At 69.5% G+C, this 55,637-nt stretch carries 55 protein-coding genes and 4 pseudogenes (1 of these 59 running past the window's edge); 14 read left to right on the forward strand and 45 right to left on the reverse strand.

The window, feature by feature from the left end; genetic code table 11:
- Window positions 1–93 precede the first annotated feature (93 nt).
- The 6 genes and pseudogenes from ACIRR9_RS44240 to ACIRR9_RS44265 form a co-directional block, all read left to right on the forward strand.
- Window positions 94–1,065: pseudogene (locus tag ACIRR9_RS44240) on the forward strand (MFS transporter); the annotation flags it as partial.
- Complete coding sequence (locus ACIRR9_RS44245; protein ID WP_403764506.1) at window positions 1,062–1,700, forward strand: HAD-IA family hydrolase; 639 nt, start codon at window positions 1,062–1,064, stop codon at window positions 1,698–1,700. The pseudogene ACIRR9_RS44240 and the gene ACIRR9_RS44245, both read left to right, overlap by 4 nt.
- A 36-nt stretch (window positions 1,701–1,736) precedes the next feature.
- Complete coding sequence (locus ACIRR9_RS44250) at window positions 1,737–2,579, forward strand: DUF317 domain-containing protein (protein WP_403764508.1); 843 nt, start codon at window positions 1,737–1,739, stop codon at window positions 2,577–2,579.
- Between the two features lie 225 nt (window positions 2,580–2,804).
- The gene (locus ACIRR9_RS44255) at window positions 2,805–3,293 is read left to right on the forward strand and encodes a hypothetical protein (RefSeq protein WP_403764510.1); all 489 of its coding nucleotides are present in this window, start codon (window positions 2,805–2,807) and stop codon (window positions 3,291–3,293) included.
- A gap of 60 nt (window positions 3,294–3,353) precedes the next feature.
- Window positions 3,354–4,139: a DUF317 domain-containing protein gene (locus tag ACIRR9_RS44260; protein ID WP_403764512.1), complete on the forward strand. Its 786-nt coding sequence runs from the start codon at window positions 3,354–3,356 to the stop codon at window positions 4,137–4,139.
- A gap of 37 nt (window positions 4,140–4,176) precedes the next feature.
- A complete protein-coding gene (locus tag ACIRR9_RS44265) occupies window positions 4,177–5,196 on the forward strand; it encodes a SpaA isopeptide-forming pilin-related protein (RefSeq protein WP_403764514.1) in 1,020 nt (339 codons plus the stop codon).
- A 312-nt stretch (window positions 5,197–5,508) separates the two neighbouring features.
- Here the strand turns inward: ACIRR9_RS44265 and ACIRR9_RS44270 are convergent, their stop codons facing one another.
- Entirely contained in the window at window positions 5,509–6,057 is a 549-nt protein-coding gene (locus ACIRR9_RS44270; RefSeq protein WP_403764516.1) for a peptidylprolyl isomerase, read from the reverse strand.
- Window positions 6,058–6,370: 313 nt separating this feature from the next.
- On the opposite strand from ACIRR9_RS44270, the gene ACIRR9_RS44275 reads away from it, so the two are divergent.
- The 3 genes from ACIRR9_RS44275 to ACIRR9_RS44285 all read left to right on the forward strand — a co-directional run bounded on the left by ACIRR9_RS44275 (window position 6,371) and on the right by ACIRR9_RS44285 (window position 7,956).
- Complete coding sequence (locus ACIRR9_RS44275) at window positions 6,371–6,724, forward strand: DUF317 domain-containing protein (protein WP_403764518.1); 354 nt, start codon at window positions 6,371–6,373, stop codon at window positions 6,722–6,724.
- Between the two features lie 101 nt (window positions 6,725–6,825).
- A complete protein-coding gene (locus tag ACIRR9_RS44280) occupies window positions 6,826–7,119 on the forward strand; it encodes a hypothetical protein (RefSeq protein ID WP_403764520.1) in 294 nt (97 codons plus the stop codon).
- A gap of 15 nt (window positions 7,120–7,134) precedes the next feature.
- A complete protein-coding gene (locus ACIRR9_RS44285) occupies window positions 7,135–7,956 on the forward strand; it encodes a DUF317 domain-containing protein (RefSeq protein WP_403764522.1) in 822 nt (273 codons plus the stop codon).
- A gap of 149 nt (window positions 7,957–8,105) precedes the next feature.
- Here the strand turns inward: ACIRR9_RS44285 and ACIRR9_RS44290 are convergent, their stop codons facing one another.
- Window positions 8,106–9,029 carry a hypothetical protein gene (locus ACIRR9_RS44290; protein WP_403764524.1) on the reverse strand — a complete coding sequence of 308 codons (924 nt, stop codon included), beginning with the start codon at window positions 9,027–9,029 and terminating at the stop codon, window positions 8,106–8,108.
- A 157-nt stretch (window positions 9,030–9,186) separates the two neighbouring features.
- Between ACIRR9_RS44290 and ACIRR9_RS44295 the strand changes: the two genes are divergently transcribed.
- Entirely contained in the window at window positions 9,187–9,351 is a 165-nt protein-coding gene (locus ACIRR9_RS44295) for a hypothetical protein (RefSeq protein ID WP_403764525.1), read from the forward strand.
- Window positions 9,352–9,503: 152 nt separating this feature from the next.
- Here ACIRR9_RS44295 and ACIRR9_RS44300 read toward each other — a convergent pair whose 3' ends face one another.
- The 6 genes from ACIRR9_RS44300 to ACIRR9_RS44325 all read right to left on the reverse strand — a co-directional run bounded on the left by ACIRR9_RS44300 (window position 9,504) and on the right by ACIRR9_RS44325 (window position 15,657).
- A complete protein-coding gene (locus tag ACIRR9_RS44300) occupies window positions 9,504–10,190 on the reverse strand; it encodes a hypothetical protein (RefSeq protein WP_403764527.1) in 687 nt (228 codons plus the stop codon).
- 79 nt (window positions 10,191–10,269) lie between these two features.
- Window positions 10,270–10,713, reverse strand: a complete 444-nt coding sequence (locus ACIRR9_RS44305; protein WP_403764529.1) for a hypothetical protein — start codon at window positions 10,711–10,713, stop codon at window positions 10,270–10,272.
- Between the two features lie 441 nt (window positions 10,714–11,154).
- Window positions 11,155–12,888, reverse strand: a complete 1,734-nt coding sequence (locus ACIRR9_RS44310; protein WP_403764531.1) for a relaxase/mobilization nuclease domain-containing protein — start codon at window positions 12,886–12,888, stop codon at window positions 11,155–11,157.
- Between the two features lie 15 nt (window positions 12,889–12,903).
- Entirely contained in the window at window positions 12,904–13,419 is a 516-nt protein-coding gene (locus tag ACIRR9_RS44315) for a MobC family plasmid mobilization relaxosome protein (RefSeq protein WP_403764533.1), read from the reverse strand.
- Between the two features lie 415 nt (window positions 13,420–13,834).
- On the reverse strand, window positions 13,835–14,026 hold the full coding sequence (locus ACIRR9_RS44320) for a hypothetical protein (RefSeq protein WP_403764535.1): 192 nt from the start codon (window positions 14,024–14,026) through the stop codon (window positions 13,835–13,837).
- Window positions 14,023–15,657 carry a hypothetical protein gene (locus ACIRR9_RS44325; RefSeq protein ID WP_403764537.1) on the reverse strand — a complete coding sequence of 545 codons (1,635 nt, stop codon included), beginning with the start codon at window positions 15,655–15,657 and terminating at the stop codon, window positions 14,023–14,025. Before ACIRR9_RS44325 ends, ACIRR9_RS44320 begins: the two co-directional genes overlap by 4 nt.
- Before the next feature lie 224 nt (window positions 15,658–15,881).
- Between ACIRR9_RS44325 and ACIRR9_RS44330 the strand changes: the two genes are divergently transcribed.
- Window positions 15,882–17,081 carry an IS110 family transposase gene (locus ACIRR9_RS44330; RefSeq protein ID WP_403764539.1) on the forward strand — a complete coding sequence of 400 codons (1,200 nt, stop codon included), beginning with the start codon at window positions 15,882–15,884 and terminating at the stop codon, window positions 17,079–17,081.
- Between the two features lie 8 nt (window positions 17,082–17,089).
- Here ACIRR9_RS44330 and ACIRR9_RS44335 read toward each other — a convergent pair whose 3' ends face one another.
- The 3 genes from ACIRR9_RS44335 to ACIRR9_RS44345 form a co-directional block, all read right to left on the reverse strand.
- On the reverse strand, window positions 17,090–17,731 hold the full coding sequence (locus tag ACIRR9_RS44335; protein ID WP_403764541.1) for a WhiB family transcriptional regulator: 642 nt from the start codon (window positions 17,729–17,731) through the stop codon (window positions 17,090–17,092).
- 129 nt (window positions 17,732–17,860) lie between these two features.
- Window positions 17,861–18,577 (reverse strand): hypothetical protein, encoded by a 717-nt coding sequence (locus ACIRR9_RS44340; RefSeq protein WP_403764543.1) that lies wholly within the window; start codon window positions 18,575–18,577, stop codon window positions 17,861–17,863.
- A gap of 2 nt (window positions 18,578–18,579) precedes the next feature.
- A complete protein-coding gene (locus ACIRR9_RS44345) occupies window positions 18,580–19,467 on the reverse strand; it encodes a helix-turn-helix domain-containing protein (protein WP_403764545.1) in 888 nt (295 codons plus the stop codon).
- 796 nt (window positions 19,468–20,263) lie between these two features.
- Here ACIRR9_RS44345 and ACIRR9_RS44350 point away from each other — a divergent pair.
- Complete coding sequence (locus ACIRR9_RS44350; RefSeq protein ID WP_403764547.1) at window positions 20,264–21,172, forward strand: helix-turn-helix domain-containing protein; 909 nt, start codon at window positions 20,264–20,266, stop codon at window positions 21,170–21,172.
- 186 nt (window positions 21,173–21,358) lie between these two features.
- On the opposite strand, the gene ACIRR9_RS44355 is transcribed toward ACIRR9_RS44350, so the two are convergent.
- From ACIRR9_RS44355 to ACIRR9_RS44415, 13 genes and pseudogenes are all read right to left on the reverse strand, one after another.
- Window positions 21,359–22,561: an amidohydrolase family protein gene (locus ACIRR9_RS44355; protein ID WP_403764549.1), complete on the reverse strand. Its 1,203-nt coding sequence runs from the start codon at window positions 22,559–22,561 to the stop codon at window positions 21,359–21,361.
- A gap of 28 nt (window positions 22,562–22,589) precedes the next feature.
- Window positions 22,590–23,705 carry an MAB_1171c family putative transporter gene (locus ACIRR9_RS44360; RefSeq protein ID WP_403764551.1) on the reverse strand — a complete coding sequence of 372 codons (1,116 nt, stop codon included), beginning with the start codon at window positions 23,703–23,705 and terminating at the stop codon, window positions 22,590–22,592.
- A gap of 4 nt (window positions 23,706–23,709) precedes the next feature.
- On the reverse strand, window positions 23,710–24,246 hold the full coding sequence (locus tag ACIRR9_RS44365; RefSeq protein ID WP_403764553.1) for a hypothetical protein: 537 nt from the start codon (window positions 24,244–24,246) through the stop codon (window positions 23,710–23,712).
- Window positions 24,247–25,226: 980 nt separating this feature from the next.
- Complete coding sequence (locus ACIRR9_RS44370; RefSeq protein ID WP_403764555.1) at window positions 25,227–26,792, reverse strand: IS1182 family transposase; 1,566 nt, start codon at window positions 26,790–26,792, stop codon at window positions 25,227–25,229.
- Window positions 26,725–27,414 (reverse strand): hypothetical protein, encoded by a 690-nt coding sequence (locus ACIRR9_RS44375; protein ID WP_403764557.1) that lies wholly within the window; start codon window positions 27,412–27,414, stop codon window positions 26,725–26,727. Before ACIRR9_RS44375 ends, ACIRR9_RS44370 begins: the two co-directional genes overlap by 68 nt.
- A gap of 152 nt (window positions 27,415–27,566) precedes the next feature.
- A pseudogene (locus tag ACIRR9_RS44380) lies at window positions 27,567–28,559 on the reverse strand (diguanylate cyclase domain-containing protein); the annotation flags it as partial.
- Between the two features lie 411 nt (window positions 28,560–28,970).
- A pseudogene (locus tag ACIRR9_RS44385) lies at window positions 28,971–30,401 on the reverse strand (SAV_2336 N-terminal domain-related protein); the annotation flags it as partial.
- Window positions 30,394–31,380 (reverse strand): AAA family ATPase, encoded by a 987-nt coding sequence (locus ACIRR9_RS44390; RefSeq protein ID WP_403764559.1) that lies wholly within the window; start codon window positions 31,378–31,380, stop codon window positions 30,394–30,396. The gene ACIRR9_RS44390 and the pseudogene ACIRR9_RS44385, both read right to left, overlap by 8 nt.
- Window positions 31,377–33,392, reverse strand: a complete 2,016-nt coding sequence (locus tag ACIRR9_RS44395; protein ID WP_403764561.1) for a hypothetical protein — start codon at window positions 33,390–33,392, stop codon at window positions 31,377–31,379. Before ACIRR9_RS44395 ends, ACIRR9_RS44390 begins: the two co-directional genes overlap by 4 nt.
- Window positions 33,393–33,457: 65 nt before the next feature.
- The gene (locus tag ACIRR9_RS44400) at window positions 33,458–34,423 is read right to left on the reverse strand and encodes a hypothetical protein (RefSeq protein ID WP_403764563.1); all 966 of its coding nucleotides are present in this window, start codon (window positions 34,421–34,423) and stop codon (window positions 33,458–33,460) included.
- 254 nt (window positions 34,424–34,677) lie between these two features.
- Window positions 34,678–35,522 (reverse strand): annotated as a pseudogene (locus tag ACIRR9_RS44405) (IS5 family transposase).
- 430 nt (window positions 35,523–35,952) lie between these two features.
- On the reverse strand, window positions 35,953–36,222 hold the full coding sequence (locus ACIRR9_RS44410) for a hypothetical protein (RefSeq protein WP_403764565.1): 270 nt from the start codon (window positions 36,220–36,222) through the stop codon (window positions 35,953–35,955).
- 105 nt (window positions 36,223–36,327) lie between these two features.
- Window positions 36,328–37,548, reverse strand: coding sequence for a hypothetical protein (locus ACIRR9_RS44415; protein ID WP_403764567.1), 1,221 nt, complete (start codon window positions 37,546–37,548; stop codon window positions 36,328–36,330).
- 142 nt (window positions 37,549–37,690) lie between these two features.
- Here ACIRR9_RS44415 and ACIRR9_RS44420 point away from each other — a divergent pair, with 142 nt between their 5' ends.
- Window positions 37,691–38,221 (forward strand): NUDIX domain-containing protein, encoded by a 531-nt coding sequence (locus ACIRR9_RS44420; RefSeq protein WP_403764569.1) that lies wholly within the window; start codon window positions 37,691–37,693, stop codon window positions 38,219–38,221.
- A gap of 20 nt (window positions 38,222–38,241) precedes the next feature.
- On the opposite strand, the gene ACIRR9_RS44425 is transcribed toward ACIRR9_RS44420, so the two are convergent.
- The 21 genes from ACIRR9_RS44425 to ACIRR9_RS44525 form a co-directional block, all read right to left on the reverse strand.
- Complete coding sequence (locus tag ACIRR9_RS44425) at window positions 38,242–38,787, reverse strand: NUDIX hydrolase (RefSeq protein ID WP_403764571.1); 546 nt, start codon at window positions 38,785–38,787, stop codon at window positions 38,242–38,244.
- Window positions 38,784–39,629: a class I SAM-dependent methyltransferase gene (locus ACIRR9_RS44430; RefSeq protein WP_403764573.1), complete on the reverse strand. Its 846-nt coding sequence runs from the start codon at window positions 39,627–39,629 to the stop codon at window positions 38,784–38,786. The genes ACIRR9_RS44425 and ACIRR9_RS44430 overlap by 4 nt, the downstream gene beginning before the upstream one ends.
- A 61-nt stretch (window positions 39,630–39,690) precedes the next feature.
- Window positions 39,691–40,620 carry a DUF2797 domain-containing protein gene (locus ACIRR9_RS44435; RefSeq protein WP_403764575.1) on the reverse strand — a complete coding sequence of 310 codons (930 nt, stop codon included), beginning with the start codon at window positions 40,618–40,620 and terminating at the stop codon, window positions 39,691–39,693.
- A 34-nt stretch (window positions 40,621–40,654) separates the two neighbouring features.
- Window positions 40,655–41,347 carry a dTMP kinase gene (locus ACIRR9_RS44440; protein ID WP_403764577.1) on the reverse strand — a complete coding sequence of 231 codons (693 nt, stop codon included), beginning with the start codon at window positions 41,345–41,347 and terminating at the stop codon, window positions 40,655–40,657.
- On the reverse strand, window positions 41,344–42,423 hold the full coding sequence (locus ACIRR9_RS44445) for a hypothetical protein (RefSeq protein WP_403764579.1): 1,080 nt from the start codon (window positions 42,421–42,423) through the stop codon (window positions 41,344–41,346). The genes ACIRR9_RS44440 and ACIRR9_RS44445 overlap by 4 nt, the downstream gene beginning before the upstream one ends.
- Window positions 42,420–43,247 carry a hypothetical protein gene (locus ACIRR9_RS44450; protein WP_403764581.1) on the reverse strand — a complete coding sequence of 276 codons (828 nt, stop codon included), beginning with the start codon at window positions 43,245–43,247 and terminating at the stop codon, window positions 42,420–42,422. The genes ACIRR9_RS44445 and ACIRR9_RS44450 overlap by 4 nt, the downstream gene beginning before the upstream one ends.
- Window positions 43,244–43,873: a GTP cyclohydrolase I gene (folE, locus tag ACIRR9_RS44455; protein ID WP_403764583.1), complete on the reverse strand. Its 630-nt coding sequence runs from the start codon at window positions 43,871–43,873 to the stop codon at window positions 43,244–43,246. The genes ACIRR9_RS44450 and folE overlap by 4 nt, the downstream gene beginning before the upstream one ends.
- 58 nt (window positions 43,874–43,931) lie before the next feature.
- On the reverse strand, window positions 43,932–44,675 hold the full coding sequence (locus tag ACIRR9_RS44460) for a 7-carboxy-7-deazaguanine synthase QueE (RefSeq protein ID WP_403764585.1): 744 nt from the start codon (window positions 44,673–44,675) through the stop codon (window positions 43,932–43,934).
- Window positions 44,672–45,085, reverse strand: a complete 414-nt coding sequence (locus ACIRR9_RS44465) for a 6-pyruvoyl trahydropterin synthase family protein (RefSeq protein ID WP_403764587.1) — start codon at window positions 45,083–45,085, stop codon at window positions 44,672–44,674. Before ACIRR9_RS44465 ends, ACIRR9_RS44460 begins: the two co-directional genes overlap by 4 nt.
- A 58-nt stretch (window positions 45,086–45,143) precedes the next feature.
- A complete protein-coding gene (locus ACIRR9_RS44470) occupies window positions 45,144–45,725 on the reverse strand; it encodes a DUF6624 domain-containing protein (RefSeq protein WP_403764589.1) in 582 nt (193 codons plus the stop codon).
- On the reverse strand, window positions 45,722–46,294 hold the full coding sequence (locus tag ACIRR9_RS44475) for a hypothetical protein (RefSeq protein ID WP_403764683.1): 573 nt from the start codon (window positions 46,292–46,294) through the stop codon (window positions 45,722–45,724). The genes ACIRR9_RS44470 and ACIRR9_RS44475 overlap by 4 nt, the downstream gene beginning before the upstream one ends.
- 74 nt (window positions 46,295–46,368) lie before the next feature.
- Window positions 46,369–46,848, reverse strand: coding sequence for a LuxR C-terminal-related transcriptional regulator (locus tag ACIRR9_RS44480; protein WP_403764591.1), 480 nt, complete (start codon window positions 46,846–46,848; stop codon window positions 46,369–46,371).
- Window positions 46,849–46,874: 26 nt separating this feature from the next.
- Entirely contained in the window at window positions 46,875–48,107 is a 1,233-nt protein-coding gene (locus ACIRR9_RS44485; protein ID WP_403764593.1) for a cytochrome P450, read from the reverse strand.
- Window positions 48,108–48,120: 13 nt separating this feature from the next.
- The gene (locus ACIRR9_RS44490) at window positions 48,121–49,299 is read right to left on the reverse strand and encodes a cytochrome P450 (protein ID WP_403764595.1); all 1,179 of its coding nucleotides are present in this window, start codon (window positions 49,297–49,299) and stop codon (window positions 48,121–48,123) included.
- Complete coding sequence (locus tag ACIRR9_RS44495; RefSeq protein WP_403764597.1) at window positions 49,296–49,886, reverse strand: GTP-binding protein; 591 nt, start codon at window positions 49,884–49,886, stop codon at window positions 49,296–49,298. The genes ACIRR9_RS44490 and ACIRR9_RS44495 overlap by 4 nt, the downstream gene beginning before the upstream one ends.
- The gene (locus ACIRR9_RS44500) at window positions 49,864–50,220 is read right to left on the reverse strand and encodes a DUF742 domain-containing protein (protein WP_403764599.1); all 357 of its coding nucleotides are present in this window, start codon (window positions 50,218–50,220) and stop codon (window positions 49,864–49,866) included. Before ACIRR9_RS44500 ends, ACIRR9_RS44495 begins: the two co-directional genes overlap by 23 nt.
- Window positions 50,217–50,627 (reverse strand): roadblock/LC7 domain-containing protein, encoded by a 411-nt coding sequence (locus ACIRR9_RS44505; protein WP_403764601.1) that lies wholly within the window; start codon window positions 50,625–50,627, stop codon window positions 50,217–50,219. The genes ACIRR9_RS44500 and ACIRR9_RS44505 overlap by 4 nt, the downstream gene beginning before the upstream one ends.
- Complete coding sequence (locus ACIRR9_RS44510) at window positions 50,624–52,072, reverse strand: ATP-binding protein (protein WP_403764603.1); 1,449 nt, start codon at window positions 52,070–52,072, stop codon at window positions 50,624–50,626. The genes ACIRR9_RS44505 and ACIRR9_RS44510 overlap by 4 nt, the downstream gene beginning before the upstream one ends.
- A complete protein-coding gene (locus ACIRR9_RS44515) occupies window positions 52,072–53,916 on the reverse strand; it encodes a glycoside hydrolase family 15 protein (protein ID WP_403764605.1) in 1,845 nt (614 codons plus the stop codon). The genes ACIRR9_RS44510 and ACIRR9_RS44515 overlap by 1 nt, the downstream gene beginning before the upstream one ends.
- Window positions 53,917–54,146: 230 nt before the next feature.
- Window positions 54,147–54,347, reverse strand: a complete 201-nt coding sequence (locus ACIRR9_RS44520; protein WP_403764607.1) for a hypothetical protein — start codon at window positions 54,345–54,347, stop codon at window positions 54,147–54,149.
- A gap of 186 nt (window positions 54,348–54,533) precedes the next feature.
- Window positions 54,534–55,043, reverse strand: a complete 510-nt coding sequence (locus tag ACIRR9_RS44525; protein WP_403764609.1) for an ATP-binding protein — start codon at window positions 55,041–55,043, stop codon at window positions 54,534–54,536.
- Between the two features lie 131 nt (window positions 55,044–55,174).
- Between ACIRR9_RS44525 and ACIRR9_RS44530 the strand changes: the two genes are divergently transcribed.
- On the forward strand, window positions 55,175–55,637 hold the 5' portion of the coding sequence (locus ACIRR9_RS44530; RefSeq protein ID WP_403764611.1) for a helix-turn-helix transcriptional regulator. 776 nt of this gene lie beyond the right edge of the window; 463 of the gene's 1,239 nt are visible here — the first part of the coding sequence; it begins with the start codon at window positions 55,175–55,177; the stop codon falls past the right edge of the window.

Genomic DNA, 55,637 nt, shown 5'->3' on the forward strand with positions numbered 1-55,637 from the left:
AACGAACTGAACGTCCGAACCCTCCCTCGGCGACACCGACACCATGCCTGATCAGCGGAAACTCAACGATCACATCCGGAAAGACAACGGCTTCTCACCACCGGCGGTCGCCTGGCCCGGCCGGAGCGGCTGCCCGTCCTCACGATCGCTGGCGGGGCCGGCCTCGCAGGATGTCTCGCCGCCCTGGGCCAGTGCACCGACTTCTCCTGGCTGCTCCTGGCCGCACTGGTCTTCGGGGCCGCGCACGGAATCCTCGACGTCGCCCTCAACACGGCGGCAGTGCGCTGCCAGAACGAATACGGCCGGCCCATCATGGCGTCCCTGCACGCCGCCTACTCATGCGGCGCCCTCGCAGGTGCCGTCCTCGCCGCCGCGACGGTCCGTACACCGCACACCACCCTCTTCCTGGTGACCGGACTGGTCCTGACCGTCACCGTGCTCTGCACTGCATCATGCACCCGCGTACTGACCGGGACGGGGCAACCGGCAGCGGTCATCGGGGCCGGGGCTGACGGCGGCCGGGCGTTGTCGGCAGCGAAGCTGTGGCTGCTGGGCGCTCTGGCCGCCGCGATCCTGCTCGGCGAGGGAGCGGCAGCCGACTGGGCCGCCGTCCACCTGCACAGCCTGCACGCCACGACGGCGGTCAGCGCCACAGCGTTCGCCCTCTACAGCGCCGCCATGATGGCCGGACGGCTGACTGGTGACACGCTCACCGCCGCCTTCGGCGCCCCCGCCGTGGTTCGTGCCGGCGCGCTGTTCGCGGCGGCCGGGCTGGCCACCGGCGCGTCGGCCGACAGCGTGCCGGTCGCCCTGGCCGGGTGGGCTGTCTTCGGCCTCGGGCTGTCCACCACCATCCCCTCGCTCATCAGCGCTGCCGGGGCCGGCGGGCCCACGGCGGTGGCCACGGTCTCCGTCACCGGCTACCTCGGCCTGCTCGCCGGGCCCGCCCTCATCGGTGCCCTCGCCAGCGTCACTTCCTTGTCCACGGCCCAGCTGCTGCCCGCCCTGCTCGCCGCCGCCGTCGCCGCTCTCGCCCACCGCGCCCTGGAGACTCCCACCCCTTGACCCGCACCACCAGCGCACACCCCGGCCTCGACGCCGCGATCCTCGACTACAACGGCGTCCTCGGCGCGCAGCCCCTACATGATCAGTGGCGGCACCTCGCCCACACCGCCCACTGGCCCGAGCAGGACCTCGCAGGCTTCCAGGAAGCCGTCTGGGCCGCCCGACCGGCCTACGACGCCGGCCAGTTGAGCGACATGGCGTACTGGGCCAAAGTCCTCGGCGCCCACCCCGGTCCGCGCCTGCTGCGCCAGCTGCGCGACGCCGACACCGACATGTGGACCACCACCGACGACCGCGTCCTCGCACTCCTGGAACGCGCCCACCGCAACGGGCTGCCGCTCTTCCTGCTGTCGAACGCGCCCGCCCACCTCAGCGACGTCCTCGACACCACCGACTGGTGCCGCCGGCTCATGACCCGCGCCTTCTACTCGGCCCGGCTCCAGACGAACAAGCCCGCCCCCGCCGCCTACCGGCAGGCACTGTCCGCGACCGGAGCCCGTGATCCGCGCAGGGTGCTGTTCGTCGACGACCGGGCGGAGAACTGCCAGGCCGCCGAACGCCTCGGCCTGCGCACCCTCCACTACACCGGCCGGATCGCCGACCTCGAAGCAGCCCTGCTCCACGGCCCCCGCTGATTCCCCCTCCCCAACCCCTCATCACTTCAGGAACTTGTGTCTTCCAACGACCTGTGGACCGGCGGGGACGTGTACGTCTCACCCCGCTACCTCGCCGGGCTGCCCGGCCACGCCGACCCGAGCTTCGCCCCGGTGGCCCACTGGCCCCACCACCGCCCCGACGCCGGCCCGTGCCAGCTGGTTGTCACCTCGCCCGACCACCGCATCCGCATCGGATGGTTCGGCGACGACCACGACACGTGGCTGATCACCGCCGCCGAGGACCCCGTCTCCGCGCCCCGCTGGACGGCGCGCATCAATCAGAACACCCCACCCGAGATCACCGAAGGACTCACCCGCGCCCTCGCCGCCGAGTGGGACGAAGACAGCGACTCCTTCCTCACCTCGCGGTCGTACTACTGGAGCGACGCGGTGCGACCGTTCCTCGACGCGGGCTGGGAGCAAAAGCCCCTCTCCCGCGGAAGGCTGGAGATCGTCTCCCCGGACGGGCTGGCCGGAGCGAGCATCGACGTCGTCACCACGGGACCCGACGCCGAGACGGTGACCTTGTGGGCCGGACCGCCCGGCTGGGGAACCCGCGCCGAGGCGACCTTCACCGCACGCACGCCGAAACACCTGATCGCCGCAACCGCCGCCGCCCTCGCCGACCTCACCCCCGTCCTGCGCTACAAGCAGTCACTCGACCCGCGGCTCGCTCAGTTGGCCCGGCTCACCCAGGTCACACCGCCCCGGCCACCTGCGCCGACCCCGCTCGACGTCCAGCGGACCGCCGCAGCCCGCCGCCCGGCCGCCGTCCCGGCCCGCAGCGTGCGCCGATGGACCACCGCCACACCCCGGCCCGCACCGGCCCACGGCCCCCGCCCCGGCCTTCGCCGCTGACCACATGACTCCCCCCCCTTCGCCCCCGCCGACGGTCTGGCCCAGCTCACCCCCATCCTCCCGACCGGCCCGTCGATCCCGACCCCCCTCGACGTCCGGCGCATTGCCTCCCGCCGCCCGGCCGCGCTTCCCGCCGCCAGCGTTCCGCGCTGGAGCACCACCAGCCAGCCCGCGCTGCCCGGCCCTCGTCGGTAACACCAACTCGACCTCGACCGGAGCCCCTTCTTGTTCCTGCAGGCACCCGAGTTCTTCGCAGAGCTTTGCCTCCCGTTCCCCGACCACGCCGTGGTCGGCAACACCTACTTCGCCGCCCCCGTCCCGGGCACACCACTGCGGCTGCGGATCGAATTCACCCGCACCATCCAGGCGGACACCTACGGCGGGCTGCGGGCGGCGATCGTCCACCGGGACCGCGGGGAGATCGACGCGGTGGCACTCAGCTTCCTGGACCACGGCACATTCCACCGCCGCCACGAAGCCAACAACACCCGTCCCAACACACAGGGATACGGCGTGATCGACAAGTACCACCGCCGGGAGCGGCCTCCGTGGGACGGAGCCGTCACCACCGGGCTACGCGACGCCATCGAGCAGTACACCGCGGTCTGGTTCCCCGGCGCCTGGAACACCTCCACCCCGGGCCGCGCAGCGGGTCGCAATGCGCAACCGGCGCCCGCCGCGCCGGTCACCCGCAACGGCACCCGCGCCCGTTGAGCCGGGCCCCCACCGCCTCCCCAGCCGTTCCGCACCCTTCAGCAGGAGTCCCCGCCCCTGATGACCCACCCCTTCGAGAACCTCGAACCGGCCCAGCCGGTGCAGGTCCTTCCCCGCCATCTCGCCGGGCCCGGCGCCGTCGACCCTCGCACCACGTGGGACTTCCCCTACGACGACGGCTGGCCGTTCGCCCAGGCCAATCACGGTCCGGCTGCCGCGTTCAGCCCGTGCCTGCGACTGCAGACCATCTACGACCCCCAGCCCGAGAAGCGCGGCAAGGGCACGTGGGTGATCACCGCGCACCGGGCCCCGTTCACCCCTGCGGACTGGTGGATCAACTTCGACGCTGCCACCCCCGTCGAACTGGTCCACGACGTCCACACCGAGCTGCTCGACCTCTACCTCGAAGACCTGCACAGCGACCAGGACCGGCTGTTCCAGGACGAGACGGCGGCGCAGGAGGTGTACGTGCCGTTGCTCACCCGCGGCTGGAGCCACGACGTCGAGACCGACGGCACGCAGACCTTCCTCAGCCCGGATGGACTCGGCGGCGTGCGCCACCGCTACGACATCAGCGGCTCCAGCGGGCCGGCCTGGCGAGCCTGGGGCGGCCATCCAGACGAACCGCACTGGAAGGCGGACTTCTCCTTCCGGACGCCCACCACGCTCGTCGCGGCCTTCACCGCCTCGCTCATCTCCACCGAGCCACTGCACCGTACCGTCCAGGACGTCCCCGTCCAGACCCGACGCGCCCTCCACATCGCCACCCCGACCACGAAGCCCGCGCACGGCAACACACCCGTCGCCCCGCCACCTCCCGTCCCGGCCCCCGGCCGGACCTGCTGACCTGTCCTGCTTCCAGATCCGAGGAGTTCCCTTCCCCGTGCACGTGTGCTCTGTCCGATCCGCCGCCGTCACCGTCGCGGTGGCCGGCACCCTCATCTGGGCGCCGGCCGCGAGCGCCCAGCCCTCCGAACCGGCCCCCTCGGCCTCAGCCGACCCTGCCGAGACACCGGCCCCGGACGCAGGCAGCGTCGAGATCACCGCGAAGGACACGGCCGGAGGCGTCCTGCCCGACGCCGTGTTCCTGCTGCTCGACTCCGCCGGCCAGGAAGCCGGACGCGGACAGAGCGACGCCCGGGGGAAGCTGACCTTCCCCGACCTCGCGCCGGGCGTCTACCGGCTCAAGCAGACGGCCACCGGCAGCACGCTCCACGAGGTCGTCGCCGACCAGGACGTCATCGTCACCCCGGGCAACACCACCCGGCTGACGATCACCGACCCGTTCAAGGCCGCCCAGGTCCTCCTGCAGGCCAAGGACGACAAGACGGGAAGGCTTCTGCCCGGCGCGACCGTGAACATCGGCACCGGCACCTCCACGCTGCTCACCCTGACCACCAGTGCCAAGGGCACGGCTTCGGGCGAACTGCCCGTGTCGAGCCGCAGGACGCAGTTCTGGGTCAAGGAGATCAAGGCCCCCGCTGGCTACAGCCGCTACAAGCCGACGAAGACGTTCACCGCGGGTCCCGGAGCCCCGGTGACCGTGACCATCACCAACGCCAAGACGGCCACCGTCCCCAAGCCCGATCCCTCGGACAAGCCGACACACCACCCCACCGACTCCCCGTCGAGCCCGGATGGGCCAAGCAGCGGTACCGGAGGCACCACGCCGTCCGCCTCGGGCAGCGACACACCGGAGTCCGACTCCTCACCCGCCGCCGCGACCTCGGCCGGCGCCCCCACGTCGAAGGCGCCGGCAGGTTCCCTCGCCCACACCGGAGCCGACGCCACACCGTGGCTGATCGGCGGCGCAGCCGTGTTGATCACAGCCGGCGGAGGTGCTCTCCTCCTGGCACGCCGCACCCGCACGCACAGCCCCACCGACGACTCCACCGAGAGCTGACCCGCACTCCACCCTGTTCCATGACGCAGAGCCCCCGGATTCCACAACCTGGAATCCGGGGGCTCTGTCGTCCACGAATCGTCCACCGTCAGATGCTCGCCCGCTGTCCACCAGGATCGCTCCAGGCTGGGCTCACAGGCGTGAAGGGCAACGACCGGATCAGTGCACTGCCACCACACAAGCCCGGTACTCGATCCGCTTCCCCGGTGGCTCCGACGCTGACCATGCCAACGAGGCCCGATGCGCCGACGTCCGGGTCGGCCGTGGCTTGGATGGGCACCCGACCGTAACCCACCCTCTCCAATGTGAAGTTCAGATATCGATGTGCGGTTCGCCTTCGAAGGGGGAGCGGTTAAACCGGATGGAGTGAACGACGATGTCCTTGGTGGGGCGGCCGTCCTTGTTGGTTGGGACCTGCGCGATGGCGTCGACCACGTCCCTCCCTTGGACTACCTCGCCGATGATCGTGTGCAGTCCGTTGAGGTCAGGTGCTTGCCGGGTAGTGATGAAGAACTGAGAGCCGATGGCGTTCGGTTCGGTGGCGGCCAACGCCAACATGTACGGCCGCTCGAACGTCAGATCCGGATGGAACTCATTAGGGCACGAAAAACCGGGGCCGCCGGTTCCGTCGCCCATCCGGTCTCCTCCCTGGATCATGAGTCCCTTGATCACACGGTGGATGATCGTCTCCTGGTAGATCGAGCCGATTCCGATGCACCCGGTCCGTGGGTCCACCCAGCGTCCGCTTCCCGACCCGAGAGCGTAGAACTGGATGGTTGGGTCCCTCACGTCTTCTAGGAACAGCTTCACGAGGATCTGCCCCAGCGACGTGCTGATCGTCGCGGTGAACTCTTGCTGCATGTGATCCATCCTGTGCTGCGGCCAACGAAATAAAAGGCCCTCATTATGCTGAAGTGGGGCATTTATCATCGCCAGCATAAAGTCACAGCGTCGGGAGGCGGCGGCGGAGACGCCGGTCGCGGTGTCCCGCGTGGCGGGAGCGAGTGCCCTGGATGAGCACCTACTCGCCTTCTCATAACGGCGTTGCGTCCACTCCGCTGTCAGTTCGCCGGGGGCAGACAGGAAAGATCGCGGAAAGACTGGCCAACGAGTGCGAGGGCATGTCAACGTAGACGACCTTGCAGGAAACCCCAGGTCAGAGAGGTGATTGCCCGTGACCGTAGCCCCTGCGGGCCCCGGTTTCTCCACTTCCGTCGAAGCCCTGCGACTGCGGGAGTGGCAACTCGGCCCCGGCCAGCCGACGCTGGTCATGGACCAGTTCTCCGCCGAGGACTTCCACCTGATCGTCGATGACCGCGCGGACGTACACGTCAGCAGCAAGGACGGCAGGTTCTACCTCGGCTGGTTCCCGCTCGGCCGCCCCGGCACGAACGGCGAGGGATGGAAGATCGCCGTCACTGGAACCGCCAAGGTCCGCGGCTACCACGTGTCGTTCGACACCGAGACGCCGGCCGACATCGTCGCCGCCGTCGTAGCACGCGTGCTGGAGACCTCGCGCCGCCGCTGACAGCGCGGACCGTCAGATAGCGACCGCCTTGTGAGTGAGCTGGCCGTCCGAACGGCAGCCCGCTCGACCGCACCCGTTTCCCCGCCCTCAGGAGGCTGTTCGTGACGTCCCCGGAGATGACCGTCGGCGATCTCATCGACCTGCTGTCCGCCTGCGACCCGAATGCTCCGGTCCGCCAGGCCGTGAACCCGTACTTCCCGATGGCCCACCGCCTGGCGCAGGTCCTGCAGTCGGTCGACGAGACCGGCCGGACCGTCGTCTACCTCGCCGAAGGACGTGACGCGGACGCCGCCCAGCTCGGCCACCTGCCACCGGAGGTCGCCATCGAACTGACATGGCAGGGCCCCGTCCAGGCACCTCCGCGCCGCCCCCGCCGCCGCGCCAGCGGCAACTAGATACGCACCGAGCCCTTGGAGGCGCCCCTGTACCCCGACTTCCCGCCCGACTCGTCCACCCCGCGCGGCGGCCAGCCCGCATTCTGGGTGGGCCCCCGGCACCTGGCCGGTGACGACGGGCGCCTCTACGACGTCGTCGCCGACACGCTCGCTGGCCTGAGCTGGACGAGCCTGACGATCGTCCGCGGACGGCACGAGCCGGACGAAGCACCGGAGGACCGCCAGGTCCTGCGCAGCACCGTCCTGCACATCAGCCCCGACGCCCTGCGCTGGGCCCAGTGGGGCCTGGCGGACGAGCCGTTTCACCTAGGCGAGCTGCCGATCGCCTGGCAGGTCTCCGCCCGAGCCGAGGCCAGCAGCCCGCTCGCCCAGTGGTCGGCCTACTTCACCCCCGACGTCCCCGGCGAGGCGGTGGTCGACTTCCTCGTGGCGCTCGATGCCCACGGCCAGCCTGCCGTGCCGCTCGCCGGATCCGAGCTGGTCCTTGACGCCGTCGCCGCCCACGGATGGTTCCGCGACATCGACCAGCCCCAGGTGGCAGCGACGGACCCGACGTTCACCTCGCACATCAGCCTCGGCGAGGTCCCGCCCCTCATTCAGGACGCCGACCCGCAGGTCCTGGCCTCGGAGGCCGACGAGACAGGGCCGGCCGGATGGCAGGCGTGGGCCGAGCCCGTGCTCGGCGCACCGTGCCTGTGGGCGGCCTCCTTCGCGGCCGGCGTCCCGCACGATCTCGTCGCTGCCTTCGCCGCCTCCCTCAGCTCGACCTCACCGGTCTTGCGCCAAGTGCTGCCCGAGGCCACCCGCGACAGGCTCCTGCGAGCACCGACCATCTAGCCTCCCGCTCGTATCTCGCGACGATTGCAGTCCGGCACCCTCCCACTTGGGGGTGCCGGGCTTTCCTGCTTCTCGGGTGGAGTGGCCGTTGGATCTTCGACGCCCAGAATGATTCCTCAGCGGGGAGGGCCGACTGGCTTCGGAGACTGTCAGCGAGCCAGTTTGAGGCGTGCCGTCTCGGCGGCGTGGGACGCGGCTTCGATGTGCCCAAGTTCGCCGGCGAGCGTCGACACGAACGCATCGACCGCCTCGATGGCGCGCCCCTCCATGGTGTCGGGCTCAGCGAAGTAGGACGCGAACTCTCCGGCGCCGATGGTCGCCATGGCGGGCCGACGGGCCTGGTAGTCGGCCCACATCGGCCTGTATGCGGCGCGCACCCGGTCGAGCTCGGCCTCGTCGACCTGCTCCTGCTTGAGGAGGCTGATCGTCTGCTGGCGGGCCTTCCACATGGCGATGTGGTCCTGGATGGGGACGGGCCCGTACGGGCCGGGAACGGCTCGTTCGATCCTCGGCATGCCGGGCTGGACGGGCCAGGGCGAGTACAGCTCCGTGAGGACCGCGGTCAGCCTGTTGAGGTCGATCCGCCCGGTCCGCTCGCCTTCCTCCAGGACGAGCTGGGCGGCCCGCCGCTGCTTGAGGGTGGCTGAGGGGTGGGCGAGTTGCTCGACGATGGCGCGGACGTTCTCGCGGCGCCGGACGGCGCTCGTCTGGCCGGTGGCGCGCGCGTGGGTGCGCCAGGCTCGGCGTGCCTGCGGGGTGAGAACGATCGTGTCGTCGATCAGCCACAGGTACAGCACGATCCGGATCAGGGAGCGTTGCGGGATGCGCCCCAGTGGGGAGCGCTCACGAGCCTCCAGGAGTCTGGTGAACAGCTCGCGTTGCTCCGGAGGGAAGACCCGTGGGTCGCTGCCGTGCGCGCTGGTCTTGCGCGGTTCGGGGTTCGCGAGCATCCCGTTCTCGACCCAGGAGGTCACCATCCTGGGACTGGCTTTGATCACGCCCAGGGCGTGTGCGTCGGCGACCAGATCGGCCGAGGTTCCCTCGACCCACGTGGTGGTCCGATTCCCGTTCATGGGGCCGAACTTACATCGAGATTCGAGCCCCGGAAGCTGCATTCAGCGCACGTCCCCCGTAAGGCTTGGGGTCAGCAAAAACTGCGCCCCGCACCGTATCCCTGCCAGGAACACGCGGTGCGGGGGCAGCCGACTCATCCCCTGAACGGAGACCGTCATGTCCCACCGTACGCACCGCCCCGTGCCTGAGCGGCGACGCGCACGCCGCTGTCTTGTCCAGGGCCTCGGGCAGGCGGCGTTCTATGCCGCTTCCGCCACGTTGTCCGGCGGGCTGGTCCGCGAGTTGCTCAATCTGGTGCATCTGTCCGCCTCCTCGTGCTGACCTGAACACCACAGAGGTGCTGCGTCCGGGTCTGCCGGACGCGGCACCTCCGCGCCGCCCGGCTGCAGGTAGAGGATCACGCAGGCTCCGACTTCGCCAACAGCATCCTCATGGCAGCGGTCGGAGGCAGCGGCGCGGGACAGGCGGGCAGGTCAGCTGGCTGACGTGGCCTTGCTGAGGGCCTTGTCGAGGTGGCGGTCGACGAGGGCCGGGGAGCCGGAGACGATCAGCAGCAGGCTGCCGTCGCGGATCGCGGTCTGCTTGACCACGGTGCTCTGTCCTCCTGCGGTGAATGTCAGGAGCTGGCTCCACTGCTCGTCACCGAGCGCGCGGGGCGCGGACAGCTCTTGCGAGGCCACGTCGACCGGAGTGCCGCCCGCGACGACCTGGTAGGTCGGGCAGCCGGTCATGGCGTCGAAGATCCGGTCGACGCCGTCGGAGAGCTTCTTCGCGCTGTCGCTGTACAGCTCCTCGGAAATCTCGGAAGAACTGCCGCCGTAGGTGAAGTCCGCCTTCGCCTTGTGCGGGAAGGCGAGCGTGCCTCCGGTCGCCGCGTTGCCGCCCAGTTCGCTCAGGGCCGGGCAGCCGATGACGGTGACATCGTGGTGCTGGGCCGGACGCTGTGGCTTGGGCAGGTAGCCGCTGCCGAGGTCGCTCTGGTCGAGCAGGCGGGACTTGAGCGCGGCCGAGGAGAGCGCGGCGGGCTTCTGGGTGGTGCCAACTGGCTTTCCCGGCCGGGCGGCGGGCGAGGTCTGGTGCTCGGCTGCGGTGGAGCAGGCGGGCAGGGCGAGGAGGGCGGCGGTGATGCCGAGGACGGTGGCGGCGATGCGAACGCGCATGACGGAACTGACCCCTTGGTGCTGGGCGACGGGTGGTCAGTGCGGGCCCGCGGGCCCGGTGGGGTCGTAGGAGTGGTGGTCAGTGCCCGAGGTGGCGCAGGCAGTCCTCGAACGTGGCGTACGTGGCGTCCGCCGGTCCGGAGTGCCGGTTGAACCAGGCGGTGTCGATGCGGGTCTCCTGCTGCTGGTGGCCGGCCCGGCAGCGCAGCCAGATCTCGCCGCGGGTGGAGAGGACGAGCCAGTCCCGGTACGCGCCGCACTCGGCGCAGGCGGCCATCTCGCCGTCGAGGATGAGGGGCTGTTTCCACGGCATCATCGTGCCCTCGACCTGATCGTGGCTCGGCACCCGCAGTTCCGGTGGGAGGAAGTCGTCCACGGCGGCGCCAGGGTCGGCGGGCTCCGGCTCAGGCGCCGGCACTCCGATGCCAGGCGGGACCTGGCCATGGAGCCGTGCATGCAGTTCGGCGAACTGCTTCTGAGCCTCGCTCGGTGCCTTGGCCCGGCGGCGTATCCGGTGAAACACCCTGGCGTCCTCCTCTACCTCGTCACCTCGTCCTGCGCGTTTCATGATCGTGCCCGACACCCGCGGCGGCTTCAACTCACAAAGTCCACAGTCCATCTGGCCAGGTCAGTACGGGCGCTCGGCTTCTCGACTGACCTGAGGACGAGTTGGCCACGATGCGTGTCGGGCAACGGCGCGGCGGCGTAGCCACGGGGGACCCGATCACCCCTCGTCGTCTCCCACGACCGCTCAACTCCGTGGCGTCCACTGGCTCGACGTGCCCCACCCGCGCCATGCTCGTCCGTCCTGCGGGTGCACGGATGCCGCCAGCCCCCCCCGTTGGGCCTGGTCGTCTCCGAGGTCCGAAGTGGCGCACGACCATGCTGTGGATGACAAGCGGAGCGGTGACGCTGTCCCTCTTCTCGGTGATGCGCGGAGGCTGCGTGCCGGTATCCGGCGGGCTTACCGGGTCTGATGCGAGGTTTCCTCGCCGCTGCGCCGCCTGCCGGGCGTGGAGGGCCTGGTGGTCGCCTGCCGCGTCGCCGACCGTGTCCCTGCGGTGCTGGTCTCGGGCAGGCGGGAGGCGTCGGCGGGCAGATCGGCGGTCCGTCGCATCCGCCACACGAGCACGTCGCTGACGGAGTCCGCGGTGCCGAGTTCGCGCCGTGCGGCAACGTCGGACAGGAGAGCGGCCGGGTCGTGGCCAGCGGCTTCGGCTTCCGCGATGGTCGCCGCCAGGGAGTACCAGCCGGGTTCGCCGAGGATCTGCTCGGCCAGCTCCGGCAGCGCGTCGCGCAGCAGTACGGTCTGCCGCTGGAGCATCGACCGACCCAGACGTCGTCCGCGCCGGTAGAGGACACCGAGGGGTCGTGCGGCGGCGGCCTGGTAGGCGGTGCGCAGGTGCTCGGCAGTCCGGGCGGCGGCCTCGGCCTGCTGGGCGTGTCCCTTCCGGGCGTGCCAGTGCGCGGCGGCGGTGATGAGGAAGAACAGCATGTCGATCGCCATCGCGGTGGTCGCGCCGTCCTCCCCGCGGCCCAGGGCCGGGCCGCCGTGGACGAGGTCGCGGGCGGCCTGCCGCAGAGCCTGCTCGTGCCCGCGCACGGCGCGGACGTGAGAGCGCGAGGCCCGCTCGAAAGCCGCTGCTGCGTCGCGCAGTTCGCGGCGGGTGTGGGCAGCGGACGTCTTCGCGAGGGCATCCAGGACCTCGCCGGCCGCGGCGATATGGGCGGCGGCGACCGCGTCGTCGCCGTGCTCGACAACGAGCACGGCCTGCCACACCGCCGAGGCTGTGCCACGGCGTGCTGCGGCCGGACTGCCCGGCCCCGTACGGATCGCATCCTCCCGCCGCGAAGCCGGGGTGTCTCCGGACCAGCGCTCGCGGATGCGGGGCAGCGAAAGGTCGGGGGCCAGGCGCGCGCCGGGGTAGAAGATGGGCTCGCCGTCCTTGTTCAGGTCGTCGGGCAGGGCGACCTTGTATCCGAGCAGGTCACCGGAGGGCGCGGCGCGCTTGCGGATCAGGAGGCCAGCGGTGGCAAGCCGGTCGAAGAACTCCTCGTCACTCCTCGCGCCGGCCACCGCCCGCCGTACGGTTTCGCGCAGGTCCTCACGGGCGGTGCGCTCGCGCCCCTGGCGCTCGGCCTTGTGCCGTTCGGCGCTGGTGGGTCGCTTCGCCGCGGTGCCGTCACCCTTGTTCAGGCGTCGCAGACCCAGCTCCGCTTCGAGGACCCGGGCCTGGGCCTGCACACGGGTCGCGTCGTGGTCGAGGTCAGGTTTGTACCCGTCTTCGCGGACCAGGGTGGCGACGATGTGGATGTGGTCATCCGCGTGCCGGACGGCCGCCCACCGGCAGCCCGCACCTGCCTCGGGATCGTCGATCCCCGCAGCGGCGACCATCCGGCGGGCCACGTCTGCCCATTCCTCGTCAGAGAGGATCCGGTCCTCGCTGCCATTGCGCACGGACAGATGCCACACGTGCCTCTTCGGGCGCTGCGACGGGTCGATGTTCTCGACGGGCTGGTCCAGGAGCTGCTGAAGCTGTTTGAGGGTCGCGGTGGCGTCGCGGCCCGGGTCGGGAGCGTTGTGATCCCAGGAGGCGACGAGGTGGGGGTCGCTGTGCTCCTCGAACTTGCCTGGTCCGTAGAGGTAGTAGAGGAGGCCGATGGTGCGCTGCCCGCGCTTCTGGATCCTGGGGATCATGGAGGCGAGGAGGTCCTAGTCCTGGTGGAGGAGTTGGTCGGTGGCGTGCTGGACGCGCTGGACGGCGCGGTCGGTGGCTGCGATGACCACATCGAGTTCGCCCGGGTGCGCTCCGGAGTTGACCGCTCGGGCGATCTGGTTCAAGTTGCTGCCGATGCGGCCGAGGTGCCGACGGGCGGCGAAGAACTCGGCGATCACCTCACGCTCGTCGGCAACGGCACTTGCGGTCCGTTCGAGGTCGCGGGCAGCAGAGAGGGCAGCACGGGCAAGGAAACCGGCGAGGGTGAGGCCGGCGGCCTTCGCACCGGCGGTCACAAGGACGAGTTCGTCGTCACTGAAGCGGGTGTTGCGGACGTGCGGACGCTGACGGCGCTGGTACTTGCGGCGGCGCGTACGCGGCTGCTCACGTTCGTCCTGTATTCCCTCTGGCTGCGATCCGCCCTCGGTCGCAGCCTCCTCGTCTGGCGTCCCCCGGCGCCGGACGAGCCCCGGCCCCCCAGGGACGGAGGAGCCCTTGGATACTTCGCTCAAGGCGGAGTATCCAAGGGGATAACTTGCTCGCCCCGAGACCGAGTTGGAGTCGGGATCAACTTCCGGGGTGGTGCTGCTCTTGGGTGCGTTCGTCATCGGGTTGCGGGCCTCGCGGAGCGAGTGTGGTGCTGAATGGCCGCGGCCAGGGCCAGGATGCCGGCCGGCCCTTGCCGGAGGCGGACAGGTCCGTCGGGGTGGTCCTGGACGAGCCACTGACCGCTCGGCATGAGGACGGCGGCGTGCAGGAGTCGCCGGCGGACCAGGACGTCGGCCCAGGCGCTGGCCTCGGCGGATGTGGGCTCGGCCGAGCGAGAGGGGCGAGGAATCACGGCGTGTCTCCTGGAGCGGGTCGATGGCCCGGCACGGAGCCGGGCCACCGGTTGCGATGAGGGCCTTGAGCTGGGGTTTTGCCGGGTCAGCCGCACTCGGGGCAGCGGCTGACGTGGCTGTTGAGCGCGCGGGCCATCCGCTGCTTCGCCGAGGCAGCCTGCTTCGCGCTGGACTTCGCGGCCGGCCTGCCCGCGTGCCGCTGGGAGTGGGCGACCATGAAGCCGATCTCCCGCTGGTACTCCGCGCGTACGGTGTCGAACTGGTGGCAGGTCTTCATCGGGCGCTTTTCCTGGTCGTCGTGGTGTCGTCGCTCCGCAGCTGCTGGAGGACGAGGCTCAGCCGGTCGTTCCGGCCGCCCTTCAGACCCTCGCGGCGGAGGATCTCCCGCAGCTGCACACGGGTGACAGCCTCGTTGCCGTCCCGTTCGAGCAGGGCGGGGACGTGCGGACGGACCTGCTGGACGAGCTGGTCCACCGACTGCTCCGGTTCACGGGGCGGTCGCTGCGCCTGCGGAGTCCGGGGCCGGCCGCGCTTCCCCTTGTTCCTCGTCCGGGCCTTCGGCGTCGTCTTCCGACGCAGAGGGACCTTGTATCCCCGGTCCCCGGTGGTCTCGGTCCCCGATTCGGTGTCGGTCGGTCCCCGGTCCCCGGTGGTCTCGGTCCCCGATTCGGTGTCGGTCGCTCCCCGGTCCCCGGTGGTCTCGGTCCCCGAATCGGCGGCGCTCGGTCCCCGACGCGAATCGGCGCCCTGAGCAGGAGCTTCTCGCAAGCCGCGACCGGTCCCCGCGCCTGCAGATTCTCCCTCCGCGGCCTCCGGAGTCGCGGGACCGGTCCCCGGGACCGAGCCGCTTTTCGGTGCCTCGGTCCCCGTGACGGTCCCCGTCTGGAAATCTTCGGTCCCCGCGTCTGCCGATGCCTCCGAGTCAGCAATTTCGGGGACCGGTCCCCGCAGGCCGCCCGGTCCCCGGCCCGAGTCGGACTCGTCGGGACCGTGGACGGGGACCGGCGCATCCGGCATCGGCTGTGAGGGGACCGTTGCTGCCGCTGTGGTGCGGTGCGCGGCCGGGGACCAGGGAGAGGGGAGCGGGACCGTGGCGAGCGCGAGGGCGTGCCGACGGGCGGCGAGCTGGTCGAGCAGTTGCGCACGCTGGAGGGGGTCGGTGCCGACCGAGGCCCTGCCGACCGCCTTCGACAGGCGCCGGGTCAGCCGTCGGCCGTGGCGGTTCCTCTGCTGCTCGGGCGTGCGGTCGGCGAGGCGAACTGCGAGGGCGACCGCGCGGGTGGTGGCCCGGTCCCGGGTGATCTGCGCGGCGTCGCGGTCGCGCGCGGCGATACCCAGGCGGGACAGCAGCCGTTCGCGTGCCTCCCGGCCCAGGACGGCGATCAGTCCGTTCGAGGCGGCGCCGGGGGTGCGCAGCCGCAGTTCGATGCCCATCGCGAGGTGCCACAGCATCGCTGCCATGACCGGTCCGACGAAGGCGCGGACCGTGCCGCCGATGGGGCCGCTCTCGGCGTAGGCGGGGATCACCTGCACGGTGGTGATCACCCAGACCAGCGTGCCCGGCAGCCCGGGGGCGCCCTGGATGGCGAGGTTCTGCCGTGCCATCAGAGCGGTGGCGAACAAGGCGAGTTCGGCGGCGGCGAACATGCCGGCCCGCTCGGCGGTGCCGGCCATGTCGAGGTAGTCGGCGGCGAAGCGCCAGCTCGTGTCGGCGCTGTAGGCGGTGCAGCCCAGCGCGGCGACCGCGGCGACTTTGACCGCCGGTCCGCCGGGACGTTTCTGCGGGCGGGTTCCCCGGCGCCGGATGGTCCAGGCGGTCAGCACCAGGACGAGAGTGGCGGGCACGACGGCGGCTAGGAGGAGCGGGAGGTCCGAAGTGGCACCGAAGGCGCGGACGGGGTGGGTCATGCTGCCCTACCTTCTTTCGCACGGCCCGGTCGTTCGCGACGATGGGGTCGCGCGAGCGGGGCAGGGATGGTTTTCATGCTGGCTGCCGTGAATGGCTGGAGAGGCTGTGCCCCCTGCCCCGCCACTTCTTCCGGACTGCTGATTAGGCTCTGCGGACCATCGCTTAGTAGGGCGAGGACAGGCGGAAGAGGTCGCCCCGCACGCTGAACGGCGAGGGGAGCGTCATGGCCGCCACCGCAGGCTTCGACATCGGCAAGGACTTCCACTGGCTGACCGTTGTTGACGGCCGGGGCCGGCCGTTGCTCAGCCATCGGGTCGGCAACGACCCCGAATCGATCGACCAGGCCGTCGGTGAACTGCTCACCGTCCAGGCCGAACACGACGGCCTCACCGTCGGGATGGACCTGATGGGCGGCATCGCAGGGCTCCTGACCGCGACACTGCTGGCCGCCGGCCTGCACTGCGTCCACCTGCCCGGCCTGGCCGTCAACCGGGCCCGCCGCGGCACCCGGGGCGGCGAGAACAAGTCCGATCCGCGTGATGCCAAGGTGATCGCCGAACAGGTGATGCTCCGCGACGACCTGCGGGCCATCACCCTGCCTGAGGAGGCCACCGTCGAACTGCGGCTCCTGGTCAGCCACCGCACCGTCCTGGCCAAGGAGACCACAGCCCGCATCAGCCGCCTGCGCGACCTGCTGGCCGGGATCCACCCGGGCCTGGAACGCGTCGTGGACCCGACCCAGAAGACCAGCCTGCTGCTGCTCTCGCGCTACGTCACCCCCGCCGAGATCCGGCAGGCCGGCACAGCCCGGATCAGCAGCTACCTGTCCCGGCACGGCGCCTACCGGCCCGCCGCCGGGAAGCTGACCGAAGCCGCACTCGCCGCCGCCCACGCCCAGCGCACCGCCGTGGTCGGGGAACGCCGCACCGCTCAGCTCATCCGGGAACTGGCCACCGACCTCATGGCTGCCCGGGACCGGCTCAAAGTGCTGGATGCGGAGATCGAGGAGCTGGTGGCCGCCCACCCTGACGGGGCCCTCATCCGCAGTCTGCCGGGGATGGGGGCAGTCCTGACCGCGGAGTTCATCGCGCTGGTCGGCGGCATCGACCGGTTCACCGGCCCCGACGCCCTGGCCGCGGCGGCCGGCCTGGCCCCGGTCCTGTCCCAGTCCGGCAGGGTCCGCTACTCGCGCAGCGCCACCGGCGGCGACAAGGCCCTCAAACGCGTCTTCTACCAGTCGGCGTTCTGCGCCATCCAGCGCGATCCTGTCTCCAGGACCTACTACGACCGCAAGAGAAGCGAAGGCAAACGGCACCACCAGGCCCTGATCGCCCTCGCCCGACGCCGCGTCAACGTCGTCTACGCCATGCTCCGCGACCGCAAGCCCTACGAAGGCCGCCCTCAACTCCGCCTGATCGCTTGACATCAGCATTAGGCAGCCTTTCTGAGAGTGGCGTGTGCCGGGGCCGACGCTGCCGGGCGGCCTGCCGGCTGCCGAGCACCGGGAGCTGAGGGCGCGGGGGTTCCCTTGGCCTTGGAGGTCTTCTTCCGCTTCTTCTTCTGGCGGGGCATGCCGTAGTTGCGGTCACGGTCGAGGACCTTGTTGGCGGCTTGCCGGAGTAGGTCGCGGGCGTGCTTGTGGCTGATCTGGAGGGCGGCGGCGAGTCGGTCGGGGTGCCAGCCGCGGACGTAGGCGTGGTCGATGACGGCCTGCCGCTCGGTTTCGGTGAGGTGGACGTCGCGTCCATGGAAGAAGGCGGTCACGCGGCGGTAGTCGAGGCGCTGGTGCAGGTTGTCGTGCAGGGGGCGCCGCTCGGCTTCGGTGAGGCCGCCCCAGACGCCTTCCTTGAGGACGTTCTCCAGGGCGAAGTCGAGGCATTCGCGGCGTACCGGGCACCAGCCGCACAGCTCCTTCGCCTCCGCGATCTCTTCGTGGTCCCGGGGCCCGGGGAAGAAGACGGCGTCGGCGTCTTCGACGTCCATGCCGTGGCATGTGCCGCGGGTGTGCCAGCTGGTGTCTGCGATGCCCCGCAGGCCGGTGGTTGGCGCGTCGTGGGTGGTGATGTGGCGCAAGGCATGTCTCCGATGTGCTGCCGCACCGGCCGACCGGGACGGTGCTCGGCGGGTGAGGCGTCGGGTGCCGGCTGCAGCGCACGGGCGTGCGCCGCAGCCGGTGCGGGACGGTGGGTGTCGGTGCGCTGGTCAGGCCAGAGCGGGCTGCTCGGCCTGCGTCGTGTGCTGGGCCTGCTGGGCGGCGGCGAGGTCGAGGCGGCCGGGGTGTGGTGTGGCGCGCGGGGCGGTTGCGCGTACTCCGTCGTCGGGGCCGACCCGTCGGCGGCGGCAGGGCTCGCCGGGCTGGGCCTTGCACCACTCGCAGCGCACGCTCAGGGCGTCGGGCTGCCCTTGGGCTATGGCTGCCTCGCGTGCTGCCCGGGCGGGCCGGTAGGGGGCGAGGGCGGCTCGGGCAGCGAGCGGGATGCAGGAGCCGACCTCCTCCAGCATCGCCTCCAGCCGTGGGTCGATCTCGTCGCGACCGCTGGTGATCGCCCGGGCCTGTGCGGGCTCGGCGAGCCCGGCGGCGACGGCGCGGCGGGTTCCGGCCAGTTCGGCGGTCCAGGCGGCCTGGTCGTCCGGATCGGCGGACGGCGTTGGGTCGGAGTGCCGGGCCAGGCGGTCGCGCCGGTAGCTGTCCCAGGGACGGGCCAGGTCCGCGGGCAGGATCTGGTACGGCGAGGTGCGGATGTGCCGGCGGGCGGCGACGAGGACGTCCCAGCCGTGCGGGGTGGCCATCGGCACGTCGGCGAGCAGTTCGTGCCACTGGGCGAGCTGGTCGCGTGCTTCGCCCTGGTCGGTGCGGATGGTGCGGGGGTCGAGTCGGCCGATGTAGGCCAGCAGGGCGGCGATTTCGCGGCGGTCCATGGCTACTCCGATCCGGTCGGCTCGTCGAGAGCGGCGAGAAGGGCTGCGGTGTGGGCCTCGGCGCGGGTCATGCCGCCGACCGGGGCGGGACCGCTGCCGGGGCGGGTGGGGGCGTGCTCGCGGGCGATCCAAGAGCGCCAGTCGGCTGCCCAGGCACCTGCGGTGCGGGGACTGAATCCGGCGCGATGGCTGCGCCACTTCGCGTCGGCCGCGCGGAGGCCCTCCTTGCCGAGGCGGTCGAGGTGGCCGTGCTGGCGGGCCCAGGCGTGGCTGTCAGGGTCGACCTGCCACGCATCGGCTGAGGTGACGGCAGCACCACTACTGCTGCCCTTACGGTTCACCTTCGGTTCTCTACGGTTCTGGGGGTCGGATTCCGCACCGTGCTTGGTACGGATTCCGGCACGTCGACGGGTCGGAATCCGACGTGAGGGGCCGGATTCCGTACCGGCCGGATTCCGGTCGGAGGGTGCGGAATCCGTACCCCTCTTGGGGAAGATTCCGTACCGTCGCAGGCCCTTCTGCGCCTCCTCGTCCAGATCGGGCACCGGGTCGGATTCCTCCGGCGGCTCGACATACGCCTCCGGGTCCGTGCGTCTGGTGTCGGCGACCTTGGCCAGCCACGCGGCAGCGCGGGGCAGCCGGTAGACCGTGGTGCGCTGGGGGCCCTCCAAGTGGTCGAGGACCTTGAGCTCCCCACTCTTTTCGAGTGCGGTGAGCGCGTCGCGTACGGCGGTGCGGGACGCGTTCGTGCGCTCGACCAGACTGGTAAGGGAGGCCCAGGCGACGTACGTGTCGTCGGCAACCCGGTCGGCGATCGACAGCATCACCAGGCGGGCGGTGCCCCGGCTGGAGCTGTGCTCCCACGCCCACTCACGGGCATTCACACTCATCGGGCGCCCCCGGCCATGAGAGCGAGCCACCGTCGCGCCGCCCCGCGGGTGCCATGCGGCGAGGGGGAGCGGCGAGCTGTCAGGACGATGGCGGTTGGCGCGCAGGCCGGACCCATGGGTCTTTCGCGCAGGGCAGGAGGCATGCAAAAATCCCCTTTGCAGTGCTGCCACGCTGACGCGCCCCGTGCAAAGGGTTCAGCGTGGTGGTGTGGGCAATCGCCGTTCCAGTCGGGCCTAGCCGGGCCTTCGTGGATTCGGTACGTGCCGCTATGCGTCCGGCGTCCGGGAGTAGCCGCTCTCGGGCGCCGTCGCTGTATGCGGTTCTGTGTGGTGTGCTCGGTACCGGCCGCGCTCCTTTTTCACCGCCCCCCGAGCGGGCTGCCCGAGGGGACGACGAACATACGCAACGAGGCGCGACAAGATCCAGAGTTGGTTCTAAAACTCTGTAGTAGTTGCAGAGAGTGACCCTCTGAAGGGTGCTCTGCTACCGCGGTTGCCGTCGCCCGGGCGTCGAGGCGCAGTGTGATCCGCGCGCCTACGGCCGTGCGCAGTACCGGTGCGACCGCGTGGTCACGCCGCCCGGCGTAAGGGGTGCTGTGGCATCGCGGACTTCCTGATGAAGGGGCGGGCGGGCCGGAGCCGAAGTGGGCCTCATGACCGCCCGGTGCAGCTATGGGCGAATCCGGGCATCTGGCGTGTGCAGAGGGCCCATCTTTCGCTAAGCTGAAGTTATTCTCGGTGGAAACAAAAGTCAACAAGATGAATAGGCTTCATTTTAGAGAAAAAGCGAGGTCAGATGCCTGCCCGTCACTTCGACCGGCACCGCGCTCGCGCGGTGCGGCGAGCTGCCGAACTCTCTCAGGGGGACGTGGCGGCAGAGGTGGGTGTGGGCAACTCGGCGGTCGCGAACTGGGAGGCCGGCCATACCTCGCCTGATCCGGAGAAGCTGCCTGCATACGCGGCGGCGCTCCGGAGCGGCCTGGACGACCTGTTTCCCCGCGAGGGTCTTCCGGATCTAGCCGACCTGCGGTGCGATGCCGGCATCTACCGGTACGAGACAGCCGAGGTGATCGGCACCAGGAGCGCCGGTCCTGTCGCCGGGGCCGAGCGCGGCGACCGCCGGCTCAAGGACAGGTACGTCCCGCTCCTGGCGGAGAAGTACGGTGTCAGCGAAGTGGAGCTGCGCCGGGCAGAAGACCGTTCCTTGGCCGCGGCCAAGGAGAGGGAGAGCGACGCGGCAGGAGGGGCCAGCTCTCCCGAGCCCGCCAGCGAGCGCCAGAGCGGGCCGCCGGGATCTCTCGCCGAGAAGATCACTGAGATCCTGCAGCGCTCCTATCCCGGTCCGGACGGTCCGCCCTCGGATGCGGAGATGGCGGCCGAGGTCAACGCGCGCGCTGGAGCGCACCTCATCGCCGAGGGTGACTTCGAGGCCCTGCGGACCGGTGCCACGGAGACGGTGCTCCCTGCGGTTCTGGATGCGCTGGCCGATATCGTCGGTGTCTCGCGCATGTACTTCGAGCCGGATGAGGCCGTGGCCGCCCAGGTCTACGAAGGGCTGAGGCTGCTGGCTGCCGCGAAGCAAGGCGCTGTGGGCCGAGTGCGAGCTCGTGGACTGGGCAAACAGGGCCTGTCGCCCGAAGCGATGGCAGTGATCAACGACCTGGTGGCAGAAATGGCGGAGAAGCAAGAGAACGTGGACGGATAGCGCGCCTCACTCTGCTGACCGGTCGGAGTTTCCAGGGCGCGTGACTTACGAGGACGGCGGCTTGGGGTCAGCGACGGTGACGTCGTACGTGAGCGTCCACGGCTGGTAGCCCTCGCGCCAGCAGCGCAGCCACAGCGGACACAGCGACCGCCGGGCTGCAACCCTGTCGAGCGTAGCCTGGGCGTACTACGACTGAGGGTGAGGCTGCGAGTCCGATGCGTGTACGCGGCCTGCGGCGACCACCGCCCGAACCTGGGTGAGGGCAACGAGGTCGGACAGGGGGTCGGCGTCGACGACCAGCAGGTCCGCTCGGAACCCGGGTGCGATGCGGCCGGTCGTCTCTCCGAGCCCGAGGGCCTCGGCGGCGTGGAGAGTGGCCATGTCGATGACCTGGTCGTTCGACATGCCCAGATGCGCATAGAACCCCAGGGCCCGTGCGAGCGACCCGTCGAAGCCGGTCCGCTGCACGCCAGCGTCGGTCCCGGCGATGAGCCTGACTCCGGCTTCGGCCATCTGCCGGACCTGGCCGAAGAGAACCTTGGCGCGTTCCTCCCCGAACACGCGCGGCACCATCTGCCAGTGCGGGCTGACCGCGGGACAGACCGCGATGCCCTGGGCGATGATCCTTTCCACGACATCCGGGCGCAGGCCGAAGCCGTCCTGCGTCATCCAGGAGCAATGCTCGATGGTGTCCACGCCGGCGTCCACAGCAGCGGTGATGCCGTCCGCCCCGTGCGCGTGCGCGGCGACCGGCACGCTGGCCCGATGCGCCTCGTCGACCAGAGCGCGGAGCTCGTCCGTGGAGAACTGGCTCTGCCAACTCTTGGGCCCGTCCTTGGTCAGGCCGCCGCCGGTCGCCATGACCTTGACCACGCCGGCGCCGGCCGTCAGGTTGCGCTGCACGAGGTCACGCACCGCGCTCTCGCCGGAGACCTCGCCGCCCAGGAAGTGGCAGTGGCCTCCGGGCGTGGTCAAGGGGGTTCCTGCGGAGACGATCCGAGGGCCGGTGGCGCTGCCACGTCCGATCTCCGCGTCCAGGCGCAGCGCGAGGTGGTTGCGGTCGCCGAGGTCGCGCACGGTCGTGACCCCGCTGGAGACGAGCTCGTGCGCGCGTCGGCGCATGTCCCGCAGGAGGCTATCGTCGTCCGAAGCCTGGAGCGAGGCCACAGGATCGCTGCCGCCGTCGAACACCAAGTGCACATGGGCATCGATGAGTCCCGGAACGACCGTGGCGCCGGGAAACGCGAGACGTTGTCCGTCCGTGCCGCAGCGGTTGTCCAACTGCGCCCGCGGCCCGACGGCGGTGATCGTGCCGTCTTCGACCAGGACGGCACCGTCCTCCAGGTAGGTGCCGGAACCGGTGAGAACCCTGCCAGCTGTGATCAGCATATCGTCTCGTCTCCTCGTTCTCCTACGGTCACGCGGTCTGCCGGAGAGCTTCGGACACCGCGATCAGCTGACCGACATCCTCGTCCTGGCCGTGCATTTTGGGTGCTGCCAGGGCGACCGCCTGCCCGGGTGCCGGGACATCGCGTTTGATCATGTCGGCGGCGAGCCGTAGACGCGAGGCCAGATGGTCAGGCGCAAGACCCAGCAGGCTCGTGGCGTCTCCCCCTTCCACTACGTAAGGGCTGATGTCGACGAGCCCGTCCCGGCATTCCACGATCCGCCGGTGATAGCGGCGGTGAACACCACGGTGCCGCCACCGGTCCCAGATCCCCAACGAGGCGGGACGCAGTTCGTTCTGCGGATAGACCTCGATCAGGAGCTGCCAGAGCGGGGCCAGGCGGCGGTGATCCCGGCGCCGGCGCAGCCACAGCCGCATCGCGGCGATCCTGGCACGGGCCACCGAGTACGTGACGCCGGCGGCGAAGAGCAGGCTGGACACCACCAGCAAGACCGACACCCAGGTATTGACCCGGTACGGCACGGAGCCACCACTCCAGCGGAGGGTGACGAACACCGCGCGGATGGCACAGGCCACGGCCATTCCACCCAGGCCGATCGCGGTCATCCACAGACCCGTGGCGTGCGGCCGACGCGACATACGGGCATAGCGGGCGGACCACCACCCGGCGGCACCGACCGCGTACATCATGTACAGGCCAGCGACCGTGTAGAAGATGAAGATCTGGGCCATCGTCATGTCCACCGTGACGTACGGCTTGCCGAGCTCCTGGCCAGGCACGGCCAGGGCCGCCGCGGTGATCACCACCGCGACCAGCGCCACGACGACGGCTTCCCGCCGGGCACGACGGTGAGCGGACGGCCCGTCGGCCGAGTACAAGTAGAAGCACATAAGGAAGTACAGGGCCGCGAGCAGGAGCAGGTTCTGGACGAGTCTGGCCATGCCGTGCCCGGCCAGGGTGTCGATGCCGTGCGTGCCCCCAGGCATGGCCACCGGATACGACAGCGCCATGGACAACAGCGCGAGAGCTACCGAGCGGGTGGGCGCGTCGTGCGGAGCGCGTGACCACAGGTAGAGCCTCCAGATCGCGGCGCCGGCGATGATCAGGAGAAGGTACTGAGCCACGGACTTACAGCCACCCTCGCCGGTCACCGAGCGCGGACTGCACCCGGCGTACCTGCGGATCGTCGGACAGAGGCGGGAGCGTATCGACCACGGAAGACCATTCCAGGATGATCGTGGCCGCCAGCTCGACCGAGCACTCCTCCGCGTCCTCGTACGCGCAGCGCGCGGCGATCCGCCGGATCAGCTTGGGGTCCAGGACCGGTATCAGGTCGGACCAGATCTCGACGAACTCGTCCGCGGACATCCCCGCAGCCTCCTGGTCCTCTCCCCATTCCGAGACCAGGACGTGGAGGATCTCGTGGAGGATGATCTGCCGCTGGTGCAGCCGGGTCGTCTCCTTCTGGTAGAGGATCACGTCCATCAGCGGGTGATCGATCCACAGCCCCGACGGCCCCGGCTTCTTCAGCGCGCACGGACGCAGGACCATCGGGCGCCCACGCCGTTCGCTAAGAGCCTTGGCCAGTTCGTCCACGTCCAGGGGCGGGGTGATGCCCAGACTCCGCAGCTCGTGCCGCAGCCGACGGTGCAGATCGCGTTCCACGGTGCGGCGCTCGGCCCTACGCCACCGCCCCAGCCGATGCAGGCTCCCCCGAGTTCTCGCGGGCACTGTGGAATCTGGGCCGTCACGGCGGCCTTCTCCCGGAGGCATGAGTAATCCCTTCGTACCGGCAGGCTCGCGGCTCATGTTTGGAGCCAGGGGCCGACCACCACGGGTCAACGTTGTTCGCTGCCCTGGCGGTACTCACGAGGGTGATCACAGAGCCCGGCTCGGCGCACCGGCGGAGGCACCTGCGTCCGCCTTCGCGAGCGAGGCGCATGGGCGCGGAAACTCCGCTCCGTGCAACATGCATCACTAGAGCGAACTGCAATCATCCCGACAGGAATCCTTTTTATGAGGTCCTCAGGGCCCCTCGGACTTTACGTGAAGTCGATGGCAGATCAAGGCTGGAAAGTGCCCATCCCGGTCCGCCTCTGGACGCTGGGTGAGCGGCGGAAAGCAATCAAATCGACTTGTCGCTTTAATGATCATGGCCGTGACCTGCTGCTTCGCCTTGTGTTCATAGTGGTCGCGGGTCTCCAGCGAGTACGCACTTCCGTTATCCGTTTGAGATCTTGAAGTGGGTGGTTACCGGGCGTATGGGCGATAAATTCCCGGCTTCTGTGCGATGTTGAGTGTGAGGGTGCGGATGTGGGGGCTGTCACGCCCGTATGTCTCGCGCTGGATTCTGTGGCGTGACCCAGGTTGGCTTGGGGGTGTTTTCGGTCACGGGCACGGGTGTCTCGGACGGAGTTCTGGAGGTAATTCACCTCATCGGAGGTTGCGTTGGTTGCTGCCGATTCGTTTGCGAGAGTTGCTCAAAACTTCTTGGGCGCAAATAGAGTTCAGGGGGCGCGGAGAGACCGGTGTCCGCTCAGATCCCGGTGAAAGCCCCCGACTTGGACGTGGACAGGCCGTGGCGCAGCTCCCCGGTCCGGGGGCCTAGACCCAATGCCGTGACTCTGTTGGCGATCTTGTGAGGGTCAACCGGTCGCTGTGATGAGTGCGTGGAGGTGGCTTGGTGGTCGTGGGCTGCGAGTCGGGGTGGCGATCCAGTCGGCGATCCGGGTGACGTTGCAGGCCAGCGCGGTCAGGATGTGCTGGACGTGGGTCTTTGGCAGGCCCCGGTAGCGGGTTCTGCGGAGGCCGCAGGTGCGGACGTTCTGGGAGAGGGTGGCCTCGATGCCGGCTCTGATCGCGTAGCGGTCCTGCCATTGCCGGGTCCGCTGGTCGAGGCGGTTGGCCTGCTGGATGTCGTGCAGTTCGCGGGTGGGCAGCAGGGCGAGTGAGCGCGGGCGGACCGCGGAGTTGGTGCACTGGGCCCGGTCCGTGCAGGCCCGGCATGCGGCCTCGCCGAAGCGGACCTGGATGTAGTCGTGGCCGGAGATCCGCAGTGGCTTCCAGGTCCGGCTGGTCTGCCCGCGGGGGCAGACGACCTGGTGGTGGTCCCAGTCGACGGTGAAGGAGGCCTTGTCGAACCCGCTGTCGGCTTTGGTCTGATGGCTGGGGTCGGGAGCAACCGGCCCGAGCAGCGTGATGTGGTGGACACGCTGGGCGCGTTCGATCCGCTGCGCGGTCACGTAAGCCGCGTCGACCACGTGCTCGCCCGGCGCCAGGCCGGACGCGGCGAGGTCGTCGTGGATCTGGTCGGTGAGCTCGCCGTCCTGGACCGGGGCGATCGTCGTGGCCACGTGCACCACCACCTCCGGCAGGTCTGACGTGCACGTCTCGGTGAAATGGGTGCGGTAGCCGGACCACGCCGTGTCCCGCTTGACGCAGTAGTGCGCGTCGGTGTCGTAGGGGGAGTCGAACCGCAGCGACGCCGGAGGCAGAGCGTGGCCATCGCGCCAGCGCAGGCGTCCGTGTGCATCCCAGTAGTAGTGGTGCACCCACACCCGGCGCAGGATCTCCACCTGCGGCAACGCGCGCAGCTCGGGCGGGGCGTCAGGTGCCCAGGCTGCGGCCAGGACTTTGCATCCGTCCCGGCCGAACACCTCGGCCAGGGCGGTGACTCCCGCCTTACCGCCGGGGACCTTGCCGATCTCGACCTTGCGCCCGTAATGCTTGTCCCACTCCGGCTCCACCAGCAGCAGCCAGTCCGGGGCTGCTTGGGCCAGCTGCTCGAGTGCGGCCCGCAGGCTCTCGCCGGCCAGCTCCAGGCGGCTGAGCCTGCGGACGGCGGCGAGCACGTGGGTGGCGTCGGTGCGCTGGCGGCCGCCCGCCTTGAGCAGCCCGGCCTCGACCAGCCGGTTCAGCATCACCCGCAGCAGCCGGTCAGCCGCGTCCCCCTCGGTCAGCCGGGCCCGGAACTCGCACAGCACCGTGTGGTCGAAGCCGGGATCGTTCAACTCCAGGCCCAGGGCGTACTTCCAGTCGATCCGGGTGCGGACCGCGTTCGCGGCGGCCCGGTCGGACAGGTTCTCCGCGAACTGCAGCACACTGACCAGGGCCAACTGCCCCGGCGACAGACCAGGGCGCCCGTCACGCGGATACAGATCCGCGAAGTCCTCGTCCTCGAACACCACATCCAACCGGTCCCGCATGAGCATTGCCGGCGTCCCCTTCGGACACGCCGCCCACGCCGTCAGCACCGTCCGCGCCGGAATCCGCTGGTAACTCCCCGGCCGCAACGACATCCCCGGGCCCCTCCCCGAGACACCACCCCGCTCCGACAGCGAACCGCATAACGGACGATACGTCAGCACCCCTCACAAGATCGCCAACAGAGTCACGGCATTGGGCCAAGGGGGCGTGGCTCGGGCTGATACGGCGCAGGGCGCTTTGAAGCGGGTCGGAATCGGCGCGAGCATAGGCGTAGCCGAGCGAGGCATGTCCGCGACCGCCTTCGTGCGCGACGGCAGGGGAGTCGTGCACCTCCCACAGGGCGGCCCGGGCCAGGTTCCGCAGGGCGGCCAGGCGCTGGTCGGGATGAGTGTCGAGGATAGCGCCGGACCGGTTGGCCAGCGGTGACCCGCACAGCACGGTGAAGGGTGCGAAGCCGGTGAGCCGGGCCTGCAGGGCAGCGACGAGGCGGGCGCGCTGGTCGGCGGAGATCTGCTCGCTGGGGGCCGCGGCGTTCATCTCGATGGTGATGTGCACGAGGTCGTCGGGCAGGCACCAGATCGGATACTCCTGCATGGCCGCCCGGCATGCGGCGATGTAGGGTTTCAATCGGAGTGTCCCGTTCCGGTGGGCCGACCTGGGAGTCTTCGACCGTCTCATTCGTGGGCCACGGCATTGTTGTCTCAGGGTCTTGTCCCTTGAGCAGGGTCCTCCAATCTGTTAGCAATTGGCGGCCCCTGCCGGCCGGAGTCGTCGATCCAGCGTGCTGCGCGGTTGACTGCGGAGACGACCGCTTTCAGCGAGGCCCGCGTGGTGTTGGCGTCTATACCGATGCCCCATACCGTCATGTCGCCGATCTCGCACTCGATGTATGAGGCAGCCTCTGGGGAGTTACCCTCGTTCATCGAGTGTTCCTGGTAGTCGAGCAGGCGTACGTCCAGGCCGATGTGCCCCAGCGCGTCGAAGAAGGCCGAGATGGGGCCATTGCCGGTACCGGTCAGGACGGTGTCTGCTCCGTCGACGACCGCCTCGATGCTTAGGGTCTCCATACCGTCCGTGTCGGTGGTCGACTGGCCCGTCTTAAGCCGAATGCGACCCCACGGGTTGTCCGGGTTCGGCAGGTACTCGTCCTGGAAGGTCGCCCAGATCTCGTCCGGTGTGAGCTCGCCGCCCTTGGTGTCCGCCTTCGCCTGGATAATCTTCGAGAACTCGATCTGCATCCGGCGAGGCAGGTCCAGCTCGTGGTTATTCTTCAGGACATACGACACACTGCCCTTGCGATGTTGAGACCTCGACCGCTTCTCGATATACCTCCCATCATCTGCGGTTTGCAACACTTCGTCCGCAGTCATGCCGCAGTGCGCCCATCCGATGCCGAAGCTGGCGCCCACCCGGACGGCCCGGCCCTCGGCGCGGATCGGCTGGATGATCTCGTTGCGCAGGCGTACGGCGAGGTCCTGCGCGTCGGCCTTGCTGAGCCCGTCGGCGAGGATCACGAATTCATCGCCACCGAGCCGCGCGACCGTGTCGCCGTCGCGCGCGACACGGGACAGCCGCCGGGCGACCTCGATGAGGACCGCGTCGCCCGCTTTGTGCCCGAAGCGGTCGTTGATCGACTTGAAGCCGTCGAGGTCGCAGAAGAGGACCGCGAGGCCCTTGGTGTCGTCGTCCCGCTCCCCCTTCGGGGCGACGACGTGCACATGCTGGTCGTCGGTGTCGTACATCGCGGTGCCCGACCGGAAGCCGAAGCCATGGCTGCCCTCGTCATAGGAACGGTGCCGGTGGGTCCCACCCGTGCCGTCCGGCTCGCCAGGGTTGTCAGACGGGGGGCGATGGCACAGGCGGGCGGCCAGGCGCGAGTGTAGCTCGACGGAGTTCGGCAGGCCGGTGAGTGTGTCGTGGGAGGGTCTTGCACGGGGGCTGTCCTCCGGCATCGTGCGTTCGGCCGGGACAGTGCCGCGTTGTGGCAGGTTCGACGAATTTACTAGTCGCTCACCCTCAGGGCGGCGTCTGGCTTTGGGCAAAGGGTCTGCTGGCTCGACTCCCAACAGCCGCGCCGTGGTGGCCGCCGCGTAGGCGATAGGACTGATTCCGGTCGGCAAGGTTTCATCGGCGCGACTGTGGAGAACAACCGGGATGCCGTAGGGGACTTGAAGGTGCGCAGCGAGGTGGTCGCTGAGGGCGAAGTGGGCGTCCCAGAGTTGGTCGCGGGTAAGCAGGCTTGTCAAGTGGGCGGATGCCGCGGGGTGGAAGTGATAGATCGTGTCGGCCGATTCGCAGCGGGTGGCAGTAAGGAGTCCAGCGGTGAGGAACTCGGCGGTGTGGGCGAGGGTGGCATCCGGGACAAGACGTTCGCGGAGAATGTCGAGGATGGGCAGTGTGAAGGAGTCGAGCGGAGAGACCGCGATGGCGAGGCGGACTGCGGAGGACTGTCGGTCGTCCGTGAACGCCAAGGCGCGGGCCTGTACTTGGTCGTAGGTTGGCGTCGAGTCGGGATGCACGATAGGGCCGGGATGCCGGCGACGCAGGGGCGGCCGACCGGTGGCGGGGACAAGGACGGCCTCGCAGCCGGACGGGTCAGTGCGCATCAGAGTGCGAGCCCACGCCAGGACTTGGTCGGGGTCGAGTTGCAGAACGGGCAGCGCCTGCCAGGGTTTCGTGTCCTGGGTTTCACGGAGAAGCCGTGGGCGCCGGTAGGACAGGAGGCGGCCGGGGGAGGCAGGGACGGTCGCGGCCGCAGTGGTCTGGGGGAGGTCGAGGCCGGAGCGTTGCCAGAGCCGCTTGGGTAGCGGGTTGATGAGGGCGACCGGGGCGGTCCGACCCCACGAGTGAATGGTCCGCCACAGGGAGTCCTCCCGCCAGGCCGGTGCCGCGCAGTCGGAGACGATGAGCAGGAGACGGCGAGCTGGCTGGGTGGGGTGGGCCGCGTCCAGATTCACGGGGATAGCGCTGCCATGGTGGTCGTGCAGAAGAGGCGTGTCGCCGGGCGGGTGCTCGAGGTGCCAGACACGGACGTCACGGAAGGCGGCCAGGGCGCGCAACATCTTGGTGAGGGTGCGGACCGTTTCATCCCAAATTGCCATGGCGGTGCCGCGGTCCAGGACGACGATCACCTCAAGCCATGGTTCCGGCGCAGAGGTGAGCTGGGGGATGAGCATCCCGGTACGGGTGTAGTGCTCGACAGTGGCGTCAACGTCGAGGCGACGGTGAACGCCCGAAAGCCAGGGGCGGCGCAGTGGGCGTAGCGCACGGCCGATGTCGAGGGCGTTGGCGAGAGCGGTAGCGCGGCCAATGTTCACTCGCTTGCCGGGAACGGTGTGAGCGCCGGCCCGGTTCTCGAGCCACACCGAGGCGGCATCCGTCGTGTACTCGCTTTCGGACGTGTGGGTGTCCTTGGTGGGAGCGGCCGGGTCGGCTTGGCCTTGCTTCCGACGCTGAGCTTCGTCCGTGGGGTTAGGAGACGAGCTGCCGGGGCCTCGCTCGGCGTGGGCCCAGGCAGAGGCGAGGAGGACGGCGTCGAGTAGCTCCTTGACGTCGACGTCGCCGCCGCCCGCTAGAGCGATCCGTGCGAGACGGGCGGCGGCGTCCTCAGCCACGCCCCAGCCCCTGCAGCAGCATGTCCTGCAAGCTCTGCCGCTGATCAAGGTCCGGGACCTGGTCGCCGCGCAGAAGGTAGACGGCGTTCAGGAGCTGGTCGATCGCGACGTACTCGCCGTCGTTCAGTTTCTTGAGGAAGTTCTGCACGAGGGTGGCGGTGGCACTGTCCTCGAAATTGCCGAGATGGGCGGCGACGATTTCGGTGAGTGTGTCCTGGGAGACTGGCGGCATCTCGAAGCGGATGCATCGGCGCAGGAAGGGAGCGGGGAAGTCGCGTTCGCCGTTGCTTGTCAGCACGATGACCGGGAACTCGGTGCACTGGACCCAGCCGTGCGCGATGGCGTGCTTGCCGTCCTTATCGGCGGTGCGGGCCTGGATGTCGGGCTTGGGGTGCCTGGCGAGTTCGGGGATCTCGAAGCCGCCGCGCTCCAGGACGTCGAGGAGGTCGCTGGGCAGGTCGAGGTCACTCTTGTCGATCTCATCGATCAGCAGCGCGCGGGGGCGGTCGCTGGGGAGAAGCGCAGTGCCCAGAGGGCCAAGCTGGACGAATTCGCCGATGTCGTCCTCGTGGTCGTAGCCATCTGGTCGGGGCTTGCCATTGAGGGCACGCAGGTTGTGGGCGTGGATACGGCCGAGAGCGTCGTAGCGGTAGAGCGCGTCGGCGAGGGTGCTGCGGGAGGTGATGTGCCAGTGGAGCACCTTGCCCAGGTCGAGTTCGTCGGCAATATGACGGATAACGGTGGTCTTGCCGGAACCCGCTCGGCCAGTCAGCAACAGGGGTCGGCGCAGGTGCAGGGCGGCGTTCACCGCATCGACGAGGCCGGGGGCCGGTCGGTAGGTGGTGGCGGGGTCTTTGCGCGAGTCAGTCTCCTGCTGCCGGGCTGGGGCGCGCCACGGGGGCGGGGCCGGCAGCTTCGGCAGCTCGGCGCGGTCCTTCGGGGGGACTCCCGTGCCCCTGTAGTACGGGGTCCAGCTCATGCTCGCTCCTTGGACGTCATCTCATCTGGTGCTCTCACGACCGCCCTCGCTTGTCTCCGACAGAACGCCTGCCAGTCCTCGTCATGCCAGGCGGCTCGCACGGCCACAAGAGGACCGAGATCATCATCGTGGCTCTGGCCGGCTCCACTCAGATGCTGCCGGTAGGCGTGCGCGATCTGGTGTGGCAGAGCCTGCCAGTGCTTCCCAACAGATGCCTTGATGTCCTGTTCATCGTGGACGTCCTTCTGCCGGGGCCAGACCAGCGCGGGTGTGTGCTCGAGGAGCTCCTGCGCCATGAAGTCCCAGTCCGTCCCCGGGAGGGAGGTCAGCGCCCATACGTGCTGTCCGAAGCCGTGGTTGCTCAGATGCTCCTGCAGTTGCTCAACCGTCTCCATCTGCTCGACATGGAGCCACTTCGGGCCAGAGCAGTTGCTGTCGTCTAGGGAGGCCAGCAACTGCTCGCCCACCTGGAGCATGTCGTCGACCGTGGCGTCGGGAGGGGGCGTTAGCAGGCCAGACCAGCGGGTTGTGACGGTGTAGTTGACGCCCAGCTTCTGCCTACGGACGATGTGCTCTTCCGGAGGGCAGTCGAGCAGGACCAAGGTGGGCGCAGCCACGTCGATGTGGTGCAACCGCTTCCCCGCAATGTTCGCCCATGGGGCCGCCCAGGCGACGGCATCGGCCAGGGCCGTCTTCAGACCTTCGCCTCCGGGGGCACAGGGGAAGCGGCGGTTGCCGAGCACAGCTCGGCCGAAGAGCAGCCAGGCGTCCACGCGGACGACGCTCTCGCCTCCGTCGTCAGCAAGTACCAGGACCAGCCGTGGGGCCCAGTCACCGTGGGGTTGGTGGTTCAGCTCGCGCACGCGACTCTTGACCGTGGCGGTGAGCTCAAGGTCCTGCGCCCAGAGGATGACATCCTCGTGCAGCTGGTCTCCGTGTCCCGCCACGTGGGTCATGGCCGCAACCAAGTGGGCCAGTCTGCGGTGCTGGCCCTCTGCGGTACCCCCATGATGAGCCGCGTACTCAACTACATCCCGAAGGGTCGGGGGTGGATCAGGCTGCATGAAGTCCAGAGGAAGGCCCGCCAACGTACCGGCTAGCCGAAGGCTATCTTCGGTCAGGTCCGGGCCGAACACTTTGTTGACGACGCTCAGCGTTCTGCGGCCAGCCTCCAGCTCGGCCAGCACTTCGCGCAGCCGGTGGACAGCGGCCCAAGAGCCGCCGCTTGCCGTCTGTTGGCGCTCCTTCAGCCATACGGGAAGCTCGTCTTCTGTGGACAATCGCAAGTTGGGGTCAATCCGGCGGACGGCGTCCCGTACCGCCCTGCGCGCGATCGATCCGAGAGTGCGGTTGGGGAAGTCGGCGAGATTTCGGGCCAGCCAGAGGGCATCACCGAAATACGCTCCGCCGTCGAAGGTGTTCCGTCCCGGCTGCTGACCGTGGATCCGCTCGCGGAGCTGCTCCATCAAGTCGTCGTCAACTTTCAGATAATCCCCAGCGCCGGGCAGACCCTCCTCGATCAGGCGCGTGAGCTCCGTGCTCAGCCGCATGTCGAACGCCTGCTCTTTCGCGGTGGCTGCAAAGAGGAGGGAGAACCGCACATTGCCCTCCTGTCGTCCGGCGGTGATCACCGGAGTGGCCGGTACCGCGCCGCCGGAGAGGCAGGTGTCGACAATGGCGATCAGACCGGTCAGACCAGGGTGGTTAAGGGCGTCGCCAAGCAGGGAGGGAACGTTCACGTTAGAAAGCGACGGGGCGTTCTTCCTGCCCGACGTTACGAAGTACAGCGGAGCGCCCTCAGCGCCCTCCCCGTGACCGAGTAGCGCGAGCACGAGGGGGCCGCCGTCACGCTGTGCGACCTGAGCGGCCTGCTCCACTGCGTCATGGACTTGACTCCTACCCAGACCGGTGCCGATCAGGAGGGAGTCCTCACCGCGGTCCACGCAGTCCCCCAGTTTCGGGTCCACCAGGGCGGCATGTAGAGCACGGGCGGCATCCTCCAGCCCTTCCAACCTCGCCCCGCCTTCACACTGCGCACCCACGACGAGCACGTTGCGCGGTGGGTTCGTAGCGGCGGTCACGGCCGGAGAGCCTCGATCACCGGACGGGCCACAGTCCCGTGCTGCAGGTACTTCGTGGCGGTGTGCGTCCACAGCCCGCGGGAGTCAACGCGCTCTGTCACGGCCTTGATACCGCTCTTACTGGGGCGGATCCAGTCGGCCAGGTGTGGTCGGCCCACCACGATGTCGTCGCGGTCCCAGAAGTTGAGCCAGAAGGCGACACCCTCCGGGCAGGACGCCGGGGTCGGCACCAGACGGTCCAGAACCACCGCCCCCAGAGCCAGAGGTGAACCCAAGGTCACCCAGAGAGGCACCTTTCCCTCGTACTCGTGCAGCGCCTCGTAGGCGACGACCGTGCCCAGGCTATGCGAAACCACCACGAGAGGCCGCGCAGGGTCTACGCCGTCGAGCACCCGTGCACGGATGGCCGCGCCCAGCTCCGCCCTCTTGACTCGGCGGTCCAAGTAACGGCCGACTTGGGCGAGCTGGGACAGGACTGCCCAGCCGTTCATCCACTGCGCCGCTTGGCGCACCCCTGGGAGGCGCAGCATGGTCGTCGCGACGCCGACGAGCCGACGGCCGATGTCTCCTACACCTTGGGCCTGTCGGCCCTGGATCGCGGCGTCGAGCTGGAAACGTGCGTCATGGATGGCCCGGGCGTCCTGGGGGCTGCTCTCGAGCGGGAACTGCTCGGCGAGCTCTTCCAACATCGAGTCAAGTAGCTCTATAAGGAAGGGAGCTTCATACCCGTCGAGTTCCCCGGCTGCGTCGCCCTGGGCTCCCCGGCGGTTGAACAGATCGCTGTAGTTGGCGAATGTGACATCCGCCAGCCAGCCCTGTGTCAGTGCGGAGATCGCATCGGCCATCTCGGCGTCCCGCGCTCCGGCGGCCAGTGCTTCCAGCCACCGGCGGCGGTCAGTGGCGGTGTGTCGAAGGCCGCCGATGCCGTGCACGAACAACAGTTGAGGCTTCCCCGTGGCCATGACGCCCTTCCTCTTTACTTGGCAGAGGAACATTCTGCTGCATCTGGGGTCGCACGGCAGCCGGACCACACGTTCGTGCCAGTAACCTCAAGAAGGGTAGCTGCCGCCCGGGCGGCGCGGTGCCGGGCCGGGCGGCCTGGCACCCCGCATGACCACATCGCCAGGAATTGCGCCGGGTCCCACGCAGTCGCGCATCAGCCAGGCCAGATCGAAGTCTGATACCGCCGGCGGAGCCCTAGGCGGTTTCGTTTAGATCAGCGGGCGGACCAGAGGAAGATGCCTGCCACGTGGAGTCCGGCCAGGTAGATGGTTGCGGTCTTTTCGTAGCGGGTGGCGATCCCACGCCACTGCTTCAGGCGGTTGATGCACCGCTCGACGGTGTTGCGCTGCTTGTAGGTCTCACGGTCGAAGGCCGGTGGCCTGCCTCCTCGGCTGCCCCGTCGCAGCCGGTGGCCCCGCTGGTCCTCGGGGATCGGGATCACCGCTCGGATGCCGCGTTTGCGGAGGTGGTCGCGGATCGCGCGGGACGAATAGGCCTTGTCCGCAAGGATCACGTCCGGCCTGGTGCGGGGTCGCCCTCGCCGTCGTGGAATGCGCAGGCCGGCCATGACGTCCGGGAAGGCGGGCGCATCCCCGGCCTGCCCGGCGGTGAGATGGAAGACCAGCGGCCGACAGCGGCCGTCTGCGGCAAGGTGGATCTTCGTGGTCAGTCCGCCGCGGGACCGGCCGATGGCGTGGTCGGCCGGTTCGCCGGCCGGGGCCCCTTTTTGCGGGCCCCTGCCGCGTGCTGGTGAGCACGCACGATCGTGGAGTCCACCGAGACAGCCCAGTTGAGGTCCTCGTCGGCGTCGGCCTGGGCCATCAGCGCGGTGAACACCCGCTCCCAGGCGCCGTCCACGGCCCACATCCGCAGCCGGTTGTAGACACCCCGCCAGTTGCCGTACTTCTCCGGCAGATGCACCCACTGCGTGCCGGTCTGGAACTTGAAGGCGATCGCGTCGATCACCTCCCGGTGATCACGCCACCGGCCGCCCCGCCTGGGCGTCCGGTCCGGGAGCAACGGCTCGATCCGCGCCCACTGCGCATCACTCAACGGCATACCCGGACCAACGACCAACTGATCCAAACGAAACTGCCTAGCCCACAGGACCTGTACCCCACCCATGACTCGACCCTCACGGATGCCATGAGACAAGTCGCATAGAACGGGACGCGAGTCACCGCAGTGGGTGACCCCGCCCTCGACAACAGCCACCGGACGTGAGATTGGAGGCCATCCCACTCAGACCGGTGAGACTCATCCACGCTCAGACAGACGGGACAGAATCAGACAGAAGATCGTCTCACTGCGCTGTCCCTTGGGCCGGACAGAGGCCACCATCAAGGGGAAAGGGAAACACGAAATGCGAGCCTACAGGCGACGAGGTCGAAGAACTCGGTGTCCACGGCCGGATCCGGCACGACGTACAGGTGCAGTACGGAGACGCCGGACTCCCACGGCCGGCTCCGGAACACTGGGACAAACGGCTTCACGCGCTGTCGCCTCTCCTCGGCTGCCCGAGACAGACCTCATGCACGCGGCGGAAGCTGTAGCGGTTGGCGACGGGGTCTTGTGTCTCCAGGACGAACCAAAGGGAGGAGAGCGTGGCAGAGGCGCGGTTGCCGGGGCGGAGCCCGCGGCCGAGGTCGGAGGCGAGGCGGTCCGATCGTGCGGCCGGCTCGGGGGTGTCGGTGTCCGTGAGGCCGTAGCCGCCGGACACGTGTCCCCACAGCAGGTCGGCGACGGAGGGGACTTCCAAGCCGGCAGCGAGCAGCCCGGCCCGTACCGCGAGGTAGACCTCGTGCAGACCGCCCGCCGGCTCGACGTCCGCATGAATCCCCTTCCTCCAAAATAAAATTGAGTATCAGAGTGAACGTAATGGCGTGGCGAGCTCTGGGCGGAGGGCGATGGCGTCGCGAAGGAAGCTGCGCTTCGAATAGAAGGTGTGCTCGGCGGCCCAGCCGTGATTGGCGAGGTACTCGCAGAGCCAGCTGTCGATCCGCTGCATCTCGATGAGGACCTCGTCGTGGTCGTGGTCGAGGATGCTGCGCGAGCGGAGGTACTCCAGTTCGCACTGGGAGAGCACCACGTCGGGGGCCGCCAGGAGGGCACAGCGGTCGAGGAAGATGCCGTAGACGTGTCCGGTGCGCAGCGACTCGCACTGGATGTCGTAACGGACACGCACGAACGGTGACATGGGTTGGACCTGGAGACCCAGGTCTTCGTGGAGAAACGCCTCGAAGCGGTCGGGGGTGATGTCGAGGCCAGGGGTGAGTTCCTCGCGGCGGGCGAAGGCGTCCTCGGCGAACCATTTCCGCTTGAGTACGTGCCCGGCGGTGACAGTGGGGATGAAGGAGGCGTAACCGATCTCGGGCTCTGGACCGGTGACGTCGAACAGATGGTTCTCGGTGTGGTGGATCTGGAACTCTTCCCGGTACTCCGGACGGCAGCCTTCCAGCTTGCCGTCGCGCAGTGCCTTGAGCAGTTCCATGGACGCGGCCCAGATGTCCGGTGCCGGATCGAGGGTGTACTTGAACTCCAACTCGGTGCCGGAGAAGTGCTTGCGGAAGTACCGCAGGTGGTTGTTGAGCGCCGTGCTCGCCTCGGCGTGCGCCGTCAGCACGGGAGCGAACCAGCGCAGTTCCTCGACCAGGCCGTGACCGATTGGTTCTCGGGTAGTGCGGACGAAGCAGGCGTCCTCGGGGTGGAAGCGGATCTGCGCGTACGCGTGGTAGCCGCCGCCGGGGTGTTCGGCCAGATAGCACAGCGGCACTAGGCCGGGGGCGGCCTCGGGTCCGACCAGGCCGCATAGGGCGGGGCCGGCGATGGCGTCGGGGAACAGTTCGCCACCGTCGATCCTGGCCGCCCCGATCCGGGTGCCGCCGTGGTGCAGTGCTTCGACGGGGCAGGGCCCCAGCGCGTTCCAGCGGACGATTACGGTGGTGGCCGGCTGGCACACCTCCTGCGGTGGCACCCGTACGAGGAGGATCGGCTCGTCTGGGCGCCGCGGTGCGGTGCGGTTGAGGAGGTGGACGCCGCCGAGGACGACCCAGGCTCCCCGGTCTGAGGGTTGCTCATCGGGCACGCTTGTCTCCTTCGTGTGAAGCGGGCGCCGCGGGTGATCGCTCTGCGGTCCGAAGGGGCCACCGGGTCGCCTGGACATCTCCGGAGGGCTGCCTGATCGTCGCTGCGAACTTCGGTGGGTTCGTCGGCTTAGGGTGGGGCGGGTGAGTCATGGTGAAGTCGGTCAGGTGATCTTGGACGAGGCTGTTGCGGATGCCCGCCTCGCCGCATGGGAGTTCGACGATGCACGGGCCTGGTTGGAGGAGGCCCGCCGGGATCCGATGGAGCCGCTGGCGGCCGAGGTGTGGGTCACTGACCCTGCTTTCGAGCACGTCCTGTTGGTTAAGCACCGTGTGCGCGGGTGGGTGCCGCCCGGCGGCAAGGTCGAGCCGGGGGAGGCACCGCGTGCGGCGGCGGCACGAGAGCTGCTGGAGGAGACCGGCTTGCGCAGCGAGCTGCTGCCCGAGCCAGCAGCCGTGACGGTGCGTTCCTACCGGGCGGACTGGTCTCCGACGCTGGGCCTGTCCTATGCCGCGGTCGTCGGACGCGACGTGCAGCTCGTCGGAGAGCAGAACCAGCCGGTGGCATGGTTCCGTCTGGACGTCGACTGGAACAGCGTCTTTCCCGAGGACCGCGAGCGGATCCGTGCGCATGCTCGTCGTCTGGCAGCCGACCGGGCGGTCGGCTCCCGCTGAGGTAGGCCCCTGGGTGCTGTTCACAGGAGGGCCTCGATCCGGTCGAGGTCGGCCGAGGGGAGGGTGACGAACTCAAGGTCGTGCAGGAAGCGGCACCACACCGGCTCCAGGCCGGGTTCGCGCTCGAACTCCTCACGGTCCAGGTGTCCGTTGGCGTGCGCGGCGGTGCGCAGCGCGTGCTGCTGCAGCTGGTCGGGGTGGATCCACCGAGGTGCGCGGACCTCCCGGGGCGAGGGGCACAACGACCCGGAAACCTTGGCCTGGAAGATCCACCAGTGGTGACCGACCGGGCCGCTGGGGGTTCGGTGGCAGTGGTTGGGCCGCCACTGGTCCAGCAGCAGGCGCAAGTGGGTGACGGTGAGACCGACCTCTTCGGTGACTTCGTCGCGAGCTGCCTGCTCGGGGCCGCCATGCTCGTCGACGTGGCCGGCGACCGGGGCGACTCCAACTGGAGGGGTCACTCGCTCGAACACCAGCAGGCCGCTCGGGGAGGAGATCAGTACCCCGACGCTTGCGTGGTCACAGAGGCGGGCCCCGCCGCCGGGAGCCGGGGACGGCGGAGTCATGCGGCGACCATTGGCCGTTGGGCGACGACGACGAGCCAGCTCGTCACAACAGGAGTATCGGGGGTGGTCATGGCATAGGCGGTGTCGAGGATCTGCATCTGCTGTGCGTGGGTGAAGTCGCCCTCGGGCCGCGCGAAGACGGGGATGGACAGCCATGCCTTCTTCTCGGCCATGGTGCTCTGCTGGGCGGTGACCTCTGTGCCGACCACCGTCAGTCCGGCTCCGCTCAGCTGCTCAGTGATTGTTTCCAGCGGCAGCTTCGGCGGCCTGTCCGCATTGCGAGGTGGTGGGGTGTATCCGCGGACCTCAGCGGCGACATGACGGATGAGGGCGTTCAGGGAAGGCCCGGTGCGGGCGGACAGCTCGGCGGGGTGCCGGACGCCGGCGAAGCCCCCACCGACGTTGAAGGTGAAGTACCCACCTGGGCGCAGGACGTGGGCGACGGCCCCGAACACTGCGACGGTATCGGTCTTCCAGATAGCGGAGTTGCACACCACGGCATCGGTGCTGCTGGCGCGCAGGTGGTCGGCGAGCCGTTCGGCCGGGGAGGTGATCCAGGTCAGGCGGGCGTCGTTCAGGGTACGGCGGCCGACACGCTGCATCGCAGCGGCGCTGTCGACGGAGACGACCCGGGCGTGGGCCGGGAGCAGATCGAGGATTGCGCGCGCGGTCGCGCCGGCGCCGCCGCACAGGTCGACCACCAGGCTGGCGTTGGCGAGATGGCCTCGGCGTGCGAGGTCGCGACTGGTCGCGTCGTACATGGGATGGGCACGGGTGAAGGCGTTGTACGCCTCGGCGTTGCTGTCCTCGTCCCAGCCGAGGATGGCGTCCTGGGGTGCCATGCTGCTGTGGCCTCGCTTCGCAGGGCGGTCCGGCAGTTGCAGGCCGGACGTTCGGACAGGGTCAAAAGAGCGCGGACTGTACGGCGGCGGGCGGTGAGGAGAACTGCGCGCCGAGGACGATGCGCCGGCCCTTGAGGGTGCCGAGGTCGAGCAGGTAAGGCAGCTGTTCACCGTCGCCGTCGAGGGTGGCGAGGACCTGGGAGCCGAGGCAGGAGAGCACCGTCAGCCCGTGCTCACCGGAGCGTGGGTCGTGCGGATACAAGGCGCGCCCGGTCTCCGGCGTCCGCAGCAGGTCACCTTCGCCGGGCGCCGTCCACTGCTCCGGTGTGGCCTGGACGTTCATGCTGCTCAGGGCCTCGGTGGCGCGGTCGAGGTGCTGCTGGTGGGCGGCGCAGGCCGGGGCGAGGTCGCGCAGCTCTGCCAGGGCCGTCAGCTTGGCCGCGGCTCGCACGGTCTGCGTCAGGCCGAGGTGGCGGGTGAGGGCATCCTCCAGGAATCGCACGGCGCGGCCGTCAGCACTCCGGGCGAGGTAGGTGGCGATCAGGGCACCCTGTTCGTCGAGGCGGGAGCGTTTACGGGGTTCGGCCGCGGTGCCGATCTTGGTGGCGCCGTCGGCGAACGTCGCCAGGTACAGCCAGTGCGGCTGGGCCATGTACGCCGCCAGGGCGTCGGGAACGTGCCCGCCGGAGTGGAACCGGTGGGCGAAGCGGAAGTCGTCTTGGCTGGTGCAGGCCGGGCACTGTCCGCCGGCCTCGGCCGGGGCCCGGCCAGGGCAGGCAACCGCCTCGACGCGGACGCGGTCGGCGAAGCGGTACCGGCCGGTGCACCACCGGCCGGTACCGTTCACCTGGTAACTCAGACGCCTGCCCGTGACCGGGGCGTAGACGAGTGGTCCGCCGGTCACGGGGGCGAGCAGAAGACGGGGGTCTCCGCTCGCCCAGGTGATGCCGTGGCAGACGTATGTCCCGCTGGCGGGCAGGGCCTGGTCCATGGTGCGTTCCTTGTCGATCGGGGAGGGACAGGGGTCAGACGGTCAGGTGCAGACGGCCGGCCAGGGCAGCGGCGGCGGCCTTGAAGACCTGGTCGCGGTCCAACTGGGCGACGTCCATCGTCAGCCAGGCGCCGCGTTCTGCCTGCTCGCGCATCTGGTCCAGGACGGTGTCCTGGTAGCGGATGAAGTCCTCGTCACCGCCGCCGGCGTGGCCGGTCTCCAGAGAAGTGAACGAGCCCTTGCGGACGAGAGCCTCGCGAGCACCGATGTTGAGGAAGAACACCAGGTCTGGCTCTGTCAGATGCGCGAAGACCTGCTCGCACAGGCGGGCGGAGACCTCGGGGTTGACCGCGTACCGGGCGAGGATCTTGTGGTGCGAGTTGTCGAGGATCGCGTGGGTGCCCGCGGCGAGGGCGGGCTGGATGACGAGTCGGTCCTGCAGGGTGTACCAGGAGGCCAGGGCGAGCAGCCAGTAGTGGTCGCCGCATGCCTGGGCGACACGGGCGTCGCGCCGGTAGACCAGCTCGTTGAGGCGGTCGAGGTAGGCAGACAGCTCGGAGTCCTGGGGGACGCCTGTGCTGTGCTTGCCGATGAGGACTGCAGTGTGGCCGGCGTCGTTGAGGGCCTGCTGCAGGCGGGCGGCGAGGGTGGACTTGCCGGCACCGTCACCGCCGACGAAGGTGACCAGCTTCCCGGCAGCGGTGGTGGTCGGCGTGTTCGCCGTCATCGGGATTCTCCCAGGGGTTGGGTCGGACTGGCGGTCAGGCGGCCGGTGATGATGGTGCGGATGCGGTCGACGAGAACGGCGCGTTGGCGCAGGACGTCCCTGTGACGCTCATTCGACAGGTCGGCTGGGTAGTGGGTGGCGAGGTTGTTGGAAATGACGTGGAGGTAGCCGAATCTGATCCCCGCCTGGCGTGCCGCCGCCCCCATGGGCCCGATCTCCGGGTCGACGAAGGCGTACGATCCCCTGTGTTGGGCCAGCCAGTCGCGGTTCTCCAGCAGGATCGACGGGGAAGAGACGTGCAGGCCGATCTGCACCCCGCCCTGGGCGGCGGCGAAGTCGCCGAAGAAGTCGTCCCAGCTCACGAGTGCTCCGGAGACCAGGCTTGTGTTGCCGGTCGCCAGCGAGGTGTTCGGTTCCATGCCGGGGGTCAGCGAGCCGACCTTGCCGACGTAGACGACGTTGCTGGCGCCGAGTTCGGCAAGGCGCGCGACGACCCGCCCAGCCACGTCCCCCCAGATGCTGTGGAGGAACCCGAGGTAGACCACGCGACGGCCGGCGACCTTGGTACGTTGCCACGCGTAGCCGGGTCCGCAGGTCCACACTCCGTTCTCGGGAGCGAGGTGCTGAAGGCCCCAGCCGACGATCACGAGGTCGCTGTCCAGTTCCAGGTCGAGCGCGTTGAGCGCAGTTCGGCACTCCTCTTGCTCGGGCGGCAGATAGGTGACGGTTTCTGCCGGACGGCCGGTCATGGCCAGGTACGTGGCGATGATCAGGGCGTAGTGCTGGACGTAGTCGGCTCCGGGGAACGCCTTGACGACGAGGTCACGGCCGTGGATCTCTGCGGTAGGCCGCTCGACGTTGAACAGTTTCCCGGTCTTCTCGTACCGGGAGACCACCACCGTGCGGTCGTAGCTGCCGATGACGCGGATGCTGTCCCAGTCCTGTTCCTGGATGAGGTGGTGGACCTTGATCTCTAGGTAGCGCAGCAGCCTCGCGCGCGTCATGGTGTGCCCGGCTGGCTCGATCGGTGCGGCGCGCAGGAGCCCGGGGGCAGGGCTGGCCAGTAAGGGGGTCATCGGCGCTCCTCGGCGATCGTCACGGCGCTGCCGGCCGCCGCGCGGACGACGCGGATGTTCTTCCGGATGAGGTCGAACCGGTCCTCGGGGATCGGGCCGAGTTTCTCGATCCGGGGCGTGGAGGGCTTCTCGTACGGTCCTTCGGGCAGCAGAGCGATGCCCATGGCGCCGAGGATGACCGGGGCTGCGCCGTCCACGGAGGAGATCCACTCGTGGTCGCGCTGCTCGATCAGCTCCAGGTGTCCGGTCCGGCCCAGACCGAGCAGCCGATAGACGAGTAGATCGTCGACCATGCCGTGGTCCTTCAGATAGGCGGTTGCCAACCAGCGGGTACGGCACAGCTGCTCGTCGGGATCCGGCCGACGCGAGGCCGGCAGGGCGATTGCTCCGGCCCAGTCGCTGCTCGCGAAGGCGTCGTAGGTGCGCAGCCACTCGTCGTCGTCCACGGCGTGCAGCACAGCGCACAGCCGGAAGGCATCGCCGGACAGCTCACGGATCTCTCGCGCTGCCTTCTCGCTCGCCTTCAAGGTCGCGGCCCCGTCCCGCATGACGTCCGGCAGGATGATCTCCATCGCAGACACCGCGAGCGCGGCTTCGACGAGCCGTTCCGCCGACAGGGCGTAGCCGAGGTCGAAGAGCCCGTTGTCGACGATGATCTCGGCGCCCCGCTTGGCCTCGTGAGCGAAGAAGGCCCGGTAGATCTGGTTCGACAGCACGTGCTGGGCGGCCACGTGGTGGACGCGGGCCGGCTCCTGAGCGACGAAGTCCTCCAGATAGGCAGGAGGAGCGATGACGGAGAAGTCGATGCCCCCAGTGGCGATCACGGCGCCCGCCACAGGCCGGTGGTGAGGGTGAGGAACTGCTGGGAAAGGACGGGGTCGGTGCCGAAGCGCCCGCCCGAGTGCACCGTTGTGGTCCGGGCCTCCTCCATCCGGACCCCCCGCATACTCATGCACAGGTGCACGCCGCGCACGGCGACGGCGACGTCCTCGTGCCCGATCACGCCGTTGAGGTATTCGGCCACCTGGCGGGTGAAGCGTTCCTGGACCTGCAGCTGGCCGGCGAAGTACCGGGCCATCCGCCCGAACTTCGACAGGCCCACCACCTCTCCGTCCGGCACGTATCCGGCCGTGACCTGCAAGTTCATGGGCAACATGTGGTGCTCGCAGAGCGACCACACGCTCATACCGCCCACGATGACCAGCTGTCCGCCCAGCTGGGACTCGGTGAAGCAGGTGGCCGTTGCGGATCCGTCCGGGGAGAGGAAGGTTTTCCACCAGGCCGCGACCCGATCCGGGGTTCCTGCGAGCCCTTCGCGGTTGGGGTCCTCGCCCAGCTCGACCAAGAGCTGGTGGATCAGGTCGGCGACCCGGCCGGTGTCGAGGACCACAGCGGGCCCGGGAACGGCTGCGGTCGACGCCGCTGCCGGGCTAACGATAGAGGTCGTCATGGGCGTCTCTCGTTTCCGGGGACTGGAGGGAACGGATGGGGCGTGGTGGCGCGTATGGTCAGCGGCCTCGGGCGTCCGCGAAGGCCAGCACGTGAAGGCGGGTGGTGAAGTGCCAGTGCCGTGCCGCGACCTCGTCGGCGAGAACCCGGGTGGTCGCGGTGATCTTTTCGGGCGTGGTGCCCTCTGGCATCACCCACACCGGCGCGAGCCGGTGAGCGTCGGCCAGCTCCTCGATCCGGTCGAGGTCGGCCGCCGTGGAAGCGACGAACTTGAACGCCGCGCGCCCGGAGGCCACGAACGCCTCCAGCGCGGCGGGCACGATGCTCTTGGTCACCTTCACGCCGAAGCTGGCGAGCTTGGGCGAGACGTTGAACCGGACGCCGTCGACCATCAGTTCGGGGTCGGGTGCGATGGTGCCGTTCGTCTCGAACTCGACCCGCTTGCCGGCTGCTATCAGCCCCTGGCAGAGAGGCACCAGCCGTGCCTGCTGGATCAGCGGCTCGCCACCGGTGATCACGACCAGTTCGACCGGCGAGGACACGGCCCACGCCACCAGATGCGCCACGGACCGCTTCGCCGACTCCTTGCGCGGATCGAACTGGGACCAGTCCCAGGTGTACTTCGTGTCGCACTGCGCGCAGGTGAGGTTGCATCGTGACAGGCGGATGAACAGCGCCGGGTGTCCGCAGCTCGGTCCCTCGCCCTGGAAGGTCGGCACCTCGACGCCGAAGCACTCCGCGACGATCAGGCGGGATTCAGCGTCGTCAGCCAGGAGTTCGGTGATCGTCTCGGTGACGGTCATTGTCCCTCCACAGCGAAGCGGGCCCAGCTGCTCTGGGTCTCGCGGACCTGGACGGCGACCAGGCGGCCGGGGGTAGAGGGCTGAAGGTTCTGGACGAACCAGCCAGCGAGGAACTGGGCCAAGCGCTCCGAGGTCGGCTCGAAGGGAAGAATCTCGTGCAGGTTGTGATGGTCGAGTTGGGTGTTCAGGAACTCTTTGAATGGGGCGAGCGCCCCGAAGTCCGTGACGAAGCCAGGCTTCCCCAGCGAGGACGCGGTGAGGATGACCTCGACCTCGTAACTGTGCCCGTGCTGGCGGGAGCACTTGTGCTCGTCCGGTAGTCCGGGAAGCCGGTGGCCAGCCTCGAAGCTGAACGTCTTTCCGATGGTGAAATTGCCGGACAGGAGTGGAACGGCACTGAAGTCTTCCATCAGATTCCTTCGCTAGTTGAGGGCGAGGGGCCTCGGGCGGGATGAGGCAGCCGCTTTCTCAAGCGGCCGTGGCCCCCGCGAGGACGACAGTCGGGGCTTCATCGGCAAGGCCATCCGGGGCGTACCGGCGGTGCACGGCCTCCAGGGAGACGGCGATCGGCGGCAGCCCCACGGTGGCCCTGCGTAGGTCGACGGACTTCGGCGCGCGCAGCGGGCACAGCTCGATGCCGTTGGCACGCAGCAGGAGCTGGGTGCCGTACTCCTGGTCGCGCCCGTTGGTGATGAGGGCGCGGTCGTGCAGGTGCGCCCAGTGCTGGACCAGCGCGTCGCCGGCTTGGACCGCACGTCCCAGCAGGGTGGTGGCGGCGCGCTGGAAGGCGGGGTCGTCGTCGCTGTGCAGGGCGATGCTCCACGCGGCGCGGGCCGCGTCGGGGCCGACGAGGCGGTGGCCGGGCCAGTCGTGCTCGGCCAGGATGCGGCGCAGCACCTTGCTGTTGGCGTGCTCGGTGTGCCGGCTCTGTCCGAGGTGGACGGCGTCGAGCTGGTCGCGTACGCGCTTGGCCCGGTGCGCGGCCGATTCCGTGGCGCGGGCGATCAGCTCGCGGGCGAGGTCGGGCCGTTGTGGTGCGTCGGTTGTCACGCGTTGCTCCGATCGTCCGGGGTCGGCTGAGGCACGTGGGCCTGGCAGCTGATCAGCGCGGTGAGCCCGGGGCGGTGTTCGGCGGGGAGTTCGAGGCGGGCGACTCGGTCGCCGTCGCGTCCGGGGCCGGATCCGCACACGTCCCAGCCGGTGTCGGTGAGCCGGTGCAGGAGGGCGGCGAGGGGTTCGGCTTCGAGGGCGTGGCGGGCCAGGGTCTCGGCTCGGACGACGGGGAGGTCGAGTCGGGCGGCGAAGTCGGACGCCCACAGGGTGATCAGGCGTGTGATGTCGTCGGACTGGTCGGGCAGGGTATGGACGCGGCCCAGGTGGAGGCAGGGGCCCTGGCCCCATCCGAGGTCGGGATCGTGTTCGGGGATCAGGCAGGCCAGCATTCTCCCGTCCTCGAACAGGCCGGCGGGCAGGATCTGTGCCTGGCGGAACTGCGCGGGGATGTCGGCTTGGGCGGGGACGGGCAGGCCGTGCAGGGTGAGCCAGTGCTGGCGGTCCTGGACGAGTGCGGCGGCTTCCTCGCGCTCGGCTGCGGTGCTCAGCATGCGCATCTCGTAGATGGCGGCTGGCGGAGCCTGGGTGAAGGGGACGGGGGTGGAACGGTCCTCGCTGGCCGTGGGGGTCATGGGCCGGGTCACTGGCTTGCCCCGTTTCGCGTTCCGTGAGGCTGCTCGGTCGGCAGTAGCTGCCAGCTGTGCGCGAGGACCACCAGTTCGGTGGTGTTCTGTGCTCCTGTGGTGGCGAGGAGCTGGTCGAGGGCGTCGCGCAGGTCGCCCGGGGCGAGGCCGGCGGTGCGGGCGATGTCGCGGGGCAGGGTGTGTTCGGTGGCGGCCTTGAGCAGGCTGATCTGCTCGGGGCTGAGATCCGGAGTGGGCCGTTGCGGCGCCGGGGCGGTGATCTGGCCGGCGCCGAGGAGGCGGTGGGCGACCACGGCGAGGGAGCAGCGTTCGGGACAGGCCAGCTTCCAGCGCACGGTGCGCAGCGTGGAGTGGACGGTGCTCGGCTTGAGTTGGGTGGCGGCTGCGATCTCGCGGGAGTCCAGGCCCTTGATCACGTGCTGGGCGATGCGCTGTTCGGACGGGGTGAGGGGCTGTGTTGGGGCGAGGGCGGTCATGGCAGGGGTTCCTCGTTGCGGGCCGGTCAGTCGGTCGTCGTGGGGCGCAGCAGGACGGGCATGCTGGTGTGTCCGTTGCTGATGAGGCTCGGCAGGCGCTGCAGGTCCTCGCGCTGGGTGGCGAGCTGGGCGTTGGGGAAGCGGTCGAAGAACTGGCGCAGGGCGGTGGCGACTTCGAGGCGGGCCAGCGGGGCGCCGAGGCAGAAGTGGACGCCGTGTCCGAAGGCGAGGTGTTCCTTGTTGATCCGGGTGGCGTCGAACTGGTCGGCGTCCTGGTGCAGGGCGGGGTGCCGGTTGGCGGCGGCGTAGGAGGCGAGGATGGCGTCGCCGGAGCGGATGGTCTGCCCGTCGGGGAGCGGGATGTCGGTGAGGGCGTAGCGCAGGGGGAGGTGCTTGACCGCGGGCTCGTGCCGCAGGGTCTCTTCGACGATGTCCTGCCAGGTGCTCCGTCCGTGCCGGACGTGGGCGAGCTGGCGCGGGTCGGACAGCAGGGTGGTGAGGGCCTGGTCGATGACGTTGACGGTGGTCTCGTATCCGGCGCTGATCATCAGCAGGAGTGTGTCGCGCAGTTCGGTGCCGCTGAGGGTGGAACCGTCGCCTTCCTCGTCGCGGGTGGCGATCAGCAGCGAGGTCATGTCGTTGCCGGGTGCGGACCGCTTGACGGCGATCAGGGCGTCGAGCAGGCCGTAGAGGGCGGCGGCGTTGGCAGCCTGTTCTTCGGCGGTGAGGTGGGTGGCGAACACGTTGTCGACCACGGTGCGGAACTCGGCGCGCTGGTCGGCGGGGACGCCCATGAGCTGTCCGATGACGGCGATCGGAAGCGGGTAGGCGAGGTGCTCGCGCAGGTCGACAGTCTCCCCTGCCGGGAGGGCATCGAGATCGTCGAGCAGGCCGGTGACCAGGGTCTCGATGTCGGTCTGGAGGGCGGCGGTGCGGCGGGCGGAGAGGGCGGGGGCGACCATGCGGCGCAGGCGGCTGTGGTTCTTGCCGTAGGCGGTGAACATGTTCTCCACCGCGATCCAGAGGGCCAGCGGCCAGGTGTGGACGGTCTCGGCGAAGGCCGGCCAGTGGGCGCGGCCGTCCTTGGAGACGTCCTTGCCGGTGAGCAGCTGCTTGAGGAGGACGGGGTCGGAGACGGACCAGGCGTGCACACCGAGGATGTCCACGAGGGTGGCGGGGCCGCGCTCGCGCAGGGCGTGGTGTTCGGCGTCCGGGTCGCTGCCGGTGGGGTCGAGGACGAGTATCTGCTGTTCGGGCATGGCGGGGTCTCTTTCAGCTGGTGGGGAAGGTGACCGGCAGGGCCACGAGGGAGCGGTGGAAGGGGCCGGGGCGCCAGGTGAGGTCCTCGCGGCGGGTGGCGAGGTCCATCTCGGGCAGGGCGTCGAGGATGTGGAGGATGGCGGTCTGGGCGATGAGGTACGCGTGCGAGCTGGCCGGGCAGGTGTGGGGGCCGGCGCCCCAGGCGAGGTGGGCGCGGTTGCCCAGCGGCGGGCTCCCGACGAGGTCGGGGTCGTTGTTGCAGGCCGCGTAGCTGATGACCACCGGCTCGTCGGCCGGGAGCAGGCAGCCGCCGATGTCGGTCGGCCGGGGCGGGTAGCTCATGGAGAAGTTCGCGAGCGGCGGGTCGCGGTACAAAACCGTGTCCAGGGCTTCGCGGACGGAGGCGTCGCCGGCGTGCAGGTCTCCGGAGAAGTTGGGGTTGGTGAGCATCTCCAGGAGCGTGTTGGCGATCAGGTTGGTCAGCGGCTCGATGCCCGCGCCGTAGAGGGTGATGAGCTGCTGGCCCATCTCGATGTCGTTCAACTGCGCGACGTGGACGAGGAGCCTGCTGGTCACGTCGTCGCCCGGATGTGCCCGGCGCCGGGCGACGAGGTCGGCGACGGCCTGGGCGAGGATCTGGTTGCCGATGGTGGCGTTGACCCCGTCGAAGATCTTGGACATGCCGTCCGCGATCCGGTGGCCGACCTCGTCGGGGCAGCCGAGCAGGCGGCTGAGCATCTTGAAGGCGAGCGGCCAGGCGTACTGGGCCAGCAGATCGGCCTTCCCCTCGGCAGCGAAGGCACTGATGGTCTGGGCGGCGACTTGCTCGACGTGATCGCGCAGCGCGTGCTGGTCGACGGCCTTCAGTGCGGCGGTGTTCGCGGCCCGGTAGCGGGCGTGCTCGGCGCCGGCGGAGCGCAGGGCGTTGGGCCGGTACTCCATCATCGGCCGGATCGGGCAGGTGTCCGGGACGGTGATCTGCCACCGGCGTGGGTCGGCGGGGAAGCGCTGCGGGTCGCCGAGGATACGGCGGGCCGCCTCGTAGCCGACCACCAGCGTGGCCGGCACGCCTGGCGCCAGGTCCACCGGGACCAGGGGCCCGAACTGCTCGCGCATACGCCGGTAGAAGGCGTGCGGATCCTGGGCGAAGTCCGGCTCGTACAAGGAGATGCGAGGGGGCGCGGTGCTCACGGTCGGGGCTCCAGACGTGCGAGGTATTCGGTGAGCTGGATCAGGGCCTGCATGCACGAGGTCCGTTCGCGGGCGTCGCACACGATCAGCGGGGTGTGTCCCTCCAGGGCGAGCGCCTCGTCGATCTCGGCGAGCGGGTAGCGGGGTGCGCCGTCGAACTGGTTGACCGCGACCGCGTACGCAACTCCGGTCTCTTCGAGGAGGGTGAGGATCTCGTGGGAGGCATCGAGGTCGCGGGGGTCGACCAGGACCAGGGCGCCGAGGGCGCCGACGATCAGCTCCTCCCACAGGAACCGGAACCGAGCCTGGCCCGGGGTGCCGAACAGGTACAGCACCAGGTCGTCGCCGAGGTGCTTGCGCCCGAAGTCCACGCCGACGGTGGTGGTGACCTTCTCCGGCGTGCGGGCCAGGTCGTCGACCATGGCGCTGGCCCCGGTGATGGTCTCTTCCATGTGCACTGGGGGCACTTCGGAGACGCTGCCGACGAAGGTGGTCTTGCCGACGCCGAAGGCTCCAGCGACCACGATCTTCGCGGTCGCCGTCACCGTCGGCGCGACGAACCGGTCAGGCGTGAGCGCGGAGGCCATGAAGGACCCTTTCGATCAGCGAGGCGGGAGGGCGGTCGTCGTCCTGGGCTTGGGCGAGGGCCATCAGCCCTTGTCCGATGAGGTCGGCGACGAGGATGCGGGTGGTGGAGGGCGGCAGGGCGAGTGCAGAGGCGATCTCGGCGACGGCCAGACCGCCGCCGCGCGCACCGGCGAACAGAGCTAGCAGGCGGCGGCCATCGGTATCGAGACCGGGAAGGGTGCCGGTCGCGGCGAAGACCACGCTCTCCAGACGCACGTCCGTGCTGGGGCGAGTCCGTCCGCCCGTGCGGACATAGGGCCTGACCAGGTCGGGATCCTGCCGCGGCCTGCTCATGCTGGCGGTGCTTCCACGGCGCTGGTCACCCGCGTCTTGACGCCCAGTTGGTCGCCGACGCTTCCCGCCAGCCGCAGGGCGGCCTCGCTGATCACGCCGATGTCGACGTGGGGGCCGCTGGTGCGGACGGCGAGCATCGTGTTCTGTCCGGCCGGGATGAGCAGGGAGATGTGGTCGACCGACTCCATGACGAACTGGCGCACGCCTCCGCCTCGGGTTTCACGGTCGTAGGCCCGCGATGCCGCCCACAGGGTGGAGGTGATGGCGGCGATCTTCTCCGCCCGCTCCCGCGGGAGGCGGGGCGTGTAGTCCGGGCTCATGCCGTCGGCCGCGACGAGCACGGCGTACTCCACGCCGTCGGTCTCCTCCAGGCGCTCCAACAGCCAGCCGATGTTCTTCTCGCTCATGCCTCGTGTCCTTGCTCGTCAGGGTTCGGGGAGGGGGCGGCGTCAAGTTCGGCGCGGGCCACCTGGGTGCCGCGGGCCCAGGAGGCGATCACGCTCGCGCGTCCCGGCTCGGCGTTGACCGGACGGCGGGTGGGAGCAGGTGCCGGGGTGCCGCGCCGGAGGCGCCGTGTCAGCCCGCTGGCCGTCGTCCCGGCAGCGGTCGGTACATCGAGGCGCTCCTGTGCCGGCGGGTGCGCCGGGGCGGGGACGGGCTGCGGTCCTGGCGCGGGTGGGGCCAGTGCCAGGCGGCCCTCCGGGACGGGGGCGAGAGCGGTGTGCGGAACGCTGTGCGTCGCGGGTGTGGCCTCGGTCACGGTGGTGAGGAGGTCCTGGGGAAGGGTGAGGAGAGCGCGGGTGCCCAGCAGCGCGTTGGGGGCCTGGACGTCGATCCGGAATCCGTAGGCGCGGGCGAGAGCGGCGGCGACCCGGAAGCCGGTCTTGGGCAGGGCACCGAGCTGTGTGATGTCGGAGGCGCGCTGGTCGGTGAGGACGTCCCGGGCTTCGTCGAGCTGTTCCGGCGTCATCTGCAGGCCGCTGTCATCCACGATGACGGTGACCCCGTGGTGGCCCTGCTCGAAGGAGACGTGGACGCGGGACTGCGGCGGGGAGAACCGCAGCGCGTTGTCCAGCAGCACAGCGAGGGTGTGCACCACGGGCCCGACGACACGGGTCTTCACCGCGAGGGGCAGCTCCTGCGGTGCCACGCGCTGGTAGTCCTCGACGTAGCCCATCGCGGCCCGCACCACATCGGTCAGGGTTGTGGTGGTCCAGTGCCGGGTCAGCTTGCCGCCGGCCAGCACGGTCCAGCCCTGCGCGACCAACAGCATCTGCTGCACGGTGCGGTCGATCCCGGTCAGCGTCTCGAAAGCCGCATCGTCCTGGTGTGCCCGGACGCCCTCGCTGACCCTGCGGCTGGTCCTGGCGGCCATGCCCACCAGCGCCGACGACACACTGCGCACCGCCGCCTCGGTCGACCGCACTGCATTCGCCTGCCCGCGAGCGATCTCCGTTTGCGCGTCGGTGTGCGCACGGCGCAACTCCTGCGCCCCGCGGGTCTTGACCTGTTCGATCTCCTGGTGCGCGGCGTACTGGATGTCGCGGACGATGGCCTGGGCGAGGCCGGCGGTGGCCTTGGCCACGAGCTGCAGCCGCTCGCCGACCGCGGTGCTGGTCAGCTCCGGTGGGAGAGCAGGTGGAGCAGCCCGGCCGCCGCTCTTGTGGATCTGCGGCAGCACCTCGTGGACCAGACGGTCCAGGGCCTCCTCGGTTGCCTGCTGCTCGCAGGTCAGGAGATGCGCCTGCTGACGTGCCGCGAGGCAGCGGCAACGAGTGACCCAGGCTGCCGCTCCGGCGAAGACGGTTGTGAAGGCGAGCAGCACGAGCGTGGTGATGGCGAGCGTGTTCATCAGGCACCCGCCGCCACGAGGACGTCCGCCTCGGCCGCCGGGGCACCCGCGCCGAGTTGCTGCAGCAGGAGCGCGGAGCCGATGACCCCGATGTGGCTGTACGCCTGCGGGAAGTTGCCCAGCTGCCGCCCGCTGGCCGGGTCATATTCCTCGGCGAGCAGGCCAAGGTCGGTGCGCAGGGCCAGCAGCCGGTTGAACAGGGCGCGGGCTTCGTCCAGGCGGCCGGTCAGAGCGAGCGCGTCGACCATCATGAACGAGCAGAGGAGGAAGGTCCCCTCGTTCCCGGTCAGGCCGTCACTCCCGGTGCGTCTCCCGGCGGTCCGGTACCGGTGCACGAAGCCCTCGGGGGTGGACAGTTCCCGGCGCACCGCTTCCACCGTTCCGATCACGCGCGGGTCGTCCGGCGGCAGGAAGCCTACCCGGGGGATCAGCAGCAGGGCGGCATCGACCTCCTGCGACCCATAGGACTGCGTGAAGGTGTTGCGTTCGGCGTCGAAGCCGCGGGTGCATACGTCGTGGTGGATGGCCTCGCGCACCTCGATCAGCGCGAACAGGTCGGCTTCCATGGCGCCGGCCTCGACCAGACGAATGGTGCGGTCGACGGCCACCCAGGTCATGATCTTGGAGTGGACGAAGTGCCGCCGCTGACCGCGGACTTCCCAGATCCCCTCGTCGGGCAGCCGCCACCGCTCGGCCAGGTGTTCAACGAGTCGCTGGTGCAGGACCGCGGTGTCGCCGCACGGGGCGACGCCGCTCGCGTGCGCGAGGTAGAGGGTCTCAATCATGTAGCCGTAGACGTCGAGCTGCACCTGGTCGGCCGCCCCGTTGCCGATCCGGACCGGTGCGGAGTTCTCGTATCCGGGCAGCCACCCCAGCTCCCGCTCAGGCAGGTCTCGCTGCCCGGTGACGCCGTACATGATGTGCAGGTTCTCGGGATCCCCGGCCACGGCCCGCAGGAGCCACCTTCGGAAGGAGTCGGCCTCCTGCCTGAACCCCGATCCGAGCATCGCTGCCAGGGTGGTGGAGGCGTCGCGCAGCCAGGTGTAGCGGTAGTCCCAGTTCCGTCCGCCGCCGAGTTCCTCGGGCAGTGACGTGGTGGGCGCGGCGACGATGCCCCCGCTGGGCGCGTACGTCATGGCTTTCAGCGTGATGAGCGAGCGGACGACGGCGTCGCGGTAGGGCCCGGTGTAGGTGCACTGGCTCGTCCAGTCCTCCCAGAACGCCAGGGTCCTACCCAGCGAGGCTTCGGGCTCCGGGATCTCGGGCGGGAAACCGTGCGACGGACTCCAGCTCAGCACGAACGCCACGCTCTCGTCGGAGGCAACCGTGAAGGAGGCCACGATCGCCCCGTCCTTCTCCCGCTGCTCGGTGGCCGTGTCCAGCCACAGCGCGTCCTCGCCGCCCTCGGCCACCATGCGCCCGCCCACCTCGTGGACCCACGGACTGATGCGGCCGTAGCCGGGGCGGGCGCGCAGCGCGGACACCATGGCAACCTCGCCGGAAGTGCCGTCCACGATCCGGATCACCTGAGGCGCTCCGTCGCGCGGCGGCATGAAGTCGGTGACCCTCACCCTGCCGGTGGAGGTCGTCCACACCGTCTCCAGTACGAGGGACTCGCCGACATAGCGCCGCTCGGCGCTTGCCGCGGTGCCCTCTTGGAAGGCGGCGGCGGGGGCTATGCGCCATACCCCGTGCTTCTCCGAACCGAGCAGGGCCGCCAACGGGGCCGGCGAGTCGAAGCGGGGTAGGCACAGCCAGTCGATCGAACCGTCATCGCAGACGTGGGCGCTGGTCTGCATGTCGCCGATCAGGCCGTACTGCTCGATGCGCGGTAGACGTGTCATCGTGTGGATCTCCGTGAGCCCCGCGGGTCCGGGGCGGCATCGGGGCCGCTGCAGCGGCCGGGAACAGTGGGCAGAAGGCAGATAGGTCGGTGGTCACTGGAGTGGGGGAGCGTCGCCGGGCGGCGACAGGTCCTCGACGGCTCGAACCGGGCTGGCCGCCCGCTCGCTGCGAAGCACCAACCAGGCCGTCGGTCCGAGAACCAGAGCCATCACGACGGCACCAGTCACCGTCATGTCCGCGGCACCGAAGCGGCGAAGACCAGACGGGCCAGGGCGAGGGCGAAGACGGCCCCGCGACGCACGTTGACCGTCAGCCTCGGCCAACACCGCCCGCCGTACACGCTGATCGGCTTCGGACCGCCGCGCTCCACGTAAGCCATCAGCTCCTGAGTGGCCTCGGCGAGCCTGAACAGATACACCCAGCTCGGCATGAAGCCCTCGGGGGACGCTGTCGGAGCAGAGTCGCTGCGCGCGCAGCAGGGCGGGAACTCCTGGAGCGGTCCACGCGCCCAACTGGGCAACGTGGCCGCGCAGAAGGCGAACGAGGTCCTCCACAGCGGCAGCGCTCTCGGGCAGCGGCGAATCCTCGCCCAGCACCAGCGTCATCATCGTATGGCTCAACCCGCAGCCCTCGCGTGCCGGAACTCACACCACGTCTCCTTGCCGCTGCTCTCCCACGCGTCTGAGATCGCATCGACAAGCCGGATTCCGCGACCAGACTCACCGTCGGGGCTGGCTTCCTTGAGTACAGCTGGGGCCGGATTGTGATCGGTGACCGAGATGCGCACCACGTCGACGGCCACAGTGATCCGGAGCACGACTTCTCCCTCACCGTGAACCACGGCGTTGGTGACCAGCTCCGAGACGGCCAATACGACGCCCTCTGCCACCGGCTCTGAAACGCGGCACCGCCGCAGGAACGCCCCGACCGTCTGCCGCATCTCCCCAACTCTCCCGAGATCAGGGAAAAAGGCCGTCTGACAGCCATGTGATGCTGTTGGTATCTCTGGCCTTGCCGAGGTGCTGTACCGGTCATCGTGAACCGACCTCGCGCATGGCACGCCGACCATGTCGGCGAAGCTACAGATGCCTCTGCCGTGCGGGGTCTCCTCTTGGGGCCTGGTCATGGGGGCTATCGCACCGCGTGGCGCCACCGTCGACCAGGGGAATCCAGAGGGGGAAAAATCTGTCAAGGGGGAAACCTGGAGGGGAAATTGAGGCCATGATTGGATTCCGCCCACCAGCAGAGGTCACACTCATGTCAGATCCGTTCGCCGACCTACTCCTACGGCTTCGGCAGGACGCGGGTCGGACGCAGGAGGAGCAGGCAGAGGCGATCAACGCTGTCTCCGGCCGGGACACCATGACCCGGCGAGAGATCAGCCGCTATGAGAACTTCGAGAACATCCCGACCAATCACACAATCGGCCACATCGCGGTGGCCTGCGGTGTCCCCTTCGAGGAACTACAGCGGGAGGCCAAGGCTGCCCGCGGTCGCAAGAGAAAGGGGCATGCCAATGCGGAGGACCAGGACGCTGTGAAGCGTCGCACGCTGCTGGGTGGCGCCGCTGCTGGTGTGAGCGCGGCTGCCGAGCCCTGGGGGCGCCTCGCCATCGCCCTCGGTAAGGGGGCCAAGATCGATTCGCCCTCCGCCGGCGTGCTCATCGACCGGGCTGCTGAACTGCACGTCCAGGAACTCAACATCAGCGCCCGGCGGCTAC

This window comes from Streptomyces sp. NPDC101234 (assembly GCF_044767525.1).
Lineage (GTDB): Bacteria > Actinomycetota > Actinomycetes > Streptomycetales > Streptomycetaceae > Streptomyces > Streptomyces sasae.

Excerpts from the sequence above, each read along its gene's own strand:
- ACIRR9_RS44260 (WP_403764512.1), top strand. The coding sequence starts at position 3,354 with ATGACCCACCCCTTCGAGAACCTCGAACCGGCCCAGCCGGTGCAGGTC.
- ACIRR9_RS44270 (WP_403764516.1), bottom strand. The coding sequence starts at position 6,057 with ATGCAGCAAGAGTTCACCGCGACGATCAGCACGTCGCTGGGGCAGATC.
- ACIRR9_RS44290 (WP_403764524.1), bottom strand. The coding sequence starts at position 9,029 with ATGAACGGGAATCGGACCACCACGTGGGTCGAGGGAACCTCGGCCGAT.
- ACIRR9_RS44295 (WP_403764525.1), top strand. The coding sequence starts at position 9,187 with ATGTCCCACCGTACGCACCGCCCCGTGCCTGAGCGGCGACGCGCACGC.
- ACIRR9_RS44300 (WP_403764527.1), bottom strand. The coding sequence starts at position 10,190 with ATGCGCGTTCGCATCGCCGCCACCGTCCTCGGCATCACCGCCGCCCTC.
- ACIRR9_RS44310 (WP_403764531.1), bottom strand. The coding sequence starts at position 12,888 with ATGATCCCCAGGATCCAGAAGCGCGGGCAGCGCACCATCGGCCTCCTC.
- ACIRR9_RS44320 (WP_403764535.1), bottom strand. The coding sequence starts at position 14,026 with ATGAAGACCTGCCACCAGTTCGACACCGTACGCGCGGAGTACCAGCGG.
- ACIRR9_RS44325 (WP_403764537.1), bottom strand. The coding sequence starts at position 15,657 with ATGACCCACCCCGTCCGCGCCTTCGGTGCCACTTCGGACCTCCCGCTC.
- ACIRR9_RS44330 (WP_403764539.1), top strand. The coding sequence starts at position 15,882 with ATGGCCGCCACCGCAGGCTTCGACATCGGCAAGGACTTCCACTGGCTG.
- ACIRR9_RS44340 (WP_403764543.1), bottom strand. The coding sequence starts at position 18,577 with ATGGACCGCCGCGAAATCGCCGCCCTGCTGGCCTACATCGGCCGACTC.
- ACIRR9_RS44345 (WP_403764545.1), bottom strand. The coding sequence starts at position 19,467 with ATGAGTGTGAATGCCCGTGAGTGGGCGTGGGAGCACAGCTCCAGCCGG.
- ACIRR9_RS44350 (WP_403764547.1), top strand. The coding sequence starts at position 20,264 with ATGCCTGCCCGTCACTTCGACCGGCACCGCGCTCGCGCGGTGCGGCGA.
- ACIRR9_RS44355 (WP_403764549.1), bottom strand. The coding sequence starts at position 22,561 with ATGCTGATCACAGCTGGCAGGGTTCTCACCGGTTCCGGCACCTACCTG.
- ACIRR9_RS44370 (WP_403764555.1), bottom strand. The coding sequence starts at position 26,792 with ATGCTCATGCGGGACCGGTTGGATGTGGTGTTCGAGGACGAGGACTTC.
- ACIRR9_RS44390 (WP_403764559.1), bottom strand. The coding sequence starts at position 31,380 with ATGAGCTGGACCCCGTACTACAGGGGCACGGGAGTCCCCCCGAAGGAC.
- ACIRR9_RS44400 (WP_403764563.1), bottom strand. The coding sequence starts at position 34,423 with ATGGCCACGGGGAAGCCTCAACTGTTGTTCGTGCACGGCATCGGCGGC.
- ACIRR9_RS44425 (WP_403764571.1), bottom strand. The coding sequence starts at position 38,787 with ATGACTCCGCCGTCCCCGGCTCCCGGCGGCGGGGCCCGCCTCTGTGAC.
- ACIRR9_RS44430 (WP_403764573.1), bottom strand. The coding sequence starts at position 39,629 with ATGGCACCCCAGGACGCCATCCTCGGCTGGGACGAGGACAGCAACGCC.
- ACIRR9_RS44435 (WP_403764575.1), bottom strand. The coding sequence starts at position 40,620 with ATGGACCAGGCCCTGCCCGCCAGCGGGACATACGTCTGCCACGGCATC.
- ACIRR9_RS44440 (WP_403764577.1), bottom strand. The coding sequence starts at position 41,347 with ATGACGGCGAACACGCCGACCACCACCGCTGCCGGGAAGCTGGTCACC.
- ACIRR9_RS44445 (WP_403764579.1), bottom strand. The coding sequence starts at position 42,423 with ATGACCCCCTTACTGGCCAGCCCTGCCCCCGGGCTCCTGCGCGCCGCA.
- folE (WP_403764583.1), bottom strand. The coding sequence starts at position 43,873 with ATGACGACCTCTATCGTTAGCCCGGCAGCGGCGTCGACCGCAGCCGTT.
- ACIRR9_RS44460 (WP_403764585.1), bottom strand. The coding sequence starts at position 44,675 with ATGACCGTCACCGAGACGATCACCGAACTCCTGGCTGACGACGCTGAA.
- ACIRR9_RS44465 (WP_403764587.1), bottom strand. The coding sequence starts at position 45,085 with ATGGAAGACTTCAGTGCCGTTCCACTCCTGTCCGGCAATTTCACCATC.
- ACIRR9_RS44480 (WP_403764591.1), bottom strand. The coding sequence starts at position 46,848 with ATGACCGCCCTCGCCCCAACACAGCCCCTCACCCCGTCCGAACAGCGC.
- ACIRR9_RS44485 (WP_403764593.1), bottom strand. The coding sequence starts at position 48,107 with ATGCCCGAACAGCAGATACTCGTCCTCGACCCCACCGGCAGCGACCCG.
- ACIRR9_RS44495 (WP_403764597.1), bottom strand. The coding sequence starts at position 49,886 with ATGGCCTCCGCGCTCACGCCTGACCGGTTCGTCGCGCCGACGGTGACG.
- ACIRR9_RS44500 (WP_403764599.1), bottom strand. The coding sequence starts at position 50,220 with ATGAGCAGGCCGCGGCAGGATCCCGACCTGGTCAGGCCCTATGTCCGC.
- ACIRR9_RS44505 (WP_403764601.1), bottom strand. The coding sequence starts at position 50,627 with ATGAGCGAGAAGAACATCGGCTGGCTGTTGGAGCGCCTGGAGGAGACC.
- ACIRR9_RS44510 (WP_403764603.1), bottom strand. The coding sequence starts at position 52,072 with ATGAACACGCTCGCCATCACCACGCTCGTGCTGCTCGCCTTCACAACC.
- ACIRR9_RS44515 (WP_403764605.1), bottom strand. The coding sequence starts at position 53,916 with ATGACACGTCTACCGCGCATCGAGCAGTACGGCCTGATCGGCGACATG.
- ACIRR9_RS44520 (WP_403764607.1), bottom strand. The coding sequence starts at position 54,347 with ATGCCGAGCTGGGTGTATCTGTTCAGGCTCGCCGAGGCCACTCAGGAG.
- ACIRR9_RS44525 (WP_403764609.1), bottom strand. The coding sequence starts at position 55,043 with ATGACCAGGCCCCAAGAGGAGACCCCGCACGGCAGAGGCATCTGTAGC.